This window comes from Mucilaginibacter sp. RCC_168, assembly GCF_041355315.1.
Lineage (GTDB): Bacteria > Bacteroidota > Bacteroidia > Sphingobacteriales > Sphingobacteriaceae > Mucilaginibacter.
The window spans coordinates 136,397-194,067 of sequence record NZ_JBFUPN010000006.1; the positions used below are offsets into that span (position 1 = coordinate 136,397).

A 57,671-nucleotide genomic window follows, 5' to 3' on the forward strand; every position below is an offset into this window, starting at 1 on the left:
TTTATAATCAAGTCCGTTATTCTTAAAGTGATCCATGATCTGGAAACCTGTCTGGTATTCATAATCGCCGGCTATCCTATTATCGTCCATCGGTGGTGCACATGGAATGTCGGTAGTTAAATGATCGGCATGAGTTGTACCGAAAATAGGGATACAGCGCTGTGCCTGTGCCCAAGAGGTAGCGTAAGTAGAATGGGTGTGTACAATGCCGTTAATACCATCCCAATGTTTATACAAAACAGCATGTGTTTTGGTGTCTGATGATGGCCGCAGATCACCTTCGACCGTATTGCCATCAAAATCAACGATCACCATTTTTTCGGGCGTTAAATTATCATATGGTACACCACTGGGTTTGATGGCGAAAACGCCAAGATCCCTGTCTGCAGCACTTACGTTTCCAAAAGTGAATAGCACCAGGCTAAGTTTGGGTAACTGCATATTGGCCTCATAAGCCGTTTGCTTGATATGTTTATACTTGCTCATGCGGTTTTTAACTGTTTTGAAATTCGGCTTCTGTTATCCTGGCTGTTTGGCTGGCTACAAACGCGCCGAGATCTTTATATTGCTCATAGCGCTTGCTGTAAATAGCTGTACGAGAGGCATTGGGATAGTATTCTTCATCAAAGCCGCCACCCATGGCTGTCATGGCCTCTTCAACGGTGGAGTATACACCGGCTACTACAGCGGCAAACATGGCTGCACCCAGGGCGCAAGTGTGTTTAAACTGATGGATGCGGATAGGCATGCCCAGCACATCGGCCATCATCTGCATCACAAAAGGCGACTTTTTTGCCACGCCGCCAATCCCAATAATGCCTTTAACTGGGATACCTTCGGTAATAAACCTGTCTACAATACTTTTTGCGCCAAAGCAGGTAGCTTCTGCCAGGGCTCGGAAAACACGAGGGGCGTCAGAGCCTAAACTCAAACCGGTTATGGCTCCTTTTAATTCCTGGTTGGCATCGGGTGTGCGGCGGCCGTTAAGCCAGTCGACAGCCAATTCATTGGGCTCATCAATTGGGATCAAATCTGCCTGTGCGCTAAGGTCAGGTATAATCAGATCACTCAGCTCGGCTTTTAAAGCTTTAATAGTAGCCTCATCAATTATTTTTGATTTGGATAACAGGTGGTTGATTGGCCATGAAATGATATTTTTAAACCAGGCATAAGTATCACCAAAAGCCGATTGCCCGGCTTCTAAACCTACCATCCCCGGAATAACTGAGCCATTTACTTGTCCGCATATACCGCGCACCAGTTTGCCTTGCATATTGACTGTTGGAGCAACCAGTATATCGCAGGTAGAGGTGCCCATTACCTTGCTCAGGTAATAAGGTTCAATTTGCCCGCCAACAGCACCCATGTGCGCGTCAAATGCACCGGTACCCACTATGACACCAGTGGACAAACCCAAGCGTTGTGCCCATTCGTCGCTTAGGGTGCCAGCGGCCTGGTCGGCGGTGTAAGTATCTTTATAGAGTTTATCAGTAAAACCTTTTAATAATGGGTCAAGCGATGAAAAGAAATCATCAGGAGGTAAACCGTCAAATTCTTCGGCCCATAAGGCTTTATGTCCGGCGGAGCAACGCCCACGTTTTATGACCTTAGCATCGGTGCCGCCGGTGAGTAAAAAAGGTATCCAGTCGCAATGCTCTACCCAGGAGGCGGCAGCGTTTCGTACGGTTTCGTCAACCCTTAAAACGTGCAATAATTTGGCCCAAAACCACTCGGATGAGTAAATGCCGCCTACATACTGCAGGTAATTGGTATCAAACAAAGCGGCATGGGCGTTGATCTCAGCGGCTTCTTTAATAGCGGTATGATCTTTCCATAACACAAACATAGCGTTCGGGTTATTTTCAAAACCGGGTGTTAAAGCCAGGGGCGTACCATAAGTGTCAACCGCTACTGGGGTAGAGCCTGTTGTATCGACAGAAATGCCTTTTATAGATTCAACAATATTAGGCCCGCCTGCCTGAGTAATACAGTCTTTAATAGTAACCTCCAGTCCATCAATATAATCCTGTGGGTGCTGCCTGAACTGGTTTATGCCCGGCTCACAAAATAAGCCATCGCGCCAGCGGGGGTATTCATATACTGACGAAGCTATTTCTTCGCCATTGGAAGCATTTACGATAACGGAGCGTACAGAATCTGATCCGTAATCTACCCCAATCACTAATTGATCTTTGTTCATGTATTATTAGTGTTTAAATAACACTTATTTTGATTTGTACTTATATAGCTAATTCGAATTTTTAATGATTCTTTGACTGAATAAAGAAAAAAAAATAAACTGACTGCGTTGTTGGTAAAACATTTATAACTGGTTGTGAATATTAATTGTTAATATAACACTAAAACAAAAGTATAAAAAGTTTCAAATAAACAAAATTTAAAATGGAGGATCATGCGACTATTTAAAAATGCTAATCATTTTGTGAAGATACATATTTGAGTCTTCAGTTATATGGAGAGATAACCTGGGTATTATATGTCCCGAAATTGAGAGAGGCAAATATGCGTCTCTACAGGACAATAACTAATTACTTTCGCGGCTTATTTCCAATGCCCTGATAATGGTATATAAAGTTTCATTAACAGGAGTAGGTACGTGGTATTTCCGGCCAAGCTCTATTACTGTGCCGGCAAAAAGTTCTACCTCACTTTTTCGTCCGGCTTCAATATCCTGTAACATAGATGTTTTTCCGTCGGCGCCAAGGCCGTCAACTATGCGGATAAATTCATCAATATCAGCCGGTCCCAGAAAAATATTCATTTCATGCGACAAGGTAATTACCTCTTCGGCAGCCATCAACATCAGTTTACGGGCTTGTTCGTTGTGCTGAAACTGCCGGTACGGCGCTCTCAATACGGCCGATGCCTGGTTAATGCCGGTATTCATCATAAATTTAAACCAGAGGGCTTTGTACATATCGGCGGGAATGTGATAGGGTATAGCTGCCTGTTCAAACAGTTCCTTTACAGCCAGCACTCTTGCTGATAGTGTACTATTGTTCTTTTCACCAAAAACTACCCGGCCCGGATTGGAATAAGAGATCACATTTCCATCCCGAACAGCATCCATTCCTACGCCATAGGCAAAAAGGAGGTGCTTTATCCCAATCTTTTCGCCTATTTGTTCTTCGCTGGAGATCCCATTGAGTAATGAAATAACAATGGTATCATCATGCACAAATCCCCTCAGATCATTTATGGCCCCTGCAAGTTGTGGCGCTTTAACCGCAACAAGAATAAGATCAGCAGGAGGGGCAGAACGATCACCCGGTTGAATATAATTGAATTTATAGTGCCTTTCATTAACCTTGATTTCGGAATTTTGATAGTTCTTAATGCGTGCGGCCGAGGCGATGATCTTTACCAGACCGGGATTTATATCCTGTAATTTGGCTGCATACATACCGCCAATTGCACCCAGACCTACGATATAAATATTATTGATATGATTTTTCACGATATATAAGCAACGATGACATAGTGTCCGAAGTTAGACAACTCCGCAGATGTTTGTGAAATTTTTCGCCCTGAATAATCTGTTATTTACAAATGTGTGAAAAATATCCACACGCATTTTTAAATGTTTCCTTTCCAATAAAAAGCAGCAATTGTTTTTAGCCGGAAAATTGTTGTTAAGAACCATTGAACTCCATTATCAAACGTTTGTGTAACATTTATCTGGGAAAGAGCCAAATACGGTTGAAACCATCGGATACTTACAGCTGAAGTGCCAGGTAGAAAAAATGATATTTATGTTAAATGTTTGATTTTCATATACTTAATAATAAATGTCAATCAAACGTTTGCGTTGAGTTAGAGCCTTGAAACATTAGGTTTTACACAGTCAGCCTGTCTAACTTAGGATTTGGATATCCCTTTTAAAAGGGCAGTCGTCTAATCCATTCAAACCCAATAAAACAATAAATTATGATCAAATTTTACAAAAAACAAGTGTTTTTAACAGGCTTGTTGTTAATGTTTTCTTTATTGACTTTGGCCCAGGTGAAAATTACCGGGGTTGTAAAAGACACAGAAGGACAACCAATGCCTGGTGTTACCGTAGCGGTAAAAGGTACCACGGAGGCAGTAAGTACTACAGACAATGGCAAATTTACCATCAATGTGCCTGCAAATGGTATTTTAACATTCTCATTTATTGGATATAATTCCAAAGATGTTAGCCTCAATGGTAAAACCAACTTAACAGTAGTATTATCGGCATCATCAAAAGCCTTAAACGAGGTTGTTGTGGTGGGTTATGGTACGCAAAAGAAAGTGAACTTGTCTGGAGCTGTTAATACAGTTAACACTAAAGAATTGGTGAACCGTCCGGTTACTTCTTTAACTAACGCCTTAGAAGGTACAGTTCCCGGATTAACGATTATTTCAAGGCCTGGGGATGTTGGCGGTGATATTGGTTCAGTGAATGTACGGGGGCGTGGTAACCTGGGTACGTCAAGTCCGCTTTTTGTAGTTGATGGAATACCTATATCTGCAGGTGATTTTGCCCGTATCAATCCAAATGATGTGGAGAGCATATCTGTTTTAAAAGATGCGTCCGCATCTGCAATCTATGGTTCCCGTGCTGCTTATGGTGTTATGCTGGTCACCACAAAAAAGGGTAAGGAAGGGCAGATGCTTATCAATTACAATGCCTATTATGGCGCCCAAAAAGCAACAGTATTACCTCATTGGTTAGGTGCTTATGATTATGCCACATTAACAAATGAGGCCCTTACTAATGCTGGCAAGTCGCCAAAGTTTTCCGTAGGCGACCTTCAAAAAATACAGGATCACTCAGATCCAGATCATTTTCCTGACAATGACTGGTATAAGCTGACCTTACGAAAATCGGCGCCGATCACAGAGCATGAGATCAATATATCTGGTGGCGGTAAAACCAGGTATTTTGTAAGTGGATCGTTCTTTGATCAAAATTCACTGCTACCGGGAAAAAATCTCCAGCGTTATTCGTTCCGTTCAAATACGGAATCACAAGTTAGCGATAAATTTAAAATAGGATCAAATGTATCTTATATCCGCGATGGCCTGGATAACAAAGGCGGCAATGTGAGCTTTACCACCCTTAACCGGGAAGTGCCTTTAATGGTGAATAAACAAAGTAATGGTGAATGGGGGAGTATTAATGGTGGAATAGTAGATGGAACATTGGCAGCAGGTAACCCATTGCGTACTTTGGCCGAAGGCGGCAGAAACTCGTATGTGAGCACCAGATTTATTGGATCTGTGAATGGTAATTATACCCCTGTTCAGGGTTTAAATATTAATGGATTGGTATCCTACAATACTTATAATTACGTAAGCTCAACCTTTACCAGTACTATTGACCCTATCTTAAGCTTCACTACAGGAGCGCCAATAAGTGGCACTGGGGTAACTCCAAACCAACTGGATGAGTCCTGGGAAACGAGCAGCAAATTATTAACGCAAGCTACAGCCAGTTATGAAAAAACAGTAGGTAAACATTATGCTAAACTATTGGGAGGAGCTTCATACGAACGATATGACGACCGTACCATTGAAGTTGTGCGTAAAAATTTTGTTAATAATGATCTTAACGCTATTAATGCGGGTTCCGCCGATCCTTTAAATACAACAAGTACCGGAAATATTAATGCCAATGCCTTTGAATCGGTATTTGCCAGGTTCAATTATTCTTATAACGACAGGTACCTACTGGAGGCCAGTATACGGGCCGATGGTTCATCACAATTTGCACCGGGGCATCGCTGGGGGTCTTATCCGTCTTTTTCGGCAGCCTGGCGTATATCCCAGGAAGATTTTATGAAAAATATTACCTGGTTATCCGAATTAAAAATACGCGGTTCATGGGGTAAGCTTGGTAACATTAGCAATGTAGGTAATTATGATTTTTATGATGGCTTAAAAACTGGTACGGCCGTAATTTTGGACGAAAGCAAGCAAGATGGTGTTTGGCCGGGCAAATTGTATAACCCTACATTATCCTGGGAAAAAGTAACCATGACCAATGTGGGTTTAGACGTGGGCTTGTTTAATAATAAACTGAACCTGCAGGTAGATGCATTTAACAGGATGACTAATGGTATATTATTAACAAATCCATCTTTGCCAGATGAAGCGGGGCTCATTTTTTCAACGGATCCTAACGTAAATACAACACCTTCTGCAAACCTGGCAAAAGTTCAAAATAAAGGATTTGAATTATCCCTGAATTATAATAATCATATAGGCGAGTTTAAATTTTCAGTGGGAGGAAACTTTAGCCGTATATGGAATAAGGTAATTGATCTTGGTGGTTTGGGTGACCAGGTGAACGGATATTATGTTAACCGTGTTGGCACGGCCATTGGTTCGTTTTATATGTGGCAGGCCGACGGTTTATTCGCCACAAACGCCGAAGTTGCACAACATGCCACCCAGTCAACCAGTACCAAAGCGGGTGATATCAAATACGTGGATCAAAACGGAGATGGAAAAATTGACGGAGATGACCGTGTGATTGTTGGCAATGATGTGCCTTACATTACTTACGGAGTTAACCTCACCGCAAACTACAAAAACTTTGATTTTGCTTTATTAGGTCAGGGTGTTTCTGATGTGAAAGTATACCTGGAAGATGAAGCTTCCCAGGCGTTTTTTAACGGGGCAGGAGTAAAAGCCTACGCTTTGGATAGATGGACAACGGCAAACCCTAATCCAAATGCATCATATCCCCGTTTATTAACATCTGCAGATAATACACAAAACTTAAAACAATCAAGTTTTTGGTTGTTTAATGCCGATTATTTCAGGATCAAATCATTAACACTGGGTTACAGCATCCCTAAATCTGTTCTCCAAAAAATACATATACGTGGTTTACGGATCTATGCATCAAGTAATAACCCGTTCACTATCAAGGGCGACAAGAGATTAAAAGATTTTGACCCTGAAGCCGCCTCTCAACGCGCTGCATATCCTCAAATAAAATCATACTCATTTGGCGTAAACCTCACGCTTTAACTCACACTGTTTAATTGAAGTTTTATGAAAAGAATATTATATATATCCATTATATCTTTTACACTCTATACATTAAGTAGTTGTAAAAAATCATCACTTGATCTGCTTCCGCAGGATCAGGTATCAAATTCTACCTTTTGGACATCAGCAAACGATGCCCGCTTAGCGCTCAACGGCTGTTATGCATACCTAAACACTAATAACAATACCGGCACAGGGTATTATTATGCCTATGATGATGGTGGTTCTGATAATGCTTATGCCCAATATCCATGGGAAAGTAATGCTACATCTATTGCAGCCGGAGATATTGATGCTACTCTTGACCAGGGTTATAATAACCGTTATTCGTTTATCCGTAGATATAACTACTTTCTGGATAATGTAGATAAAACACCGATGGATGCGGGTCTTAAAAAACGGTTTATTGCCGAAGCCCGGGTTTTGAGAGCTTTTACCTATTTTGAACTGGCCAGGATATTCGGCCCTGTTCCGTTGCTTAAAAATAGTTACACAGACCCAGCGACCACCGGAGTTACCCCAACGCCTCAGGCAGATGTTATAGCTTTTGTTTTATCAGAACTGCAAAGTGCGGTAACAGACCTGCCTGCAAGTTACGCGGGTGGAATTAATAATGAAACCGGCCGGATCACCTCAGGAGCTACATGGGCTATTATGGCAAGGGTTCAGCTTCAGTTTGGCAAATGGGCCGATGCCGCAGCCAGCGCCCAAAAAGTGATGGGAGCAGGTTACCAACTATTCAGAAAACCGACCATTACGGCCGATGATATGAAGGATGATTACACCAACCTGGTAACTTTTGCTAACGATGATGATAAACAAAAATTTTACAAGGGTCTGGCCAGTTACGAACAGCAATTTTGGGCGGTAAATGAACAAAGCAGTAAAGAAATTATTCTGGCCTCGCAAAATGTAAGCAATTCATCATATGCAAATGGTAACGGACTCCGCACCTTATTTCCACCATCTGATCTGGGTGGATGGAGCTCGATTACGCCAACCCAGGAACTAATCAATGCCTATTGGGACAGGAACGGTAATATGTTTACACCCCCAAGCGCAGCTACACGTGCAACCAATTATAATAACGGGACAGTAAATTCAGCTTATCTTGCCGAATTTAAAAACCGTGATACCAGGTTATATGCCAGCATATTGTTTCCTACAAATCCGTGGAATGGTTTTACTTCCGGATATAACTTTACCTGGGGAAAAGGGGGCAATAATAATAGCAAAACAGGTTATAATTTCAAGAAACTGGTTGACCCAGCTTACACCGCTGCCGATTGGGACGGGGCACAGGATTTTCCGATCATTCGTTACGCCGAGATACTGTTAACTTATGCCGAAGCCAAGAATGAAGTAAGTGGCCCAGATGCTACCATTTACGCGGCACTTAATGATATCCGCGACCGTGCAGGAATGCCTCCAATAGCACAGGCTACCATCAATACCCAGGATAAATTGCGCCAGGTTATACAGAATGAGCGCCGTATAGAACTGGCGGCCGAAGGGCAACGTTTATTTGATATCAGGCGGTGGAATATTGCACAAAATGTAATGCAGAATATTTATGACATCACTAATAACATTGTACAGGAGCGTAAATGGCAATCAAAATTTGTGTTGATGCCATATCCGCAAAGTGCGCTTGATCATAACGCCAATTTAAAATCGGCACAAACGGCTAAAGGTTATTAAAAAAGTATAGATCTTAATAATTTTTGACTTATCACTTACTGCAAAAGCTCCTTGGATCATATCATCCAAGGGGCTTTATTTTATGAGCTGGTTAAATGTGCCTGTATTCATCAAAGTTAGAATCCTGATTTTTTCTCATCTTAAAACAGCGTACGGGCCATTCAAAATTGTCATAATAATTGTCCTTATGATCTCTGCAGATATTGCTGCTTAGTGCCATTTTATTTCTGCCGGTCAAATTTAAAAGCAATACGGAAAAAAGCCAGGTGAGTTATAAAGAATATTTAAATGAAAAATGCCCCGGAAATGAGTCCGGAGCATTTTGCTATTCGAAATTTTTGATGAATTACTCTTCTACAGTAGGTGCATCTGGAGCATTTTTCTTAACTGATTCAATGCCATTGTCGCGGCTGGCAACACTTTCATACATTTGACTCTTGCCAATCACCTGACCGTTGGATGCTTTCAGATTAAAATAAAACTTCCCATTTTTAGAGTCGGCTCTTTCAAAATGCTTATCATCAGACGCATTCTTTTTAACAGATTCGATACCATTATGCATAGCAGCAGTTGTTGTATATCCTTCGCTTGAAAGAATCACCTGACCATTAGTAGCTAAAAGATTAAAATAATGTTGTCCGTCTTTACCTGTTTTAGTTGCAAATTTTCCCATGGTTGTAGATTTTTGATTTACACGAATATACATTTTTTTGAATAAATGAAATAGTTTGGATAAGGAGTAAGCTTTGTTTTTATAAAAAGAATAATTTGATCAAGTGCTTATATAGGTATTTAATTAAAGCATGTTGATATGATTTAACCATAGGTTATAAGTGGCTAAATGTTAGTCGTTTTTTTAATATTAAGACCATTGAGCTTTTTTTATATTGGTGACTTTGGTTTTTGAAATAATAAGTGGAAACAACTAATTCTTCATTTATTTTTTTTAGATTTAAATAATCATTATGAACATTTATTGAACTTAAATCTATTAATTATGGAAGAATTCATTCAAGAGGTATCAACAAAAAAACAAGTATTTCGATAAATCAGCAAAGGAAGCATCGAAATCTCCATATCCCATCTGTTAGATAAATTATCCGGGGGGTACAAGAAAGTATTAAATCATCTGTTTACAGAATTTCTTCATCTATTGAGAATGTTTTAATAGTAGAGAAAATAAACTGAGGAGCTGTTTTAAACCTATTAGTATAGTATCAAGTCGAAACTGTTAAACATCTAAACCAAATTTCAATTATTTCGTTACAACTAAATTATTTTAACATGAAAAAATTATTTGTATTATTATTCTCAGTATTATTAGTAAGTGCCAATACGTTTGCACAAACAACTGACGCTGCTGTAAAAAAAGCTAAAAAGAAAGCTGCCGATAAAACAGAAAAAGCAGCCGATAAAGCAAAAGCAACAGCCGACGACAAAGCCGATAAAGCTGCTGCAAAGGCAAAAGCCAAGGCCGATGCTAAAGCCGAAAAGGAAGCTGCCAAAGCAAAAGATGCTAAATCCAAAGCCGACGATAAAGTAGCAACTGCAAAAGAGACTAAAGCCAAGGCTGAAGATAAAGCGGATAAAGCCACTGCAAAAGCAAAAGACGCAAAGTCAAAAGCTGATGATAAAGTAGCAGCAGCAAAAGATGCTAAAACAAAAGCTGATGATAAAGCAGAAAAGGCTACTGCAAAGGCAAAAGATGCTAAAGATGATGTAACTGCAGCAGTTAGTACTAAAAAAGCAAAAGCAACAAAAACTGTTACCGAAGCCGCAAATAAATCTGAGGATAAAGCTATTGGTAAAGATGATAAAGGCAGAACTATATATTTAGGCCCAAGAGGCGGTAAGTATACTTTATCTCCAAGTGGCAACAAACAGTATATCAAAAGAACAGAATAATCTTTCTCAGGTTAAAAGATCGATTCTGAAGCCCTGTAAATCAAGTTATTTACAGGGCTTTTGTTTTTATATAGATGTAAAAACCACAAATAAATAATATATTTTACCAGTTCGCTCATTTAAAGAGGACTATGCTTTTGCCGTTTGTGATTTTTAATTAAGTTTAATTTAAGCTAAATTCGTCGTAGATATTATTCATAGATGCTTCACTTAATAGGTTTGTCTATATAAGTAAATTGTTTTATCAGCTATATAAGTAATTTCATTAATTTAATTCTTAGCTAAATATTTCAAGTACAAAAATTAACCCATGATAAAAAAAATACCTTCTCTACTTGTTTGTTTAGCGTTTGTAATACCCGTGCAGGCTCAGGAAATAGCACCGTCTGCCTGGCAAAAGTTTCCGGATAGTACTATAGTCAAAATTCACCCTTCTTATAATGATGTGACAGGCGTACATCGCTGGTTATTTGGTACGAACTTTCGTAAAGAATGGGCCATGTCTGTTAAACTACCGGTGATCAGGTTGTCGCAGGTTAACGGAGGTTTAACAACTATAAAACAAGGCGGCGGCATGCAGTCAAAATCATTACGCCTGGAAGATAAAACTGGCAGGGAGTGGGTATTAAGGAGCGTTGAAAAAGTACCTGATAAGTTATTACCGGAGGGTTTACAAGGTACATTTGCCGTTGATTGGGTAGCTGATGAGTTTAGTGCTCAACATCCGTATTCAGCCCTTATCGTTCCTCCGTTGGCTGCTGCTGCGAAAGTACCTCATGCTAACCCGGTTATTGGTGTGGTTGCGGATGATCCGGCCTTGGGCGAGTATAGTAAAATATTCACCAATATGGTATGCTTACTGGAAGAACGCGAACCTATAGGCGAATCTGACAATACCTTTAAGATGCAGCGTGAGCTAACTAAAAACTATGGTAACCGGCTTGATGGCGAGGCGTTTTTACGAGCACGTATGCTTGATTTATTAATAGGCGATTGGGATAGGCACGAAGACCAATGGCGTTGGGCAGTAACTAAAGATGATAAAGCAAGACATTATGTAGCTGTACCTCGCGACCGTGACCAGGTATTCCATGTTAACCAGGGCTTATTTCCATCTATAGCCGCGCTTCCCTGGATCGATCCTTTGTTAGGAAATTTTAAGGGTGATCTCTCCGGGGTGAAATATTCCTTGTTTAAAACAAGGTTTATGAAGCAATTTCCGGATGCCCAGATAAGTTATGATGATTGGATGCGTATCGCTAATGAATTTGTTAAAGCCGAAACGGACGAGGTTTTAGAAGCCGGCTTAAAACGGTTACCTAAAGAAACGTATGATTTTCGACACCGGGAACTATTATCCATACTGCAAAAACGCAGGGACGATATACCAGCTGCCATGGCCGAATACTATCGTTTTATAAACAGGATAGTTGACCTGCACACCACCGATAAGGACGAACAAATCACCATTAGCGATGCACCCAACAAGGCTATGCATGTAACAGTAGAAAGCCTTAACAAAAAAGGTGAGGCTAAAAATAAAATATGGGATATGATTTATCAGCCGGATATAACCAAAGAATTAAGGTTGTACACTGCCGCAGGTAATGATCATATATTGATCAATAATGCTTCGTCGCCAATTAAACTACGTATTATTGATAGCGTTGATGACAAAACTTTCGATGTAAAACAAACCAACAATAGTGTAAAAGTTTATGGGCCAAAAGACAGTACCAGTTTTACGGGTAGTGTAAACCGGGTTAGTAAGCACTTGTCTGCCGATACGCTGAACAACCGGTTTGTCCCTACTAACCTTTACAATGTTTGGATGCCCCTGGCAACAGCCGCTATTAATGCCGATGATGGTTTCTTATTAGGATTAGGTTTTAAGTATAAAGGTGTAGATGGGTTTCGGAAATTACCTTATTCTACTATACAACAGGTAATGATCACCCATTCGTTTGCTACGGACGCGTTCAGGATCAAGTATAACGGGGAATGGATCCAGGCTATAGGTAAAGCCGATTTTACAATGCAGGCTTACATCCAGGCACCGGATAATACGATGAACTTTTTTGGGCGTGGTAATGAAACCAAGCTTACCAAATTTCCAGGGTATCGCCGGTTTTATCGTGCCCGTTTCGATACCTATCAATTAGACCCTGCTTTGCGCTGGCATACAGGTAAAGGAAGTACATTTAGTGCAGGTCCGTCATTACAATTCTATCATATGAACCCCGGGGATAATGCCGGAAAGTTTATTACCCTGCCATCCACCCATATCAATTCTTATGATAGTACTACTTTAATTAAGGACAAAGCGCATGTCGGATTGATTTTAAATTATGTGAGCAACCGCCGTAACAATTATATATTACCATCCGCTGGCTTTTATTTCAACGTAGTTGTTCAGGGTTATACCGGGCTTAACAATTACTCCAAATCATATATGCAGATTAAGCCGGAGTTTACCTATTACCAGAAATTAAATTCAAAGGGTACTATAGTATTATCAGATCGTGTCGGCGGTGGTGTAACCATAGGCGATCCCGCATTTTATCAATCCCTGTTCCTGGGTGGACAGGGGAATTTGCTTGGTTTTCTTCAAAACAGGTTTGCCGGTCAGCAAATGGTATTTAACAATCTTCAGGGTAGGGTAAAGGTGGCTAAGATAGCCAGTTATATTTTACCGGGTGAGTTGGGCTTAACCGGGTTTTATGACGCGGGCCGGGTTTGGATAAAAGATGAACATTCAACTACCTGGCACCAGGGTGTTGGCGGTGGTTTATACTTTTCGCCAGCCGGCTTAACTATTGTACAGTTGCTTGCCGGGCACTCTAATGAAGGGTGGTATCCATATTTTTCTTTAAATTTCAGAATATAATTTAACCGGGGGTACAAAATTGTAAACCATCATTTTTGGGGTTTACATTAGTAAAAATAAGAAAGACCTGTAGTTTATGTTATCATAGATTACAGGTCTTTTTAATTTGAAAAGTTGTTGTTAATATAAATTTAACATGGATGTTTTGTTATATAAACATGCCCGGGTTTAATTTGCAATCCGATGATGGAAACAGTAAATATGCCCCTATTACATACATTGGATGGATTTGAACGCATATTTAGGGAAAATTACAATCCCTTGTTCAGTTATGTAAAAGCCATGATCAATGATGAGGAACTGGCAAAGGATATCCTTTCCGACCTGTTTCTCAATTTATGGCAGCAAAAGGATAAGTTGCAAATTAATGAGCTGAAACCATATTTATTCCGCGCGGCAAAAAATGGTACTCTAAAGGCCTTGTCATCGCGCTATCAAACATCACAATTGCCCGATGATGCTTTTAATATTCCCGAGAATACCTACAACCCTTTTGAAAAATTTGTTGCCAAACAATCTATCAAAATAGTTGAAGAACTGATCAATAAACTGCCGTCACATCGTAAGGAAATGATCGAACTAAGGTTACTTGGCCTTAAAAATGCCGAAATAGCCCTGGTGCTTGACATTACCGAGAAAAAAGTAGAGTACAATATGCGCGAAGCTATTGAACAGCTTGGGCACGCTGTTCATAATGGAAATTTTGACAAAGCCACTATTGCCGGCGGACTAATGTTGATTAGCATGATACTTACCGCAAACAGCCACATGATTTAATTACTGGTATAATAAAATAGCCCGTAATGAATATTAAAACACCAAAGAGCCGGATCAAGTCCGGCTCTTTGGTGTTTTATCGTATTTAACAAAAAGTTAACAAACTCGTAATTATTTCTTTAGGTGGAAACTGAGTTCCTAATGCTCTTTAAATAAAATTAAAAAGCGTGAACTGGGAAACAATACTAAATTATGTAAATGGTGAATGCCGACCCGGCGAAGCTCAGGAAGTTGTAAACTGGGCTGATGAACAAACCGAATATCGATATCTGCTTACTTACCTGGAACGCAGAAAACAGCAACTGGAGCAACCTTTAAGGCAAATTGATATTGACGAACAATGGCTGCATCTGCTCGATAGGATTTTTGAGCTATCAAAACCAGGCAATAAAAAAGCCAGTCAAAGGCCATATTGGTACTCAGGGATCGCTGCCAGTTTATTGTTGTTTTGCTTTTTAGGCTGGTTTTATGTACAGAAGGCCAAACAGGTAGGTAATAATCTGCAAACGCTGCAAAGCGCACAAAATATAGGAGGCCGACTTACTTTGCCCGATGGTACGCAGGTGTTTATGGCGCCTGATTCGAAGATCAGTTATACAAACACATTTGGTATCAATAAACGCGAGATCCAGTTAACCGGAGAAGCTTTTTTCGAGGTCAAGCACGATCCACAGAAACCTTTCATTATTCATACACTAAACCATTTAGCGGTAACCGTATTGGGTACATCTTTTAATGTTTATTCGCGTCCCAAATCAAATATCGAGGTTAAGGTAGCCACTGGCCTGGTAGGTGTAACCGCCAATAGTAAAACCAATTATTTAAAGGCCGGTCAGCAGCTTATTTATCAATTAAATAGCCAGCAAGTGATCATTACGAAAGTAAATACTCATGATGCTTCGTCCCTGCAAAATCAAACCCTGTTTTTTAATAATAACAATGCCGATGAGATAGCCGAGAAATTACAGCGCTGGTATAATGTAAAAATCGAAGTACAGCCATCAGCCCGTAAACGAGCCCGTTTCAGCGGCGAAATGAAAGATACCGGTATTAATAATCTTTTACCGGGCTTAAGCTACGCTACCGGCCTCAATTATCGATATAAAAACCCTCACACTATTATAATATTCTGATTAAACATGAAACAACCAAAACGCTCATTTTTTGTCCGGAAAAAGCTGTACTCATTTTTGCTCCTGTTACTTTTCTCAGTAACTGTACAAGCACAGGTAGGTCCATCCGGCCAGTATAATTTTGAAAAGAGGCGCATCAGCGTACAATCTATTATCAATACGCTCAAAGCTAAATATGGCTATAAAGTTTCTTTTGATGCCAATGTAAGTATGAGTAGCATGGTTACGTTGCCCGATGAAAGTTTGCCGTTTGATAGGCTCGCACAAGTATTGCAGCAACAGGCTGGCATCGGTATTAAGAATATCGACGGTAACCTGGTAATCAAAAAGCTGGATATGATTATTGTAAGTGGTACTGTGATATCTACTGAAGATAAATTACCACTTGCAGGCGTTAGTGTAAACGACGAAAATAAAAAACTACTAACTTTTACTAATAATGATGGTAAGTTTTCGGTACTGATTACCAATGGGGGTTCATTAAATTTTTCGACCGTTGGTTTTGAAACGCAGAGCCAGACTTTTAATAAAGCTACCACAGGGATAACTATTAATTTGGGTAAATCAAATGCTACTTTAAATGAGGTGGTAGTTACTGCCCTGGGTATTAAACGTGATGAAAAAGCGCTTGGTTATGCTGCCACAGTTGTGAAAGGGCAACAGCTTACTGATGCGATTTCCAGTAACTGGAGCGATGCGCTTTCGGGTAAGGTAGCCGGTTTGAATCTGGTTAGGTCAAATTCGGGCCCTACAGGATCAAATAAGATCATATTACGTGGCGAAAATAACCTTACCGGTGATAACGAAGCCCTGATTGTAGTTGACGGCGTGGTGATCAACAACGGAAGCGGGCGGCGTACAGGGATCTCCGGCGAAACGGTTTATGGCACGGGAAGTGACAACATGCCGGCTGATTATGGCAGCAGTATTAATGACCTTAATCCGGAAGATATCGAAAGCGTGTCTGTACTAAAGGGGCCGGGTGCTGCAGCTTTATATGGTCAGCGTGGTGCAAATGGGGCGGTTATTATTACCACTAAATCCGGAAGTGCCAAGAAAAAGGGCTTAGGTATTACCATTAATTCCAACGCTTCTATAGAAAAAATAAATCGCTGGCCCGATCTTCAGTATGAATACGGGCAGGGCCTTGCCGGTGCATCTTATTATTCCTATGGCGCGGGTCCGGATGGTGCAAGTACCAGTGGAACAAGTTCGGCTTACGGCCCGCGGTTTGACGGGCAAATGTTCTACCAGTTTGATCCTATAACCCAAAAACAATCAACCGTCAGAACGCCCTGGGTACCGTATAAAAATCAGACACGCGACTTTTTTGATACGGGCCAAACCTTTACCAATTCTGTAAGCATTGATGGGGGAACCGATAAAACCACCGCCCGGTTTTCGGTAACGAATGTAGACAACAAATGGATAGTGCCCAATACCGGTTATGGACGAAATACGGTAGCATTATCTGTAAACTCCAAAATCAATGACAAACTAACCATAAACTCCAAAGTAAACTATCAGAACAAATTCAGTGATAATTTACCTGGTGCAGGTTATGGTAATCAATCGCTCATGTACTGGTACATTTTCTGGCAACCCAGTGCCGATTTGAACTGGCTTAAAAACTATTGGAAAAACGGACAAACCAACCGTGCGATCGAGTATCCGTTCAGCTCATTTCCCGAAAACCCTTATGCGGTTTCCTATGAGTTTATAAACAGATCCAGCCGAAACGCGGTAACCGGGAACGTGCAGGCTACTTACAACATTACCAACGAGCTTAGCCTGCAGTTGAGGACCTCGCTTGATATGAGCTATGAGCAGCGTGCCCAGGAGCGCCCTTATGATGCCGGAACAAAGTTTCCAAAAGGCTCTTATCGCACCCAGAATATTTATTCGCAGGAGGTGAGCGGCGATTTCCTGTTACGGTATAATAAAAAGATAAACAAAGATGTTACCCTAACCGGTACTGCGGGTGGCAGTATGCTCAAAAATACTTATAGGGTAGATGAGGTAAGGGCGGATTCACTGATCAATCCGGGTGTGTACACCATGGCTAATAGTGCCGGTACATTGATAACCATACCCAATAGCAGCAAATACGCGCTAAACAGTTTTTATGGTCTGTTATCAACCAGTTTTAAAAACTATCTGTACCTGGATCTTACCGGCCGTGAAGACTGGAACAGCGTTTTGGCAACACCCAGAAGAAGCGATAAGGCTGGGTTTTTCTACTCTTCGGCAAGTGCCAGCTTTATTTTGTCTGATGCTGTTAAGCTGCCCGAAGCCATCAGTTTTGCCAAGTTCAGAGCATCGGTTTCAAGCGTTGGCAGCGGGGGGCTTATAGCATATACCACAGCATATACTTATCCTTCAGCAGGCAGTACATACCCGGGTGGCGTAAAAAACCCGACAACATTGCCGGATGAAAACCTGGAACCATTAAGAACCAACACTGTTGAAATTGGATCGAACATGCAGTTTTTTAAAAACCGTCTGGGTTTCGACCTGGCATTGTATTCAGGCGTAACCAAAAATCAGATCCTTAACCGGGTTGTTGATGCTTCATCTGGCTATAGCAAACAGGTTCTTAACATCGGTAAGGTTGCTAACAGGGGTATAGAGCTGGCTGTAAACGGGAGTCCGGTATCAAACCCTAAAGGATTTACGTGGATAACTAATTTGACATTCTCTGCCAATCGTAATAAAATAAAAGAGCTGGCAGATAGTGCGGTTGTATTGCAGTCGGGCCCAACCGGTGGTGGTCAGCTGGTAGCCAAGGTGGGCGGCAGTATGGGCGATCTGTATGGCAGAGGTTATCAGCGCTCACCTGATGGCCAGGTTGTTTTTGATGCCAAAACAGGTGTTGCCCTTATTTCACCCGATCTGGTATATCTTGGTAATACCTCCCCCAAATGGAAAATGGGTTTGAACAATGATTTCAAGTATAAACAGTTCCATTTTAGCATTTTATTCGATGCACAATATGGCGCTGTAGCATACTCCCTCACCTCATATAAACTGGCCGAACAAGGCAAAACAACCAATACTTTACCGGGACGGTACAATGGCATCATTGGAAACGGAGTGGTACAAAACGCAGACGGAACTTATCGTAAAAACGATGTTGTAGCATTGGATATCGATCAGTACTACCAATCAAATTTTGGAGCCAATAATGCTGAAGGAGCTACGTATAGCACTAATTTCATCAAGCTTAGAGAGGCCAGGTTCGATTATACTTTACCTGCCAGGCTTTCTTCCAGACTGGGTATACAACGCGCCACGATAGGGGTGTATGGCCGAGATCTGTTCATCTGGACAAAATGGCCAGGCTTTGATCCGGAATTTGGAACGCTTAGCGGCTCTGATATTACGCAGGGTTTTGAAATTGGCCAGTTTCCCTCAACCAGAACAATGGGTGTTAATCTTGTTATCTCACTTTAATTTGCTAAACGATGAAAACAAATATTTATAAAATTATTGGTGTTGTAATGCTGTTTGCTATTATACTGCCATCGTGCAAAAAGGATTTTGAAAAAATTAATACCGATCCTAACACCTCGCCCACGGCATCACCAAAACAATTACTGGCACCGGCGTTGGTTAGTGTTTTAACTGCCAATATGCTGCGTTGTCGTACCTATAATAACGAACTGATGCAGGTTACTGTGAATCAGAGTGATTCGGAAGGACAGGTTTTTAGGTATGACATCAAAAACACCTGGGGCGATTACACCTGGAATAATTGGTATCTGCAATTAACCAACTTTAAGGCTATCCAAACTATAGCCAGCGACTCACTTACATTGGATAAAGGGTATCAGGGTATATCGCTCATTTGCCAGGCCTGGATCTATTCCATGCTTACCGATACCTATGGCGATGTTCCGTATTCACAGTCAATTCAGGGAAAAGAAGGAAATTTAACGCCTGCCTTTGACAAGCAGAAAGATATATACCAGGGTATATTTAAACAACTGGAAGACGCAAACAAATTGCTCAACGGGGCTGTCAATGTAGCAGCATCCAGCGACCCTGTTTTCAATGGAAACACCACACTGTGGCGAAAATTTGGCAATTCATTATATCTGAGGTTATTACTCCGTATCTCGGGTAAAGCAGAGGTTTCTGCTGATTGCATCGCGAAAATTAAAGATATCGTTGACAACAATCCGGGTACATATCCTATCATGGCCAACAATTCGGAATCGGCAGTTTTAAAATGGACTGGCTCTGGTTACTTAACCTCACCATTTATTGCCGGTGTACGGGCGCAGGACTTCACTGCCCCATCTTTATGCTCATTCTTTATTGATAATTTAACCAAATGGGCCGATCCCCGCTTGTTTAAGCTTAGTTGGAGTATAGCTACTTATGGCGGCGGATATGTTGGCGTACCAAGCGGTTATGCCCCGGGTAATGCGCCTGTAAAAAAATCTTACTTTATCTCAACCAGTACAACCGCAACGGTAAAAACACTAATGACCGAACCTTTGATAGGTAATATCATGAATTATGCCGAGCTGCAGTTTATACTTGCCGAAGCGGCTGCCAAAGGCTGGATATCTACACCCGCAAAAACTTATTATGATAACGGTGTTATCAATGCCATTACTTTTTGGCTGCCTACTTTTACTACTCCCGTAGCTGATTATGAAGCTACTGCGGATATAACCTGGGATGATTCTTTACCTCTTGATGATAAGATGGAGATGATACATGTTCAAAAGTATTATACCCTATTCTGGACCGATTTTGAGCAATGGTTTGAATATCGCCGCACTGGTCACCCGGTATTGCCAAAGGGAGCAGGTTTGCTAAATGGCGGCGTAATGCCGGCCCGTATAGTGTATCCGGTTTATGTGCAATCGGCTAATCCAACAAATTATAAAGCAGCTGTAGCCGCTCAAGGTCCCGACCTGCTGAATACACAAGTTTGGTGGCAAAAGCCTTAATTATTTTAAATGACTGATTTATCACGATATAAATTGACAATGAAAAAGATACTTTTTTACACTTTATTATTGCTTTACTCAGCTGCCATGATACAGAGTTGTACCAAGGCGAATAATTACCCTGGTGGCGAGCTGGCATCTGTTATAGCAGTAGCCGACATCAGAACCATATATAAAGGGGCAGACATTACCCTCAATACCAAAAATATGTTTGGCGCGCACCAGATGACCGGTATTGTGATTTCTGATCAATCGGGTGGTAACATGCCTGCCGGTTTGCTGGTTGTTCAAAACAACCGTCGTGCAAAACTACGGGGTATAGCTATACCCCTTGGCGCCGCGGCTGCCGGTTATAGCCCCGGCGATTCGGTGGTGATTGATATTGCCGGCGGAGTTTTGAAAAGGCTTAATGGTACTTTGCAGATAACTGGTATCCAGGCAAATGCCGTTACTAAAATTTCTTCCAATAATGCTATAGCCAGTCAAAAAGTAACAACCAATACTTTGCGGGCCAATCAGGATAATTATGAAAGTACCCTGGTTACCGTTTCTAAGGCCGGCTTTGACCCTTTGCCTACGTCGACAGATACCTATGCCGGCGACAAAATTATAAGCGATGGCAATGGCAAAGTAACTTTACATACCGAGGCTGCGGCCTCATTTGCAGATAAAAACTTACCATTAAGCGCTAATTTCTCCGCGATAGCATTTGGTGCTGATAGTAATAATATCGTGATACCACAGCTACGTATGCGTACCATTGATGATGCATTTGTTATAGCAACCGATATTGCACCTATGGTGATCAGCGGTTTTTTAACAGACCCAGCCGGTACTGACGCCAATTATGAGTATATACAGCTTTTGGCAACGCGCGACATTGATTTCTCGACAGAGAATTTTACCATTGTGACTACAAATAATGCAGGTGCGTCAACGCCTTCCGGCTACCCGGTTAATGGCTGGGCAACTGGCGATCTGAGAACTTACAAACTGGAGCTTAAATCCGGTACGGTAAAAAAAGGCACCTATTTTTATGTTGGCGGAACCGGGCAAAAAATAGATGGCTCGGCATCAACCAGTATGAGTTCATCAAACTGGATAGGGGCATTTAATTATTCCACAGCCAATAGCCCTAATTTTAACAGCGATCCGTCATCAGCATTTGGTACCAAAACATCCAATTTATTGGCTAATAGTGGTAATGCTGCGGGTATAGCCGTGTTTGCGGGTACCAATATTACAGCGGCGAGCAAACCTGTGGATGTTATATTTTATGGAACGGGTGGCAGCTTATATGATGCTAATGCCAACGTTGGTTACCGTATTACCAATAACGATTTTTATGATGTCAAGAACCCGGTAACCCAGGCCGATCAGCCATTTAACAGACAAGGTACCAATACTGCCGCTTGCACGCTCCCGGTATCGGGAAGTTTTGACCAGCTGGGCGGCGAATATAACCCGGTGATAGGTCGATGGACAGTTAGCAGGAGTACCACCAGTTTACCATTATCCAATAGCTCGGTAATTACAGACATTGAAGGCGATAAAGCTACCAAGCTCAAATAGTTAAGTCGCTTCATTTGTGTAAGAGGCTGTATCATAAATCATGATCAGCCTCTTTTTTATATGATCTATCCGGATACTCAATCACGAATTGATGTACAGTTTTTAGTAACTCAATTAACCAAAAGTGGGTTACATGCTTTTTATCTGCTTAATTTCAATTCATAATTGACATAACACTATGGGTGGTCAATTTAATTTGAGATACAGCCTCTTTTTATGACCACCATTTCAGCGGGAACTCGATCTTATCAACCGAACCCACTATCAGGTCGGGTTTAAAAGCATAGTGGCTCAACTGATCTTTGGATGATATCCCGGATAGTACCAGGATGGTTTTGTAACCCATTTGTACGCCGCCTTGTATATCCGTTTCCATAGTATCACCAACTACAGTAGTTTCGGCGGTTTCAAGCCCCAGGAACTTGCGGGCCGACCGCATCATTACCGGGCTTGGTTTACCGGTTACAAATGCCTTACGACCGGTAGCTTCTTCGATCATGGCGGTAGTGGCCGCTATGCCAAGGTTATTCCACCCCGGTTTTTTGGGCGAGGGATCACGGTTGGTGGTGATGAATTTGGCACCTGCCAGTATCATATCTACCGCGCGCTGAACCATTTCCAGGGTAAAGTTGCGGCCCTCGCCCAAAACCACAAATTCAGGGTCGGTATCAACCAGGGTAATACCGTTTTCGTGCAGGCTGGTGAGCAAGCCACCTTCGCCTAATACATAGGCGGTACCATTAGGACTTTGGTCGCCAAGGAATTTGCCGGTAGCCATAGCGCTGGTATATATGTGTTTAGCTTCAACGGTTATACCCAGTCTTTTCAGTTTGCGTACCACCTCAAGGCTGGTTCGCTGGCTGTTGTTGGTCATAAAGGCAAAGGGGATACCCTTGGCCAGCAGGTGGTTAATAAATTTATCGGCACCATATATCAGCTCTTCTCCGCTGTATATTACACCATCCATATCAATAAGCAATCCTTGTTTCATTTTTTTAAGATTATAGGTTGTTGGTTTTATCCAACACCGTCAAATGTAATATTAACATGTTTAATGATCGAATAAAAATTAAAGAACATATTTGAGGCCAGGCTTGCTTTCAAAAACTTTTTAAACCTTAAATTTTAACAATTTTTAGCCAGAAACAGCGTGAAAAGACTTCGTTTTTATGCGTTTTAACTAAACTTTAACGCCATTTTAACACTTTTTAACAAATTTTTGAAGGGTTTTGAAAGGTTTAAAAAGTATTAAATAATTGATATCAAATAAAACATACAAACGGTCGGTTTTTGTACTTTTTTATCCTTTAACAAAACGGCCCGGTTTTCCTTTGATCAGAAAAACCGGGCCGGTGTATGTACAAATATACCGAAAATTATTGGTCGGCTTGGTGGCAATCTATCGGTACATAAAAACTGTGAAATCTTCATTACTATAATCGTTTTTTAAAACTACCTGCGGGCATAACTGCCGGCAATGCTCCATGATCACATCAGGATTATAGGCTGCTAACAAACCATTGGGAATAATATGGCTTAGCAGGTTAAAGGCAAAGCCTTTTCTGCAATGTTCATACAAACGGGTAATGGCCTTAAAAATGAAATCGGGATCTGCGTTATAATAGTTGAGCGATCCGCTGGCCATCACATAATCGGCAACAGGCATATCGTCGGTCATAAAATCGCCCCGGATAAACGCGGTTGCTTCCCAGTCCTGGTATCGGCGTGTGGCTTCGTCAAGCAATTCGGGGATCTGCTCCATGCCATAATAAACAATATCGGGATATAAGTTGTGCAAGTAGGAGCGAAGATCCCCATGTCCGCAACCTGCATCCAGCAGGGAATGGCCATTAAGATTGGCCATAGGAGCCAGGGCATCAAAACGGATGATCTGGCTTTCGGTATCGCGCCAGCCCAAGGCCGCGGGACCACGGTTGCCGTGCAGGGCGATCATATAGCGGTGGTAACCAAATACGGCCGCAGAATCGGGCGAAATACTCATGGATTTTATTAATTATATCGAAAACTCTTTTTACTTTTACTTAAACATTACCTACCTATGAAGATCACACGCTTTTACCTCGCGCTATTACTACCGCTTTGCTTGCTTTTGGGCTGCAGCCCAACCATTTCAACCTTCGATCAAGCCGCTTACACACAAGTAACTTCCCTGAAAGTAGATGCCCTTGATTTGATGGATAAAGCTACCGAAAATTATACAGCTCATGAAAGCGAAGTAAAAACGCTTCAGCTGAACATCGATAAAGCCATCGAATACGATAAACACCGTCCGCATAATGAGATCACCACACAAATGTGGACGCTCCTGAACGATCCACAAGGCCATTTATTTGGCGGGTTCCTGGTAAAATGGAAAAAAGATGGGAAATGCAACGCGGCTTACATTGTAGATAAAAAGAAACAGATCAGTAACTCCTTTAACCAGATAGCCGAACTGGAAAGTAAAAAGATAAAACCCGCACAGGTAACCCAATAAATTGAATCATGGCAATAAATTTTAAAAACGTATTGGCTACGCTCAAGCAGGGTATAGCAGACCTGGCTGGAAACAGTTTAAAGGAATTCATCACCGAGGCAACCGCCGATGGACAGGCGATCCTGAACGATCTGAAGGACGACCTGAAAACCTGGACAAAACAGTTAGCCAAAGGCGATATCAGTAAAGATGACTTTAGCGACCTGGTATTAGGCCAGGCCGATGAAATAAAAATGATAGCCCTGAAACAAGCCGGTTTGGCAGAAGTTGCTGTTGACCAGTTTAAAAGCGATGTTTTTAATTTGATCATTAATACGGTGGTAGGGTTGATACCGTAGTCAAAAACTACGTCATTGCGAGGTACGAAGCAATCTTTAAACTGTACAGGGCGAATACCCGCTCTTGGCCGCGGGAGGGCCAGTCACTTTTGTCGCCACAAAAGTAACCAAAAAGGCTGTCACCAGAAATGCTTCTTTGCGCACAGGGCCTTTATCCCGCAAAGCAGACAGAACCACGGCTGCTAAACCTTACCCCCACTTCGTTCGCTCAAATCCCAACTTTGGCAAGGTTTGCTAATGCCCTTGCAGCCGCACAGGCCACCATTGTTCTGCCCGCTTTCGCCCGAAGCTGTTCTGCTGACGGGGGAGAAAACACTAAAATATGTCATTGCGAGGAGGAACGACGAAGCAATCTCGTAGCTATTCCATTCCTATTCAACATGCGAGAAGATTGCTACGCTGCGCTCCAATGACATGGTTTTGATTTGTTATTAAAAGTTTTCCTGACCCTCTTTCCGCCACAGGCGGAGAGAGGGTCGGCAAGCAAAGCGATGCCGGGGTGAGTCTTCGCCGCTGTTCTATTCACCCATCCCTCACCATTCTCATTTACAAATACTTAATTTTAACGGCTTTAAACGCTTTCAATCCTGTTTTTCCATCATTTTAAGCCAAAAACACTACGAATTTCATAAAAATGTATACTTTGTACATAAATTCTATAGAAGTAGTAGTAATTATAAAAACAATTATATACATTTGCCGGAGAGATAAAAAAAATACAACGTAAAACAGTTTTAAAAAGCTCCAGAAAATGCAACCCGACCCAACCACCAATCCCGGCTTTGCTGCTTATCAAATGCAAACTGCTATTTTCCGTCGTTTTTGTTGTTGCTGTTGATCCTGGCGTTAGAGGATCCATCTTTCTCTGTGATCGTTACCTGCCGGTACTGATCTGATTTCTACAAATTATTCTTATTCAATTTATATACGGCATGACCATCTGTGTACAGCTGGGTTTGCTCTTTTATACCTGCTTTTTAATTACCATATATAAAAAATACTACTATTATGACCCTCAACGACGTTTCCTTGCTGGGAAAAAAGATACTGGTAGGGGTGATCATCACCCTGATTCCCTTTGTGATCATTTTTGGCGGTTTATGGCTCACGCAAAAACTGCTTTCTGATAATCCTAAGTCTTCCCCGGCATCCACAACACCAACTAAATCAACCGCACCATGAAACTGGAAGAAGCAAAAAAAACGCGCATCATTAAAAACGCATTCCTGAGCCTGCTGCTTTATGCACTGCCTTTGGTGCTCATGTTTGCCACATTTTACTTTACCGGGCAGCGCCCATGGGAAAAGAAAAAGCAGGTGCAAAAGACAGCACAGCCCGCCTCAAAAACTAAATCTGAAAATCCTTAAACATAAATACCATGATTGAACTGATAAAAAAAGTAATTGATAACTTGAACGGATATGGTTTTTCTGTTCTGGTGCTGGTACTCGGAGTGCTTGAATTTTCGTTTGGCCTGTATAAAAAACGCTGGACAAAAAACGAACGTTGGGTGGATATTGCTTGCTTTACCATCCCCAAACTGATTGTTAAACCGGTAATAGCCTATTATGGGTTGAAAGTTTTACCATCCATACTGCCGGGCTTTAAAAACGCGTTTGACTGGGTGCCATTTTTCTGGGGCTTTATCATCATTGCCGTGGCTGATGACCTCACCCAGTACTGGTATCACCGCCTGCATCATGAAGTGCCATGGTTGTGGCGTTTTCACCGTACGCACCACTCGGCATCGTACATGGGTATGGCAATGGCCAGCAGGCAAAATGTGATCTATACTTTGTTTTTTTCGCAAACTTATTTAACTACCGCGTTGGTTTACCTGGGCCTGGGTATCCCTGCTATTGTGGTAAAGGGTATTAAAGGCACTATTACAACGCTCGCGCATTCCAGCATCCCATGGGATAAACCTTTTTATCAGTATAAAGTACTGCATCCGCTGGCCTGGGTATTGGAGCGTACCATATCTACCCCGGCAACGCACCATGCGCACCACGCTGCAACAACAGATGACGGCGTAGGCTATTATAAAGGCAACTTTGGCAACATGTTTTTTTTGTGGGATGTGATCTTCGGTACGGCGCATATTTCGCGTCAGTATCCTAAAGCCTATGGCATATCACACTATGAAGGCGACCAATGGTACGCCCAGCTGTTATGGCCTATTTTTAAATCGAAAGTACCGGGAAGCGAGCTGGCTGCCGATGGCCAAATGGTGAGGGAAGATGTGCCTTTGCAGGAGCACCAACTGTATCGTGCAGAAAAACAAGAAAGTGTGGAGCAGGAAATTTCTGAAGAAACATATAACTTACAGCCGGTAAAAGCGTAAGGGGTGCGGGAGGCGTGTTGCCTGGATCGGCGCTCGGGAAGTTAAGTCCCGAACCACACAACCCGAACCTCGAACCTTGACTTTAAAAATATGAATCTTAAAAGAACTTCCCCGGTATTGTTGATGATGATTGCTGGCCTGTTGTTTTTTCCGGCCTGCAAACAAAAGGAAAAAGCTAAAACTGAGGTTAAAGTCGACAGTGTAGCGTCAAGTAAAAAAAAGGCGGTATGCTGCGAGTCGAACATTCCCAGCAGGTTTAAGCCAACTCCTTTAGCGGGAGCGGCGGTGATGGCAGGGCCAGATACCAGTCATAGCGGTATGGTTTGGATCCCGGCGGGTACTTTCAGGATGGGCGCGGATAACAGCCAGGCCGAAAAGGATGAGTATCCGAAACACCAGGTTACTGTTGATGGCTTTTGGATGGATCGTACCGAAGTAACCAACGCGCAGTTTGAAAAGTTTGTAGAGGCCACCGGTTATATAACCACAGCCGAACAAAAACCTGATTGGAATGTGCTCAAAAAACAATTGCCTCCGGGAACCGAAAAGCCGGCTGATAGTTTGCTGGTAGCTGCCTCACTGGTGTTTGTACCCTCAAAACAACCGGTATCGCTAAGCGATTACAGCCAGTGGTGGACCTGGAAAAAAGGTGCAAGCTGGAAACATCCGCATGGGCCGGGAAGTGATATCAAAGGAAAAGGGACTTACCCGGTAACACAGGTATCGTACGATGACGCGATAGCCTTTTGCAAATGGGCCGGTAAACGTTTGCCAACCGAAGCAGAATGGGAACATGCCGCCAGGGGAGGGTTGAAGGATAATATATATCCCTGGGGAAATGAAAAAGTAACCGACGGCAAGCCAAAGGCGAATATATGGGAGGGGGACTTCCCTTACCGGAACACCCAGCGCGACCAATTTTATTATACCGCGCCGGTAAGCTCATTCGCTCCAAACGGCTATGGTTTGTACGATGTGGCCGGGAATGTTTGGGAATGGTGTGCCGACTTGTATGATTACCGGTATTACAGCACCATCAACAAGCCCGAAGGTGTTAAAAACCCTAAAGGGCCATCAAAATCATATGACCCGGATGAGCCTTACGCAATAAAGCGGGTGGTAAGAGGCGGTTCGTTTTTGTGTAACGACAGCTATTGCTCAGGCTTCAGGGTATCCCGGAGAATGAAAACCACCGAAGACAGCGGTATGGAACATCTGGGTTTCAGATGCGTGAAGAACTAAAGATAGTATGGTGCACAGGCGACTCACCCGGTCTACGCTTCGCTGGACCACCCTCTCTGCGGCTTTGCCGCAAAGAGGGTAAAAAAGTAAAGCCCCTCTATGCGCGAAGCGGAGAGAGGGGTGACAAGTGCAGCGATGTCGGGGTGAGTCGATAGGCGTCTAATTTTCGTGTTGCGCATGCTAATCTCGCGGTAGCTGGAAATTAAATAGTGAATAAAACGAAGGCTGGTGCGAATCCCCTCTTGAGAGGGGTGGAGGGGTGTGTTTGTACAAGCGAAATATGAACGCATAAAACACATCGCGTTGTTCGAAGTCTGAGACTTCGAACCATTATGCCTGTAGTCTTCAGACTACAAGAAAATATTAGACCAGCCAGCTGTAGTTTTAAACTACAGGCATAGTCGTCCGAAGTCAGAGACTTCGGACAGCGAAGTGCGTGAAGAATTAGATAAGAGATACCTCTGCAGGAGGTGTCATGCTGAGCCCCGTCGAAGCATGGTGGGTGGGCCTTGCGCTCTACCCTTCGACGGAGCTCAGGGTGACAGCCTCTCTTGGAATAGTTAAAGAGGGGAATTAATACAACAGTAAGAACAAACAAACGATCAATATGAAAAAATAATAACAAAACCGGCTCTATAAATAAGGGAAAAGCGATCGCTTTTCCCCTCCAGAATTAAAACAACGAAACAGGGATCGATTGGCGTTGAGCCTGTTTCAATGGTGTCATTTTAAACTATTCAAATTTATGCAAAATATTGCAAAAGTTGGGCAGGGCTTTCTATTGCCACAGGCCCGGCTTGTTCACCTGGTCACGGCAACGGCCGTCCATTTTTACTACCGCTATAAAGGTAGCAGGCTCGTACTAAAAGCCTCCATATCGTCCGGTTTATTCACCAACTTAAACTACCAGGCGATATGAAAAAACTTTTATTTATTCCGCTTTTAGCTTTATTGCTTCCCGTTATTGTTTTTGCCCAGCAAACACAACCCATTATCAATTCAAAACTGGTGGGCCGGGTGTTGGATGGTTCCACCAAAGAACCATTGCCCGGCGCGGTAGTACGTATTGAAGGCACAACGCACGTAGTATCTACAGATGTAGAAGGAAAATTTAGTTTTGTTACCGGTCAGAAGTTTCCATACAAGCTTATTGTCACCTTTATAGGTTACGAAACACAATCATACATCGCCAACGGGAGCCCTGTAGAGATATTGATGAAAGACGCGCAAAGCCAGCTGAACCAGGTAGTGGTTGTTGGCTACGGATCACAAAAACGTAAAGACATTACAGGTTCCGTAGCATCGGTGCCGCAACTGGCGCTCAAACAGCCCATTCCCTCCTTAGACAGGGCCCTGCAGGGCACCATATCGGGTATACAGGTAACCCAGGCCACCGGGCAGCCCGGTGCAGGTGTTAGTGTGCAGATCCGCGGTGTGAACTCTATAAACGCGGTAGCCGAACCATTGTATATTATCGATGGTTTTCCTACCTCTAACAGTAACTCGCTGACGGATGCCGGCGTGACCAATGGTCCTAAGATCAATCCGCTGGCTTCGCTAAGTACCTCTGATATTGAAAATATTGAAGTGCTGAAAGATGCTTCGGCTACGGCCATTTACGGAACACGGGGCGCTAATGGTGTAATTATCATCACCACAAAAAAAGGTAAATCAGGTGTGTCATCTATCAATTACGATGGCAGCTATGGCTGGCAAAATGTGATCAAAACCCTGCCCTTGCTTAACTCCGATCAATGGGGCGCCTTGCGTAACGACGCGCTGGTTAACTCAGGTAAAACCCCGCAAACCGCAGCCCAGTTGAATCCATTTAACGTAAATACCGATTGGCAAAATGCAGCCTTTAGGGAAGGGAATACACAAAATCATAACTTGTCTATCCTTTCGGGCACAGACCGTACCCGCCTTGCTTTCTCGGGCAATTACATGAAACAGGATGGGATACTGCAAAATACCAATTTTGAACGTTTTGCCGGTCGTGTAAATGTAGAGCATGATTATAACGACAGGTTCAAAATATCATCCTATATCACCGGCAGCCGTATCAGCGCGCAGGTGGCGCCGGCCGGTGTTGTACCGGCGATATTACTGATGACGCCAACCACCCCGATATATAACCCGGATGGAAGCTTCTTCATGAAAAATATATTTGAGGGTAGTTATGGTAACCCCATCAATACGCTGTATAATCAAACCAATACCACTACTACCAGCAGGGTTTTGGGTAATATCTCCGGTGATTATAAGATCACACCAGATCTGACCGCCCGTGTTTTGGCAGGCGTCGACCTGATCGACAACAAACAAAACCGTTATTTACCGTCCACCGTTTATGAAGGCCAGGGCTATTCGGGTATTGGCGAAGTAGGTACGCTGAATTCCTTTAACTGGCTGAATGAAAACACGCTGACCTATACCAAGAAACTGGGCAGGAGTAATCTGAATGTACTGGCAGGTTTTACCCAACAAAAATTTAAAGCCGAGGGCGCCATTACCGGTTCATCGGGTTTCGTAAGCGATTACGATACATATAACAACCTGGGCTCGGGCAGTATTACATCCATTTCGGCTGGTGGTTTTGCTATCGCGCCGTCGTCATCAACCAACACCTGGGCATTAAAATCATACCTGGCCCGTGTTAATTATGGCTTCGACAGCAAATACCTGTTAACGCTGACCTTGCGTGCCGATGGTTCATCCAAATTTGCACCAGGACATCAGTGGGCGTCATTCCCCTCAGCAGCTATCGCCTGGAATGCTTCGAGCGAAAATTTCCTGAAAAATGTGGAGCAGATCAGTCAGCTTAAATTCAGGCTGAGCGCCGGGCAAACCGGTAACAGCGATATCCCGGCATATCAGTCGTACTCCCAGTTGGGTTATTACCGCTATAACTTTGGTAACACCACCGTGGCCGGCTTTGCCCCTAACAGTTTGGCCAATCCCAACCTTACCTGGGAAAAAACAACCCAATATGATTTTGGCTTCGACCTGGGTTTGCTGAAAGACAGGATCACACTTACCGCCGATATCTACTACAAAAAAACAACCAACCTACTGCTGTACCTGCCCTTACCGGCTACCAGCGGACTTACCATTATTACCAATACCGCCATCACCAATCCGCAGCAGTATGAAAACGTGGGTTCGGTACAAAATAAAGGTTTTGAGCTGAGCCTGAACTCGCATAACCTGATCGGTTCATTTGTGTGGAACACCAGCCTGGTATTCGCGGTGAACCGTAATAAAGTGTTGAGCCTGGGTGGCAATGGAGTAAACCAGTTTATCCCGGATTCGTCCCTGCCTTCCATCTTAAAAGTAGGTCAGCCTATTGGTTCATTTATCGGGTATAAAACCAACGGACTGATCCAGGCGGGCAGCCCGGCGCTTACCCCGGCTGCCAATATTTCGCCGGGCGGACAAGCTTATGTCGATATCAATGGAGATGGCAAGATCACGCAATCAGCTGATAGGGTGATCCTGGGCAACGCGCAGCCTAAGTTTACAGGCGGCCTTACCAATACGTTCTCCTATAAAGGTATCGATCTGAGTGTCTTCCTGCAAGGTTCGTATGGTAACAAGATCTACAATCAGCAACGCAACGTGCTGGAACTGGGCACGGGCTATACCAATGCTAGCGCCACATTGTTGAACCGCTGGACACCAACCAATACCAATACTGATGTACATAGCGCTTTCCAGGATCCCGCACCAACCATTTCCGACAGGTTTATCGAAAACGGATCGTATCTGCGCTTAAAAAGCCTGAGTTTGGGCTATACCATCCCAACATCGGTGGTATCCAAATCGCCTATTAAAAAGATCAGGATCTACATAACCGCGCAAAATCTGGCCACCTGGACCAAGTATACCGGGTATGATCCGGAGGTAAGCAGCAATGAACAGTCGGCCATTACATCAGGCGTGGATAACGGGGCTTATCCCAACAGTAAATCCATTGTTGCCGGGTTAGGTATCACCTTATAATATGACCAAACATGAAACTCCATAACATTAAATATCTCATTATACTGTTTGCTTTTGGCGCTACCTCTTGCGCCAAACTGAATGAAGATCCGCGATCTTTTATTCCGGCAAGCCAGTTCTATAAAACACAAGCCGACGCGGTAGCCGCGGTTACGGCTGCTTACTCGCTGTTAAACGCGGGTTCCAACTCCATACAAACACCATACAACACCCTGTTCAATACAGGTATGAACTTTATGGCCGATGACGAAGGACCCGGTCCGGGCGCTACCAATGCAGATGTGCGTTCACAGGCGGTGCTGGGACATTCATCATCAGGTTTACGTATCCTGCAGATCTGGCAGCAGCATTACGCGGCTATCAAAAAAGCCAACATTGCTATTGATACCATACCGCACATCCAGTTTGACGCCACCCTGAATAAAAGACTGGTGGCCGAGGCTAAATTTTTACGTGCCTTGTTTTACTTTAACCTGGTACGTTTATATGGCGATGTGCCGCTGGTGCTGCATGATCAAACTTCTATTAATTTGTCAGATCTGCAAGTTCCCAGAACAGCTGCCGCGACGGTTTACAAACAAATAGAAACCGACCTGACGGCTGCCGCGACTGATCTGCCAAACGCCTATACCGGTGCGGATGTTGGCAGGGCAACGGCTGGTGCAGCTAATGCGTTACTAGCCAAAGTTTACCTGACCGAACGTCAATGGGCCAAAGCGGTAACCCAGGCCGAAGCTGTGATCAATGGTCCATACGGGTATGATCTGTTCACCAATTATGCGGATGTGTTTTTGCCGGCCTCTAAAAATGGGAAAGAACATATCTTCTCGGCCCAATTCAAAGCCAATTCGCAGGGACAGGGGAACAACCAGGCGCCACGATCGATCCTCAACGCAATACCGGGTATGGTAAGCAGCTATGCCGACCAGGTTGTGTTTTATTCAGTGCCTGACGCCACTAAACCAAGTGGGACAGACAAATTCTTCAGCATTTATAAATTGTATCCTGCCAATGATAAAAGAAAACGTGTAAGTTTTGTTACCCGTTTCCAGAGCCCGAGCACTAATCTTTGGTATGGCAAGCTGAATGATAACAGCATTCCGGGTGATTCTACACCGTTTTTTAATAAGTATTATGATCCCAATGTGGTTGCCAACGAGGCCGAGTCGGGTGCCAATGTGCCTATCATCCGGTTTTCGGAAGTATTGCTGATCCATGCTGAGGCCGAAAATGAGCTCAATGGACCAACAACAAAAGCGTATGCTTCGGTTAACAGGGTGCGTAAGCGTGCCGGACTGGATGATCTTTCGGGCCTTACACAGGCACAGTTCCGTGACGCGGTTTACCTGGAGCGTCGCCTGGAATTTGTGTTCGAGTACCAGCGCTGGTTCGATCTGATCCGCGAGCGTGATGCCAACGGCAATGGTATACTGGAAGCCAGCTTGCTTAAAGTGGGCAAAACTAATGTGACTAAAGGGGTAGGGGGCAAATTTTACCTGTTCCCGATACCGCAGCAGGAAATTGATAACAGTAATGGCAAGCTTACACAAAACCCGGGCTGGCAGTAGGACCAAGCAAATAGTAATGGTTCATGAAAAGGCAGGTATCAAACTTAAAGGTAAATCGCATAGCCGACTCACCGCGACATCGCTACGCTTGTCGCCCCTCTCTTCAGCTTCGCTGGAAAGAGGGGCGTGGGAAGCTTTTTTTCCACCCTCTTTCCGCCGTAGGCGAAGAGAGGGTGGTCCAGCGAAGCGTAGACCGGGTGAGTCGATTCTGGAATCAGATGTCTTTTTATGGGCTATTACCCTCAAAAAGGACTGTCACCCTGAGCTTGTCGAAAAGGCGTGCGCAGAGGCCTGCCCACCATGTTTCGATGGAGCTCAGCGTGACATCCTTTTTAATTGATAACATGAAAAAATATATATGAAAAAGTTCACCATCATCACCCTGCTGCTTTTTTTTGCAAGCACCGCTTTACGGGCACAGCAAACAGCTTACGTACAGACTCACTCAGGTAAAATCACGGTAACACCGGCGATTGAAAAAAAACTGCTTGATGATGTAGCGCAAGGTAAAGCATACCTGGTAGATGTGCGTACGCCCGAAGAGTACAACCAGAAGCATCTGAAATACGCGGCAAATATTAATATCAGATCGGCTGATTTTGCCGATCAGATCAAGAAGCTGGATAAAAGCAAACAAGTATACCTGTATTGTCATTCTGGTAACCGGAGTGGCCGAGCAGCCGATTCGCTACAAACATTGGGCTATCATTTAAGCTATAACATTGGCGCGCTTGACAGTTTAACCAAAGCAGGTTTCCCGGTACAATAGTTAATAACTAAACTAAATGATATAACATTGAAATCAGAATCAAACAAAGCGTTGGCTGTGTGCGGTTCCCCTCTTGAGAGGGGGGAGGGGTGTGTTCTTGTACGATTGACACACCCCAGCCAACACACTATTCATCGCGCCCCCTCGGGAGGGAAACTATCTATTCGCTAACATCTAAAATAAAATCATATCATGATACATTTAAAAGTACTCAGCTCAAAGCCACCTCGCTATTTTAAATCGGGCAGTGGTAAAATATGGCCTGTTGCCTTGCTTATCGGTATACTCGGTTTGCAAAGTGTAAAGGCTCAAAATAGTCAGCCATTTGGCGGCACGGTAGGGAAAACGCTTAATGATTCAAAGGAGTGGTGGCCCGAGCCTCATAAAGCGCCTGCCGGTGCGCCAAACGTGTTGTGGATCATATTGGATGATGTGGGTTTTGGCGCTGCAAGCACCTTTGGCGGTATCATCAAAACACCCAATTTTGATACGCTGGCCAACAATGGACTGCGTTACACCAATTTCCATACCGCGGGTATCTGCGCGCCAACGCGTTCGGCCCTGCTTACCGGGCGTAATCATCATTATGTGCACGAGGGCGGATTTTCGCATGTAGTTTTATCAGCCGGTTTTCCTGGGTATGACGGCCGCATCCCATCAGATAAAGGAACGGTTGCGGAAATACTGCGCGAAAATGGTTACAATACCTTCGCGGTAGGCAAATATGGCTTAACGCCAGATGAGGACGCTACCGATGCCGGTCCGTTTGATCGCTGGCCAACGGGTAAAGGTTTTGATCATTTCTTTGGATTTTTGGGTTCGGCGACGGATCAGTACAAGCCCGATCTGGTAGAAGACAACGCCCATGTGACTCCTGATGGCCGTCACCTGAACGAGCAGATCACGGATAAAGCCATTTTTTACCTTACCCGTCAGCATAAAGCAGCGCCCGATAAGCCTTTCTTCCTGTATTATTCGCCGGGAGCAACCCACTCGCCACACCAGGTAGCCAGGGAATGGAGCGATCTGTACAAAGGTCAGTTTGATTCTGGTTGGGATGATTTCCGCGAAAAAGTGATCGCCCGTCAGAAAAAACTGGGCATTATACCGGCTTATGCTAAATTACCTGAGCGCAATACCCGTATCCCCGCCTGGAAATCACTTCCACCGGCAGAGCAAAAACTCTACGCCCGTTTTATGGAAGTGTATGCCGGTTACCTCACTTATACCGATCATGAGGTTGGCCGTTTATTGGGTTATCTGAAACAAAGCGGTCAGCTCGATAATACCCTGGTATTTGTCATTATCGGCGATAATGGCGCCAGTAAAGAGGGTACCCTGCATGGGGAGATTAACCCCAAAAAGAATTCGGCCAAATTGCTTGCCGAGGCTCCTTACCTAAAAACAAACATCGAGGATATTGATGATATCGGTACGCCGCAAGCTTCAACTAATTACCCGCTGGGCTGGGCGCAGGCAGCCAATACACCGTTTAAATACTGGAAACAGGATGCCAATTCTGAAGGCGGTACCCGTAACCCGCTCATTGTGTACTATCCAAAAGGTATTAAAGATAAAGGAACCATCCGCACGCAGTACGGTCACGTGATCGACGTGCTGCCAACTACATTGGAGTATACCGGTATTAAACTGCCCGAGTATATCAGAGGGATTAAACAGGATACGCTGCAAGGCACATCGCTGGTTTATTCCTTTGATCATCCGGAAGCCGCAAACCGGCACAAATTACAGCATTACTACATATTTGGCTCACGCTCCATTTATAGCGATGGCTGGAAAGCCGAGGCAGCACACCATCCGGATTATGTGGAACTGAACGACTTCACTGTCGGCAAAAACGTTCCCGATATCAGCTTTGATGATGACGTATGGGAACTGTACAACCTGAACGATGACTTTAACGAGCGTGTCGATCTGGCTAAAAAATATCCTGAAAAATTAAAAGAGCTGAAAGCGGTATTCGAGGAGCAGGCCCAAAAGAATAACCTGTATCCGTTTATTGATTGGTACGATGTGTATCACCGGAGGATACATCAGAATTATAAGAAATAGACTTTTGAGGGGGAGCAAAGAGCAAGGATAAAAGGAGCAAGGATAAATAGACCAAAGAACAAGGACAAAATAAAAAACGCGTCATTGCGAGGTACGAAGCAATGACGCGTTGGGACTGTAGCGTTCCCCACCCTCTTTCCAGCGAAGCTGGAGAGAGGGTCAACGAGCGTAGCGATGTTGGGGTGAGTCGACTTAACATAAATCAATATTAAACCTATCCATATGAAACAAGATCATAATAAAACGTTCGTGGCAATAGTAATTGCCCTGGGTTTTGCGCTGCCGGCCGTGGCGCAATACGGCCCCGTAGCTCCGGCCAATATACCGCCATCAACTCCATCAACTTACAAAGGCGTGGTGGGTAAAACCCTGGCCGAATCAAAAGAATGGTGGCCCAAACCGCTTAAAGCGCCCAAAGGCGCACCAAACGTAGTGTGGATATTGTTGGATGATGTGGGTTTTGGCGCTTCGGCCACGTTTGGCGGGCTAATCAGTACGCCAAATTTTGATACGCTGGCCAACAATGGCCTGCGTTATACCAATTTCCACACGGCAGGTATTTGTGCGCCGACACGATCGTCATTGTTAACAGGGCGTAACCACCATTATGTGCATGTGGGTAATTTTTCGCATGCTTCAACGGCGGCTGGGTTTCCTGGTTATGATGGGCGGATCCCGGCCGATAAAGGTACCATTGCCGAAAACCTGCGCGAAAACGGATATAGCACTTTTGCGGTAGGCAAGTGGGGCGTAACACCCGATGAAGATACTACCGCCGTTGGTCCATTTGACCGCTGGCCTACCGGTAAAGGTTTTGATCACCACATCGGTTTCCTGGAATCGGCTACCGATCAGTATAACCCGCCGCATTTGGTGGAGGACAATTTCCATATCAAACCGGATGGCCGCAACCTGAACGAGGTGATCACAGATAAGGCTATCGCTTATATTGATGCCGCACACAAGGCCGCACCAGATAGGCCGTTCTTTCTGTATTATGCGCCGGGTGCCACCCATGCCCCGCACCAGGTAAGCAAGCAGTGGAGCGACCTGTACAAAGGCAAATTTGACGAGGGCTGGGATGTATACCGTGAAAAGGTTTTTGAAAATCAGAAAAAAGCCGGCTACATCCCTGCTTATGCCAAATTACCCGAACGCAACGAGCGCATACAAGCCTGGAAAAGCCTGCCACCGGCCCAACAAAAACTATATGCACGTTTTATGGAAGTGTACGCGGGATACCTTACCTATATCGACCACCAGGTTGGCAGGATGATCAGTTATCTTAAAGCATCCGGTCAGTTTGATAACACGCTGGTGTTTGTGATGATAGGAGATAACGGCGCCAGCAAAGAAGGGACTTTCCACGGGGTAATCAATCCAAAGAACTCGGCATTGACCACACCTGAGGCCGATTATATCAAAAAGAATGAAAGCGATTACGAATCCATCGGTACACCAGAGGCATCAACCAACTACCCGCTGGGATGGGCACAGGCTGCCAATACGCCGTTTAAATACTGGAAATCTGATGCCGATGCAGAAGGTGGTACACACAACCCGCTGATTGTTTACTATCCAAAACTCATCAAGGAGAAAGGCGGTATCCGTAACCAATATAGCCATGTATCGGATATATTCCCCACCACTATTGAAGCCGCAGGCTTAAAGCTGGCCGGGTATATTAAAGGTATTAAGCAGGACACGCTACAGGGCAAATCATTGTTCAGCTCGTTTAATAACGCGCAGGCGCCATCGCTGCATACCAAGCAATACTATTACATCTTCACTTCCCGCTCCATTTATAAAGATGGTTGGAAAGCCGAAGCAGCGCATCGCCCGGATAATATCGATCTGCTCAATTTTCCGCAGGGAAAAACCATTCCGGAGCGTAATTACGATAAGGATGTATGGAAACTATATAACCTGAACGAGGATTTTAACGAACGCATTGACCTGGCTAAAAAATATCCCGAAAAATTGAAGGAGTTAAAAGACTTGTTTGATGCCGAAGCTAAAAAGAACAATATCTACCCCTTTATTGACCGCGATGATATCAACAATAAAAGGATCCATCATTTGGAAAATAACGAATAAGGTGGTGAGTAGTGAATGGTGAGTGGGGAGTTAAAAGAGTTAAGAAGTTTTTAAAACTTCATAAGTCGGGCTATTTGCATTTATAAATTTCTGTCTTGATACATGATACTAATTACTTGATACTAAATAGATACTAAAAACATGAAAAAATTAAAAAGCTTTTTGCTGGCGGTAATAGTTGCCGCCACCGGTGTTGCTAACGTGCAAGCCCAAACCGATAAACCACTGTTATCATTAGAGGCTTTTGCTGCCAAACTGAAGCAATCTAAAGATGCGCAGATACTGGATGCCCGCTCAGGCGAAGAATTTACACAAAACCACATCAAAGGCGCTATTAATGTAAATGCGAAAGCCGCCGACTATCAGCAGCGACTGAATGACCTTTCCAAAGACAAACCAACCTTTGTATACTCCATTGCCAATGGCCGCAGTAAGGTTTTATCCAATGAATTGCGCGCAAAAGGATTTAAGGATGTAGAAGAGCTTCCGGGCGGTTTAGCCAACTGGATTGGTTCAGGCTATCCTATTGTTTCGACCACTAAAAAAGGTGTTTCTTTAACCAAGGCACAGTTTACCGAGCTCACCGGTTCATCGCAGCTGGTACTGGTTGATTTTGGCTCAAGATATTGCGGCGCCTGCAAAAAACTGGTGCCTGTACTGGATTCGCTGAAAGCTAAAACCGGCTTTACGCCAAAGATCATTAGTATTGAAGTATATGACAATACCACTTTGGCAAAGGAGCTTAAAGTAAACGTATTACCAACCCTGGTACTGTATCAAAACAAAAAAGAGGTTTGGAAAAAGCAGGGATTTTCGTCGGTTGCCCAGGTTGAGGCCGTGGTGAATCAAACCAAAACTGGTTTAGCCAGTGTGAAATAGTTTGCTAAACGACTCACCCGCCCGTTGCTTCACTCGGGCACCCTCTCTTCGCCTACGGCGGAAAGAGGGACTTTTTAATAAAAGTTGTCATTCTGAACGGAGTAAAGAATCTAATCGGCGGTTTTGTATATAACCTAATAGATTCTTCACTCCGTTCAGAATGACAAAATAAAGAGATTAGTGTTCCTACCCTCTTTCCGCCGCAGGCGAAGAGAGGGTCGACAAGCGCAGCGATGTCGGGGTGAGTCCTCGCCAGTTTGCAATTTTGAGTTTATATATACCACCATGTTAAAACGTTTACCATTCCTCATTTTATACCTGTGTTATACAGGCATTACCTTCGCACAAAAGCAATCGTCCAAACCCAACATTGTGATCATTTTAGCCGATGACATGGGCTTTGCAGATCTGGGTTGTTTTGGTTCGGAGATCCATACACCCAACATCGACCGGCTGGCCCGCGAGGGCTTAAAAATGACCCAGTTTTATAACGCTGGCCGGTGCTGCCCTTCGCGCACCTCTTTATTGACCGGTTTATATCCGCACCAGGCCGGCGTAGGCGATATGGTAAAATATAAAGGCTCGCCGGCTTATCAAGGCTATCTGAACGATCATTGCGCGACCATTGCCGAATTGCTTAAAAGCCAGGCTGGTTATAATACCATCGTATCGGGCAAGTGGCATGTAGGTTTGCAGCCATCAGCATTGGCTTTTAATCGCGGGTTTGACAGATCATTTACTATGCTGAATAATGGCAGCAGCTACTTTAATTCGGCCCCGCTATATAACGATGGCAGCAAGATCACCTTTATGCTAAACGACCGGGAGATCACAAGGAACGATACTTCTAAATATCTCACCCAGGCTATTACCGATTTCGCTAAACAATCCTTGGAAGAGATCAAAGGTGATAAGGCTCCCTTCTTTTTATATGTGGCCTACAACGCCCCGCACTGGCCAATCCAGGCATTGCCGCAGGACATTGCCCGTTACAAAGGCAAATACCTCAAAGGATGGGATAAGCTGCGCAAACAGCGTTATGAAAAGTTGTTAGCCAGTGGTATTATCAAAAAGTACTGGAAACTATCAACCCGTGACAGCCGCGTACCCGACTGGGATTCACTATCGCCCGAAGAAAAAGATAAATGGGATACCCGCATGGCCATTTACGCGGCAATGATAGATAGGATGGACGCCGGTGTGGGCGAGATCATGAACAAGCTGAAACAACTGGGGAAAGATAAAAACACCATCGTGCTTTTTGCATCAGACAATGGTGGCAGTGCTGATGAAGTAAAAAGTCTGGCTACCGTGATTCAAATGAACGGTACGCCTGGTTCAGTAAATTCTATCGACAGTTACGAAATCCCCTGGGCTAATGTGAGCAATACACCGTTTAGGTTGTTTAAAAGAAATACGCATGAGGGTGGTATAGCCACACCGTTTATTGCCTGGTATCCGGGTGTTATCAAAGCGGGCAGTACCAATACGCAGCCTGCCCATTTTATCGATGTTATGCCTACCTGTCTAGATCTGGCGGGTGTTAACTATCCGCAGGAATTTAAGAACAGGCAGTTGACACCATTGGAAGGGTTCAGTCTGAAAAACGTATTGCTCAACAAACCCTGGAATGGTCACGATGCCATCTTTTGGGAACATGAAGGCAGCCGGGCCATCCGAAAAGGGAACTGGAAACTGGTTGCCGAAATAGACCAGCCCTGGGAACTATATGATCTTGACACCGATCGTTCTGAAACCAACAATCTCGCGGCCAAATATCCTGCTAAAGTAAAAGCCCTCGAAGCCGAATACCTGCTATGGGCGCAAAAAGTTGGCGTGGTTGACTGGAACAAGATCAAATCATTGTAACAAAAATAATAAAGTAACCGCTTGTAAAGTAAAACGGCAATCGGTTACTTTGGATAAATTACACAAACCTGTATGCAACCTTTTCCGGGCAAATTACCTGCTAAGCTGATATGGCTTATATTATTTTTTACACTGAATGTCAAAGCTCAGCAACGGCCAAATATCATTTTTGTACTGGCGGATGACATGGGTTACTCCGACCTGAGCTGTTATGGGAGCCCGGTTATCAAAACACCGTTTCTGGATAAAATGGCTCAAAAAGGGGTACGTGAAACTAATTATGTGGTATCAAGTCCAAGCTGTACGCCATCACGGGCGTCGTTATTAACTGGGCGTTATGCTTCACGGATGAACCTGCCTTATCCTATACCTCCGGGATCAGAATTGGGCCTACCAGATCAGGAAGTAACCATTGCCGAAATGCTGAAGGCTGTTGGGTATAAAACCGCGATGATAGGTAAATGGCATCTCGGTGATCATAAGCCATACAACCATCCCATGGCACAAGGTTTCGATTCTTATTATGGTCTTTTGTATAGTCACGATTATCGTGCGCCTTATGTGAAGACCGATACCACGCTTAAAATATTCAGGGGACATAAGCCAGAGGTGATCAAACCTGCCGATTCATCCCTCATTGATCTGTATAAGAACGAAGCGATCAGATATATTAAAGAACAAAAGAAAGGCAAGCCATTTTTCCTGTACCTGGCGCATAATGTACCGCATTTGCCGGTAGCCTTTGCCTCGTCGAAAAAAAATAAAGGTCGCTCCGACGGCGGTCATTTGGGTGATGTGGTAGAACAGCTCGACGCCAGTTTGTCCGAAGTTTGGGCGCAGCTGGAAAAACAGGGGCTGGCTGATAATACCATATTTATGTTTTCGAGCGATAACGGGCCATGGATCGAATTTCCGTCGCGCATGTCTGGTGATGGCGCTACCAAACCCTGGGACGCCGGTACCGCAGGTGTTTTCCGCGGCAGCAAAGGACAAAGTTACGAGGGCGGTGTACGCGAACCTTTTATTGTTTATTGGAAAAATCATACCCCTGTTGGTGCGTCCATTACCAGCATGGTGAGCAACCTGGATGTGTTGCCAACCCTGGCCCAGTGGACTAATGCGCCATTGCCAAAAGGGCGGGTCCTCGATGGGCAGTCTATTTCTGATGTGGTGTTAGGCAAAGGCGGTCGCCACCCTAAACATCGGGAGATCTATTATGTTAACAATGGTATTTGTGAGGCAGTACGCCAGGGAGATTGGAAGTACCGGGAAGTAAAATCGGCCAATACCAATGCAGGAATATCCAGCCAGGCACAGGAATCTAAGATAGAATTGTTTAACTTGTCATACGATCCAAGCGAACGAACCAATGTTATCCAGGAGTATCCTGAAAAAGCAAAAGAGTTGAAAGCTTTATTTGATAAGTTCCCCGGTAAAACCGAAAATTAAATTTTTGCAATGCGTAAATTTTTCTGTTTGTTATTATCCCTGCCACTATGGGGCATGGTCATGGCTCAATCGCCGGCAAGTAATGATGCCGGGCAAAAAGAACGGGCTTACCTGGTTAAATCTTTAGTGCGGATAGCTGATCCCGTACTGATGGCTTTGAGTAAAAATGAGCTCAAGCAGCAAATGCCGGTGGAGGCCAAAACCGGCGACCGTAAAAGTTATACTTACCTGGAAGCATTCGGCCGGTTGCTGGCAGGCATGGCGCCCTGGTTGGAATTAGGCCCGGATCAAACACCTGAAGGCATATTGCGCAAAAAATATATCGAACTAGCGCGTATAGGCTTGCATAATGCTACCGACCCCACAAGCGCCGATTTTATGAATTTTAACAAAGGAGGACAACCCGTAGTTGATGCCGCCTTTTTGGCCCAGGCTTTATTGCGTGCGCCGCATCAATTATGGGACCCATTGGATGCAGCAACCAAAGCCAATATTATTGCCGCGTTCAAATCGTCGCGGGTTATTACACCGGGATATAATAATTGGCTGCTGTTCAGCGCAACTATTGAGGCCGCCTTGCTGAAATTTGATAACTATGGCGACCGGATGCGGATGGATTACGCTATTAAACAACATCAGCTCTGGTACAAAGGCGATGGCCTGTATGGCGATGGTGCTGATTTTCATTGGGATTATTACAACAGTTTTGTAATACAACCTATGCTGCTGGATGTATTGCAAACCCTCCAGAATGCCGGTGTCGATCAAAAAACAACTTATGATACCTCGCTGAAACGTGCCCGCCGGTATGCCGCTATTCAGGAGCGGTTGATATCGCCCGAAGGCACCTATCCGCCCATTGGCCGTTCCCTGGCTTATCGTTTTGGCGCTTTTCAATTATTATCGAAAATAGCTTTGATGCACGCTTTGCCTGATGCGGTTAAACCTCAACAGGTGAGAGCGGCTTTATATACCCTCATCAAAAGACAACTGGAAGCGCCCGGTACTTTTGATAACAAAGGTTGGCTGCAGGTTGGTTTGTACGGGCACCAACCTGACATTGGCGAAGGGTACATCTCTACCGGAAGCCTTTACCTTTGTTCCGAAGCTTTTTTGATACTGGGTTTACCACCATCCGACGAATTTTGGCAAAAAGCCGATGAGGATTGGACCGCCAAAAAGGTGTGGAAGGGAATAGATATCGAAACAGATCATGCTATTGACTAAATCCGGGATCTTATTTATATCTGGACTATTTTATTTGTAATGTCTGGACCATGTAAATAGTCCAATAATGTCTGAAATTAGATGATAATTAATCTAACCAGACATGAAACGGAGAATGAACATTGACGAGGCTGAGCCCCGTATTTATAAGGCCATGGCTGTTGCCGATAAACAGTGGGCTGAATTTGAACTTGACCGCCGCCTGCAGGAACTGATCAGGATAAGGGTATCCCAGATCAATGGCTGTGGTTATTGTATCGATTATCATACCAAAGATGCCATCGCCCTTGGTGAAACTACTCAACGACTTTTTGCATTGGCCGCCTGGTGGGAGACCCCATTTTTTACCGAAGAAGAACAGGTCATTTTACAATTAGCCACCGAAGTAACCCGCATTGCCGATCATGGCGTATCTGACAAAACTTATCAGCGGGCACTGGAATTGCTGGGCGAAAAAAAATTAGCACAAGTGATATTTGTCACTACAACCATCAACAGTTGGAACCGGATAGCCATTGCCATGCACCTGGTTGCGGGAGAGGATTAATAACTGGAAAGCATCAAAATTATGGAGCAAGTAAAAAACACCTGCTGTACCTGTGGTACACAATATAAAGCAGAACTATCATCACCGAAGTTTTGCCCGATATGTAATGACGACAGACAATACCTGACCGAAGATGGTCAAAACTGGACTAACTCTGCCGAAATAGCGGCCAATCACGAGGTATTGATCAGGGAGCTTAGTCCCACGCTTTTCTCTTTTCAGGTAGCGCCATTATTCGCGCTTGGAAACAGGGCTTTATTAAACCTTTCGCCCGGTGGGAATATTTTGTGGGATTGCATCCCGCTGCTTAACCAGGAGATCATCGATTTTATCAGGTCAAAAGGAGGGATAAAGGCCATCGCTTTTTCGCACCCCCACTTTTACAGCAATGTGAACGAGTGGGCGCAGATATTTGACTGCCCGGTTTATATTAATGCTGCCGATGAGCAATGGATGTTTAACAGAGGACCACGCATTACTTTTTGGCAGGGAGCTGAATATTCATTATGGGATGGCATTTCTATCATTAACATCGGCGGGCATTTTCCGGGTAGCAGCGTGCTGCGGGTGCCGGACTTATCGGCAGATGGGGCATTGCTTACCGGCGACAGCATCTATGTGGCCAAAAGCAAAAAACATTTGGCATTTATGTACAGTTATCCCAATGTTATTCCCTTACCGGAAAAGGAGCTGAATGAGGTGATTAAGCGGATTGAACAGATAAGGTTTGATACCATTTATGGCGGTTTTGAATGGCAGAATTTAACTCAGATAGCCAGGGAAGTTTTCAACTCATCTGTGAAACGATATGGGATCAGTTTAGGAGAGCCAGTATATTGATAAAAACGATAAGTGATTGTATCGAAATGTTTTAATGCAGCGTAATGGTTATAAACCTGCATTTTATGAAATCACTTAAACCAACCTTTATCAGCGTTTTGCATGGCTTGTTGATTTGCTCCATACTGACCACTGGGGCATGCAAAAAGGAAAAAAAGCCGGTACCCTGGTTTGCTAAAACGCTGGTTGGGCACTGGGGACTCACAGATAAGGGGCCTAACACAGAGACTCATTTATATTTTGGTGGGCTTGGCGAATTTACGTACACGTTTGTTCATTACGACAACGGACTAGCTGATCAAACGTCTTATAATGGTACTTATACTACCCAGAGCGGTAATTTAACAGCCATAGTCAAGGAAAAGGTTGAGCAAAAGGGGAATAACCCTGCGGTAAAAACGGTAAGTAGTATTACATTTTATGACAATGTCCCATTTAAGCTTGATGGTGATATATTAACGCTGAAATTGGTTACTTATCCCGCCGACGCCCCGATATTAACTGAGTTTAAATTCTACAGACAGTTGCCTGATTAATGATAGGCTATTAATATGAAAGGTCCGGTTCTATTGAACCGGACCTTTTATAGTTTTTAGTTGAGCCAGATAAGCGGATGCCTCACCGGTAAATTTCTGATGATCTCTTCATCAGTAGGAGTATGATCCAAATTTTTCCAGGTATTGAGCCAATCGGCATTACCATAGGCTGCTGCGCCAAATACCAATGAGGGCTGTGCCACCGGCCAGCTTTCCCAGTGCATTACATCATGTGCATAAGGCCATGTATTTTTATCCTTCAAAAAGGGATATAGAAACTCAATTCCTTTTTTGATGGAGCGACCGTCCGGTGTTTGATAGGTCCACAAATTATCGTTTTTATCACTCAATATCTGGCAGAGGGTGGTCATGGCATCCAGGTTAAATATGGAATAGCCGTAAGGCTTGGTACGTTTTAATTCTAAGGGGAAACTGCCATCTGCGGCTATCTGGCTGGGTAGCAATACCTCTTTAAAGCGGTTGCGGCAAAAATCCATAACCTCTTTATTACCCGTAAATTTGGCAAAGCAAGCGGTTTGCATGGCCCAGCAGGTACCATGATTATTTTTGGCGTTCATTTCGTCTTTACCGTATGGATGCGTAGTAAGCCAGGTGATATATTGATTGAACCAGTCTTTGATACCTGCCAGTGTTTGCTGATCGATCAATGCTGAGTTTTGCATAGCCTCCAAACCCTGTACCACCTCCATTAATTGTATGGTATCAATAATGCCAATGCCCCGGCCAGTGGCCACACCTTTAATGGCTTGCGCATATTGCAGGTTGGGGTTCATCATGGTTTCGGGGTTGATGAACCAGGCTTTCAGGTGCCAGAGGGCTTGTTTAACATACTTTTTATCGCCGGTGATCTGATAAGCCGATGCTAATGCGCCGATAATACGGCTAAAGCGGATCATGGCCAGGCGGTGTGCTACAAAATTCTGAGGATTAGTTAAGCCATCCTTTTGTATATACGGTCCGTTTGGATCCTGCGGGTTAGGCCACCAGTAATCGCCTTCAGAGTAAAAATCATGCTTACCTCCCGAGCTGCGCGGACAAGTTTCGGCGGTAACGGTTACCGGATCCTGTTTGAGTGCCCAGGCCGCTTCTTTTAATATATCGGCCTTTAATGTAGCTGTTACCTCTTGTTTAACAGGCAGTGCTGTATCTGTTTGCCAGCTTAGTAAGAGCAGGGGCAAACAACAAAATAATAGATACCGTATTTTAAACATAGCTTATAAATTAATAAATGCAGTTGGCAAACCCGGCGATTGTACACCCACCACGCTTTTGCCGTTATTGGTTTTTATACTGATCAAAGCGCGACCATTATAGGCTTGCACTTTGCGTGAGCCTCTTGAAGTACCCAGATCATCTATCAAAGTACCGTCGCCGGTTAGTGAAAACGCTATCCAGTTTACAGCATCCAGGCATTGCACGCCTTTGCTGTCCTGTAATTTTACCTGTATGGTAGCTCCTCCATTTTCATCTTTAACTTTTTCTATCACTATTTTAGCCGGTTTTCCCCATTTTTCGGTCTGGTATTGCTGACTGATCTGGTCTGTAACAATTTGTTTGCCTTTATGGGCCACTACTTTAATATCGTTATTACCCACTTGTAAAGGTACCATCCAGCGTAAACCTGCTGCCGGAAAATCCTGGCTGTTGCGTTTTTTTATGCCATAGCTTTTACCATTCACAAAAAGCTCGGCATTATCGCAATTGGAGTATACTTTTACCATCTTTTCTTCGCCGGCATCACCCCAGCGCACGGGCCAGCTGTGCCCGTAAATTTGTGCCATGGGTTTATCTGTCCAATAGGATTGGAAAACGTAGTACGACTCCTTTGGTGTAAGATCACGCTCAACCACGCCTTTTTGATTCATGTAGGGGATAGGGTTATCCGGGCGGATAGGGGTCGAGAAATCTTTAAATACCCAAAACGCCGATCCCGTAAGCCAGGACATGGTTTCCTGCTCTTTTAGGTGCCAGTCGAACAGGTTACAGATATAACTTTCGCTCCAGTCCCCATCTTTGGAGGCACGTGCAGCACCGCCGTACAGGGAAGCGTCGCCCAGGCGCTCGTCTGTTCCCGTTCCTGCCTTGATGTTACTCAATGCTTTATCCGGATTTTCGGAATGCCGCAGGGCATGACTATCGCCGCCCCATTCGGCATGAAAAAAGTGTTTTACTTTTTTAAATTCTTCTTCGGAGGTTTTTTTGTATTCGGTGAACAAGCCACGATACCAGCCTGCCCAGATGGAAGGGGAGTATACATCAGGTATATCTTTGCAAAAATCACAGCGCCTGATGGTTGTTTTGCGCGAAGGATCCAAACGATGAGCCAGATCATTTTGTGCTTTCATAAACCCGCGGATCTTTTCTTTGTCGAACACCGGGAAATCGCCTTCCCAATCGTTCTCGTTACCTAATCCCCAAAGAATAATTGCAGGATGGTTAAAGTGCTGCTCTATCATGTTGGTCATCATTTGTTTGGCCTGGTTCTGATAGATCTCGCCGCCTAAACCACCACGGCACCAGGGCTCTTCTTCCCAAACCAAAATACCCAGGCTATCACATAAGTTCAATATAGTGCGGGACTGTTGATAATGACCCAATCGGATAAAGTTAACGCCCATATCCTTCATCATCTGCATCTCCTTGCGCATCATGCTATCGGTCATGGCTTCCGCTACACCAGCCTGATCCTCGTGGCGGTGTGTACCGCGCAACAGCAGGCGTTTACCATTCAGGTAGAAAGGTCCATTATCGGCAAATTCAAATTTGCGGAAACCTACTTTTTCGGTTTGCACATCAACCTGGCCGCCGGATTTTATAGATATCTCAACCGTGTACAAAGCCGGATTGGCCGGTGACCATAATTTTGGTTTTTTTACCTGGAATGAGCCAATCGAAACATCGCCGGTTAAACTGCTGAGTTGAAAAGTTTTATCAGTCACAACTTTACCCTGCGGGTCGATCAGCTTAATTAAACCATCGGCTGTGGAGCTATTAGCCGGATTATAAAATCTGGCTTTAACCTGTAACTCGCCTTGTTTGCCTTCTTTGTCCGTTTGTGCCGAAGCAAATATTTTATCCAGTGAAACAGGTGGAACATATACCAGGTTCAGATAACGGTATAAACCCCCATAAACATTAAAATCAGATAATTGCGAGGGAATGGTTTCCAAATCGCGTGAGTTATCGCACCTGATCTCAACAGGGATGCGTCCCTTAAATCTTTTTTGATAAACATCAGTCTTTTTAAAATCTTCTATGGCCTTGGTTATATCTACTGCCCACTCATCGTATCCACCTAAATGAGTACCTACTTTGGTGGTATATACATATACTTCGGTTTTTTGCCCGGCACCTTCAAAATGTAAGAGGGTATGGCCATTGGCATACGGATTTTTAATATCCAGTTGGGTGCGGTACCAGCCCGGCCCCTGGTAATAGTTGATATCCGGATCAACAGCGTCGCGGGCGTTGAAACAATGGGGCAGCGTAACTTTTTGCCAAACCGGAACACTTTCGGGGTTACCAGGAGTAACCGGGCGAACAGCTTCCCATACACCGCCGATGTCCTGCTTCAAAAACTCCCAGTTGCCGGTGAGACTTATTTTTTGCTGAGCATAACTTAACTGGCCAAACGCCAAAATAAGTGTCAGAAAGAATAATACTGATCTTTTCATAAGTATATAAAACCTGCTAATTGATATCGTTTAAACGATTTTTCAGCGGGTGCTCTTTTAAATATTGTTTAAAGCTATCATCGGGATAAACCAGGGCCGCCGCATGAACGATATGGGTAAACGTGCCATAGGTAAAGGGTTCAATTTGCTCATGAGTCCATGTTTTTTGTTTAAGTGCATAAGGCATAAGCCAGTTGATGGCCGTTTTGATGCCTTTGCCGTCGATGGTTTGTTCATGCCAGAGATCTACATTGACCAATGTCGCCATTTTAGCCAGGCGGCACCAGCCCCAAAGGTTCATGTTGGCATAACCCCAAGATTTGGTGCGGATGAGTTCCAGCGGCATAGCGCCATCAGGCGTAAACTGCTGATCGATCCTGGCGATGGTGCTTTGCTGCAAGGTTTGTTTTGCCAAAGCCGGGTTACCGGTGAACAAAGCAAAATCAACCACCTGCAGGTCATAATAAGTACCATGGTTATTGATCTGGCTATGTTCTGATTTACCGTTTTTGCTGGTCAGCAGCCAATCCAGGTATTGTTTATACCATTGTTTTATACCATTTATCAAACTACTGTCGATATTCTTGCTTGACTGCAGCAGGGTAAGCATATCCGGGATAACTGTCAATCCTGTAGTTTCAATAATGCCAATGCCCCGGCCATCATTAAGCCCGGGAATATATTGTGCATAATTTAAATTAGGATTCATTCGGGTGTCGGCATTGATGAACCAAACCTGCAGTAAACTTTTAACTTTTTCAGCGTATTTTTCGTTGCCCGTAAAATACCAGGCCAGCGTAAGTTGCTCCACACTATTGCATAAGCTGCCCATCTGACTGCCATCATGCAATAAGTAAATTTCGGGGTTTCGCCTGCCATCTTTGCGGATGTAGGGTTTACCATCTTTTTTGGAAGAGTCTGGCCACCAATAGGGTGCCTGGCTTACATAGTCGTGTTTATCGTTGCTCGGCGCCAGTTTTGTTTTATGAAAGGTTACGGAATAAGGACCGGCAATCAGGAGGCTATCGGCATGGGTAATCAGTTTGTTAACCTGCGCTACCATAGCTGTATCTTTATTTTGATACTGTTGTTTACATTGCTCAAGTGTTTGAGCATCAAGCAGTATAAAAACAGTTTTACCGGCTTTGCGTTGTGCAAAGCCGGTAAAATATAAGGGTATTAACAGAAATAGGGTGATATGTCTGTATGTCATAATGGTTAATATCCTGGGTTTTGTTTTAGGTTTTTATTTACGTCGAGCTCGGGTTGTGGTAATGGTAACAAAAATTGGAAATCCTGCGCAGTAAATCCGTTTACTTGCTGCTCTACTTGTTTAAACCTGCCCAGGCGAATCAGATCCCAGCGGCGATGGCCTTCGATGCAGAGTTCACGTGCCCTGTCTTTAACCAGTGTATCTATAAATGCTGATGCTGTAGGTGTATTTGTCAGGTCTAAATGCGATGCAGTTAAACCCGCCCTGTCACGAACGGTATTCATGCCATTAAATTTGGCAGGATCGCCTGGATTTATATTATTCATCGCTTCAGATTGCATCAGTAATACATCAGCGTAGCGCAGTACAAGCCAGTTTACCCTGGAGTTATTGGAGTTTAATACCCATTGCGGATCGCGGTATTTACTGATATAGAAGGGGACAGATGAAACTACGCCTTTGGCATCAACAACGGTATTTGATATATTCCAGGTCTTTCTTTTATCGGGGCCAAAGTAAAGCTGATTGGCCATATATGGGTTGGCCAGGAACGACCCCGATCCGTTTTTAGGGGTAAACATACGTACAATGATGTTTTGCGTGGTCGTGTTACTATTACCAAATTGTACATCAAAAATGTGTTCTGTTTGCTGCGGGAAATATTTAAGATCACAATTAAATACATCGCTGTAATTAGGCATCAGCTTATAAATACCTGAATTGATCACCTTATTGCAGGCATTTAGCGCGTTCTGATTATCGTTAGGATCAGCAAACGTGGTGCTAGCCCTTTGCAAATAAACCCTGGCCAGCATAGCTGAGGCGGCACCAGATGATACCATGCCTTTATTGGCAGCCGCTATCTTGTCTTCAGATAAACAATTAGCTTCTGCGAATTGTAAATCGGCAATTACCTGCGCGTATATTTTATTAGCAGCGGTTCTTGACGGAGAAAAATCCGGATCATCTTTACTGGTAATAGGGTGAGTGATCAACGGAACATCACCAAAGCTGCGTACCAGGTCAAAGTAGGCAAGGCCACGTAAAAAACTGGCATTTCCTAATAAATTGTTCTTGGCCGCAGCATCCATGCTGATCTTCGGCACATTTGCAAGTATATCGTTAGCCCTGCTGATTAGTTTGTAACTGTTTACCCACCAGTTATTGATCTCGATATTTTGTGCGGTATAGGTTAACTTATACATATCAATACGTTCCTGGTTTTGAGTAAGCAGGGGTACAAGACCATCGCCAGATAGCTCACCCATGATATAAACCGTGCGTTGATAATATGCCTGCGGTTGTAGCTGGCTTAATGCGCCAACTACTGCCGATTGCGCATCGGCGGCATTAAGGTAAAAGTTTCCGTCGGTTAAAATACCAACGGGTTTTGCGTCCAGTGCCTTTTTGCAGGAAGATAATCCCAAACCTGCCAAAACACATAATATATATATCTTTTTCATCTTTATCGTTATTTAGAGTTACGGTTTACAAACCCAATTTTAATCCCATGGTGTATGTTTTAACATTTGGATACGGATTATAATCGGTACCCAAAGAAGTATAATTACCGCTCGCTGTATCGTAAGTATTTACCTCCGGATCATACCCTGTATATTTGGTAATGGTGAACAGGTTTTGACCGGTTACATATATAGAAGCCGATTTAAATACCTTGCTCCACTTTGGTAAAGGCAGGTTATAAGTAAGGGTAATGGTTTTAAACCTCAGGTAGCTGCCGCTTTCCAATATATCACTGGTTGGGCCAAGGCTGCGGCGTAAAGTGCTGCCCACGCTTGGTAGTGTATTGTCAGAACCAGGCATACCAAAACTACGGGTCAATACATGTGCCAGCTTATTATCGTTAAGCGTGCCATTTTCTCCCTCGATCAGGTTTTCATTCATGATCTGGTTGCCGTAAACACCTTGTATCAATACAAACAGGTTAACAGGGCCTACAGTTAAATTACTGTTAAAGCCGTAGCTGAATTTTGGCAAAGCCTGCCCGATGATAGTTCTGTCGGATGCGTTGATGGTATGATCGCCGTTAAGGTCTTTATAACGCGGATCGCCGGGAACAACAGCATTGGTGATACCGCTTGCAGTGATTTGTTGTTGTGATTGCCAGATACCGTCATACACATAGCCATAAAATGATCCGATAGGCTTGCCAACCTGTAATATGGCTGAATTTTGACCGCCGGGATATAAGCTTGAGCTTACATTACCGGTTAATACGCTTTGAGTACCACCCAAGTCTAATATCTTATTGATATTTCTGGAAAAATTTACCCCGGTTGACCATTTAACAAGCTGACTATTGATGTTGATGGTATTTACAGCCAGCTCGATACCGCGATTGCTTATACCACCCAAATTATCCTGTATTGTTTGGAAACCGGTTGTTGAAGGTGCCGGGCGTGCAAATAGCAGTTTGGTTGTTTTTTTGTCGTAAACATCGGCATTAAAGGTAATGCGGTTATTGAATAAACCAAGATCAAGTCCGAGATTGTATGAACGGGTTTGTTCCCATTGTAAGTTGTCATTAGGGATATTACCCGGCGAAAAGCCTACAATACGAGCTCCATTAAGCACATATGTATTTAATGCATATTGCTTAAGCGGTGAATTAACAGGTATGTTAGCATTACCTACTATACCGTAACCTAAACGGAGTTTCAGATCACTGATCTCCTTGATGTTTTTAATAAAGTCTTCACTTCCAACTCTCCAGGCTAATGCAGCTGATGGGAACGTGCCCCATTTATAATTTGCACCCAGGGCAGATGAGCCATCTCTGCGCACAGAAACTGTTAACAAATACTTGTCAAGCAAGCTGTAATTGATACGTCCGATAAAAGAGGCGAGTTTGCGTCCATTACCACTTGACGAAACAGTTGCACTTGAACCGGCACCCAGGCCGTCAGGTCCTAAGTTGTTGGTAGTTAATCCGGTTGCCGTAGCAGAGTTTGTTCTGAAATTAAACTCCTGGTAAGTAAAACCGGCTAAAGCCGTAATGCTGTGTATTTTATTAATGGTGGTATTGTAAGTCACTGTGTTTTCACTTAACCAGTTCAGGTTTGTTGGGGTTATGATCTGTGCATAGCCGCCACCGAGGTTTGTGCCCAGGTAGGTATTGCTCGGTCTAAAGATCTTTTCCTTTTCAAATCGGTCATCAGTACCCACACTTGCCCTGAACTTTAAATTTTTTAATATGTCATACTCCGCATAGGTGTTAACAAATAAGCGTAAAGCATTATCAATATCAGTGTTTAAAGTAGCCGCGGCTATTGGGTTACCTAACGGATTTGTATATCCAAGGGGTCCGTTTTGGAAGGTAAACTGTCCTTGATCATCATAAACCGGAACTGTTGGGCTTATACGTAAAGCATCAAGCAATGTACCGCCGTTAGCACCTCCGCTGGTGTTTACGTTGGCCAGGTTTTGCTGATCGTAAGATACTTGCGAGTTTACACCAACCCTGACCCTTTTACTGATGTCATGTGTAAAGTTGAAACGTAATGTACCCCGTTTATAACCCGAATTTAAAATGATACCTTGTTGGTTGAAATAGCTAAAACTAACCAGGTATTTGGTCAAATCATTTCCACCGTTAATAGATACGTTGGCGTTGGTGATTGGGGCTGTTCTGAATAATTCTTTCTGCCAGTTAGTACCTTCACCTAAAGCGTTGATCTGATCGGTAGTAAACGGCAGCGGCGATGGTGTTTTTGAGCTCCTGTTCAGAAAAGAGGTAACGGAATCAAGATAGGTGGCAAATTGGGTTGCATTCATCATGTCAAGCATCTTTCCTACTTTTTGCACCCCTGAATACACATCGGCCGAAACATTATTCTGGCCGGCTTTACCTGTTTTGGTAGTAATAATAACTACACCATTTGAGCCACGGTTACCATAGATAGCCGCTGCCGATGCATCTTTTAATACATCCATAGTGGCAATGTCATTGGGGTTAAGGGCTGTTATATCGGCACCTGCATAACCGTCAACTACATATAATGGTTCGCTGCTGTTGCTAATGGAGTTTGTACCCCTGATACGGATGCTGAAGCTTGCACCCGGCTGCGAGTTGGTTTGTGTAACCTGAACCCCGCTAACCTGACCTTGTAGTAACTGTGCTGTTCCAAATACGGGTGTTTTGTCAACATTACCTAAATTTGCCGATGATACAGAACCTGTAACATCGCGTTTCTTTTGAGCGCCATAACCTACAACTACAACCTCGTTAAGGTCTTTGGCATTGTTTAGTAACTGAACATCAATGGTTTTACGTCCGTTAACGGGTATTTCCTGGGCAGTGTAGCCGATGGTTGTGAATACCAGAACAGCGTTATTATCTGCTACTGTTATGGCGTATTTACCATCAATATCAGTGGTGGTACCCGCTTTTGTACCCTTTACCCGTATGCTGGCGCCGGGAAGAGGCAAACCTTTCTCGTCGGTAACGCGACCGGTTATTTTTATGTCCGCCGCGATTTTTAAATTGCCGCCGGTTGATTTAATAGTTTTCATTGGCGCAGCTCCTGGCCTTGCGCCAACGCTGGCAAAAGCGCCTGTTAGCAAAAAGCAAATAAGCGCTAATTGCAGTGAGGTGCTTCTGAATACGCTAAAAAATAAAGCTTTTCTCTTCATATTCTTTGTTTATGGTATTAATTAGGTTTAAAAAATTGGCAATAGGATTCCCTGGCGACTTTCGTTGCTGAATTTTTTGAGGAAACCTTGATGATGGGGGGAGGGGCGTCTGCTACCAGACTTTTTTGTCTGTTATTCTTTCATATTCAATCTGTTTTGGTAAGCACTGGTTTTATTGGTTTTTAGTACGTTATATTACACTGTCAGTAAATTTCATGACCGTACGCAGGTATCCTTTCATTAACGCAAACGAGTATTAGTTACACTTACTATGTTTAATGGCTGATCAATAGCATTTACAAAATATGAAGGTACAACCTGATACATACAGCAAACTTTAAAAATTAATACAGAGTTTATAATGGGTGATCGCCTTATTCAGACGAATGGCACATATCAAAAGTACCTACATTTGACACGGTGTTTTACACTTTGCCTCAATTTTATTTACGCAATCGTTTTCGAAAAACAAGGAATGTAAAAATGTCCTTACACTAAGGTGTATTTCACAAAGAGATATTGTTGTTAAGAACACTTCGGGAGGCGAAGGTTTTATTTATGCTTGCTTGCTGATGAATTTCTGATAAATAGTTCGGTGGGTAATATCACATTCTCAAATTCAGTAACCGGGCGTTTGCTGTTAATGATACTTAACAACATTTCGGTAGCCTTTCTGCCAATTTCAAAAGCGGGCTGATGTACCGATGTAAGCGATGGGTTTAATACATCGGCCAGTACAGTATTGGAAAAACCAACCAGTGCTATGTCCTGGGGTATCCTGATGTTTTTTTTATGCAATAAGGTCATTGTAGATGTCGTGATCCTGTCAGAGGCTGTAAGGATGGCATCAGGGCGTGGCTCTGTTTGCATTAATTCATTAACCGCTTGTTCCAACTCATCCAGGTTAAGGCCGCCATGTAGGCAGTATTTGATGTATTCTTCATTTACGCCCACGCCTCTTTCAACCAGTGCATCTACGTAGCCGGCCAGTCGTTGGGTGGTAACAGATGATGTAACCGAGCTGGTGATATGGGCAATGTTTTTATAACCAGAGTCGAGCAGGTGCGTAGTGGCCTGGTAAGCGCCGCCCCGGTTATCAACTATAACTTTATGCGTATCTATTTCATTGCTCACCCTGTCAAAGAAAACAATAGGTAAGCCCTGTTGCTGTAGCTTTCTGAGGTGTTCAACATCGGCGGTTTCGGTTGCAATGGAAATAAGCAGGCCGTCAATTGCCCGGTGGATGAGGTGACTTACGTTTTGTACCTCCAGATCGTACGATTCATGACTTTGGGTGATGATCACATTATAACCCTGACTATAAGCCTCAGACTCCATGCCGTTAATTACCTGCGAAAAAAACTGGTTATCGATACTGGAAACTACAATGCCGATGGATTTGCTATGCCCTTTTTTGAGACTTTGGGCCATGGGATTTGGCCGGTAATTGTGCTTTTGAGCAAACTCCATGACGAGTTTTTTGGTTTTTTCGCTGATCTCATAACTGTCTCTCAGTGCTTTAGAAACAGTAGATACGGATAGGTGTAATTCCCTGGCAATATCCCTTATAGTAATGGCATCAAAATTCATAATTGGCTCTCTCCCGGCAACTCAACAAGTATATGAGTATTTTCTTAAAATTAGATAAAAACATCGACTAAACAGCATTTTTAACCGCTTTTCTTGAAAAAGGTAATGCCTGAAAAGGCATTGAAGACAAGGTTGGAGAACACCAACTCAAACGTTTGCGTAAAAATTAACCGGCGATGCTTTTATTTTGGCAGGAATACCTCGTAATATTGAACTCATCATCAGTGTCTTTTATCCCCTGAACTGAAGACAAACCA

General features: G+C 43.7%; 40 protein-coding genes (1 of these 40 cut by a window edge). 28 read left to right on the forward strand and 12 right to left on the reverse strand.

What is annotated here, in order from left to right; all coding sequences use genetic code 11:
* From AB6735_RS07050 to AB6735_RS07060, 3 genes are all read right to left on the reverse strand, one after another.
* Positions 1 to 486, reverse strand: partial view of an L-ribulose-5-phosphate 4-epimerase gene (locus AB6735_RS07050; RefSeq protein WP_370995163.1) — the 5' portion only. The gene continues 213 nt to the left of window position 1, outside the view; 486 of the gene's 699 nt are visible here — the first part of the coding sequence; it begins with the start codon at positions 484 to 486; its stop codon lies beyond the left edge, outside the window.
* 7 nt (positions 487 to 493) lie between these two features.
* A complete protein-coding gene (locus AB6735_RS07055; protein ID WP_370995164.1) occupies positions 494 to 2,200 on the reverse strand; it encodes a ribulokinase in 1,707 nt (568 codons plus the stop codon).
* 345 nt (positions 2,201 to 2,545) lie between these two features.
* Positions 2,546 to 3,478, reverse strand: coding sequence for a ketopantoate reductase family protein (locus tag AB6735_RS07060; protein WP_370995165.1), 933 nt, complete (start codon positions 3,476 to 3,478; stop codon positions 2,546 to 2,548).
* A gap of 470 nt (positions 3,479 to 3,948) precedes the next feature.
* Here AB6735_RS07060 and AB6735_RS07065 point away from each other — a divergent pair, with 470 nt between their 5' ends.
* Together AB6735_RS07065 and AB6735_RS07070 are read left to right on the forward strand one after the other, a co-directional pair.
* Complete coding sequence (locus AB6735_RS07065) at positions 3,949 to 7,026, forward strand: SusC/RagA family TonB-linked outer membrane protein (protein ID WP_370995166.1); 3,078 nt, start codon at positions 3,949 to 3,951, stop codon at positions 7,024 to 7,026.
* A 24-nt stretch (positions 7,027 to 7,050) separates the two neighbouring features.
* Positions 7,051 to 8,748 carry a RagB/SusD family nutrient uptake outer membrane protein gene (locus AB6735_RS07070; RefSeq protein ID WP_370995167.1) on the forward strand — a complete coding sequence of 566 codons (1,698 nt, stop codon included), beginning with the start codon at positions 7,051 to 7,053 and terminating at the stop codon, positions 8,746 to 8,748.
* 346 nt (positions 8,749 to 9,094) lie between these two features.
* Here the strand turns inward: AB6735_RS07070 and AB6735_RS07075 are convergent, their stop codons facing one another.
* On the reverse strand, positions 9,095 to 9,421 hold the full coding sequence (locus AB6735_RS07075; protein ID WP_370995168.1) for a YegP family protein: 327 nt from the start codon (positions 9,419 to 9,421) through the stop codon (positions 9,095 to 9,097).
* Positions 9,422 to 10,032: 611 nt separating this feature from the next.
* On the opposite strand from AB6735_RS07075, the gene AB6735_RS07080 reads away from it, so the two are divergent.
* From AB6735_RS07080 to AB6735_RS07110, 7 genes are all read left to right on the forward strand, one after another.
* Positions 10,033 to 10,653: a hypothetical protein gene (locus AB6735_RS07080; protein WP_370995169.1), complete on the forward strand. Its 621-nt coding sequence runs from the start codon at positions 10,033 to 10,035 to the stop codon at positions 10,651 to 10,653.
* Positions 10,654 to 10,963: 310 nt separating this feature from the next.
* On the forward strand, positions 10,964 to 13,540 hold the full coding sequence (locus tag AB6735_RS07085) for a BamA/TamA family outer membrane protein (RefSeq protein WP_370995170.1): 2,577 nt from the start codon (positions 10,964 to 10,966) through the stop codon (positions 13,538 to 13,540).
* A 183-nt stretch (positions 13,541 to 13,723) separates the two neighbouring features.
* Positions 13,724 to 14,317, forward strand: a complete 594-nt coding sequence (locus tag AB6735_RS07090) for an RNA polymerase sigma factor (RefSeq protein WP_370995171.1) — start codon at positions 13,724 to 13,726, stop codon at positions 14,315 to 14,317.
* 167 nt (positions 14,318 to 14,484) lie between these two features.
* Positions 14,485 to 15,450 (forward strand): FecR family protein, encoded by a 966-nt coding sequence (locus AB6735_RS07095; protein WP_370995172.1) that lies wholly within the window; start codon positions 14,485 to 14,487, stop codon positions 15,448 to 15,450.
* Between the two features lie 6 nt (positions 15,451 to 15,456).
* Positions 15,457 to 18,903: a SusC/RagA family TonB-linked outer membrane protein gene (locus tag AB6735_RS07100; RefSeq protein WP_370995173.1), complete on the forward strand. Its 3,447-nt coding sequence runs from the start codon at positions 15,457 to 15,459 to the stop codon at positions 18,901 to 18,903.
* 11 nt (positions 18,904 to 18,914) lie between these two features.
* Positions 18,915 to 20,414: a SusD/RagB family nutrient-binding outer membrane lipoprotein gene (locus tag AB6735_RS07105; RefSeq protein ID WP_370995174.1), complete on the forward strand. Its 1,500-nt coding sequence runs from the start codon at positions 18,915 to 18,917 to the stop codon at positions 20,412 to 20,414.
* 39 nt (positions 20,415 to 20,453) lie between these two features.
* On the forward strand, positions 20,454 to 21,986 hold the full coding sequence (locus AB6735_RS07110) for a DUF5689 domain-containing protein (protein WP_370995175.1): 1,533 nt from the start codon (positions 20,454 to 20,456) through the stop codon (positions 21,984 to 21,986).
* A 214-nt stretch (positions 21,987 to 22,200) separates the two neighbouring features.
* On the opposite strand, the gene AB6735_RS07115 is transcribed toward AB6735_RS07110, so the two are convergent.
* Together AB6735_RS07115 and AB6735_RS07120 are read right to left on the reverse strand one after the other, a co-directional pair.
* Positions 22,201 to 22,977: an HAD-IIA family hydrolase gene (locus AB6735_RS07115; protein WP_370995176.1), complete on the reverse strand. Its 777-nt coding sequence runs from the start codon at positions 22,975 to 22,977 to the stop codon at positions 22,201 to 22,203.
* Between the two features lie 408 nt (positions 22,978 to 23,385).
* Entirely contained in the window at positions 23,386 to 23,988 is a 603-nt protein-coding gene (locus AB6735_RS07120; protein WP_370995177.1) for a class I SAM-dependent methyltransferase, read from the reverse strand.
* A gap of 57 nt (positions 23,989 to 24,045) precedes the next feature.
* Here AB6735_RS07120 and AB6735_RS07125 point away from each other — a divergent pair, with 57 nt between their 5' ends.
* From AB6735_RS07125 to AB6735_RS07215, 19 genes are all read left to right on the forward strand, one after another.
* Complete coding sequence (locus AB6735_RS07125) at positions 24,046 to 24,483, forward strand: hypothetical protein (protein ID WP_370995178.1); 438 nt, start codon at positions 24,046 to 24,048, stop codon at positions 24,481 to 24,483.
* An 8-nt stretch (positions 24,484 to 24,491) separates the two neighbouring features.
* Positions 24,492 to 24,821, forward strand: a complete 330-nt coding sequence (locus AB6735_RS07130; RefSeq protein WP_370995179.1) for a hypothetical protein — start codon at positions 24,492 to 24,494, stop codon at positions 24,819 to 24,821.
* Positions 24,822 to 25,829: 1,008 nt separating this feature from the next.
* Positions 25,830 to 26,003: a hypothetical protein gene (locus AB6735_RS07135; RefSeq protein ID WP_370995180.1), complete on the forward strand. Its 174-nt coding sequence runs from the start codon at positions 25,830 to 25,832 to the stop codon at positions 26,001 to 26,003.
* Positions 26,000 to 26,188: a hypothetical protein gene (locus tag AB6735_RS07140; protein WP_370995182.1), complete on the forward strand. Its 189-nt coding sequence runs from the start codon at positions 26,000 to 26,002 to the stop codon at positions 26,186 to 26,188. Before AB6735_RS07135 ends, AB6735_RS07140 begins: the two co-directional genes overlap by 4 nt.
* A gap of 11 nt (positions 26,189 to 26,199) precedes the next feature.
* On the forward strand, positions 26,200 to 27,165 hold the full coding sequence (locus AB6735_RS07145) for a sterol desaturase family protein (RefSeq protein ID WP_370995183.1): 966 nt from the start codon (positions 26,200 to 26,202) through the stop codon (positions 27,163 to 27,165).
* 90 nt (positions 27,166 to 27,255) lie between these two features.
* Positions 27,256 to 28,407 (forward strand): formylglycine-generating enzyme family protein, encoded by a 1,152-nt coding sequence (locus tag AB6735_RS07150; protein WP_370995184.1) that lies wholly within the window; start codon positions 27,256 to 27,258, stop codon positions 28,405 to 28,407.
* Positions 28,408 to 29,152: 745 nt separating this feature from the next.
* On the forward strand, positions 29,153 to 29,326 hold the full coding sequence (locus tag AB6735_RS07155) for a hypothetical protein (protein WP_370995186.1): 174 nt from the start codon (positions 29,153 to 29,155) through the stop codon (positions 29,324 to 29,326).
* On the forward strand, positions 29,323 to 32,409 hold the full coding sequence (locus AB6735_RS07160) for a SusC/RagA family TonB-linked outer membrane protein (protein WP_370995188.1): 3,087 nt from the start codon (positions 29,323 to 29,325) through the stop codon (positions 32,407 to 32,409). The genes AB6735_RS07155 and AB6735_RS07160 overlap by 4 nt, the downstream gene beginning before the upstream one ends.
* Before the next feature lie 11 nt (positions 32,410 to 32,420).
* The gene (locus AB6735_RS07165; protein WP_370995189.1) at positions 32,421 to 33,977 is read left to right on the forward strand and encodes a RagB/SusD family nutrient uptake outer membrane protein; all 1,557 of its coding nucleotides are present in this window, start codon (positions 32,421 to 32,423) and stop codon (positions 33,975 to 33,977) included.
* A 358-nt stretch (positions 33,978 to 34,335) separates the two neighbouring features.
* Positions 34,336 to 34,746: a rhodanese-like domain-containing protein gene (locus tag AB6735_RS07170; protein ID WP_370995190.1), complete on the forward strand. Its 411-nt coding sequence runs from the start codon at positions 34,336 to 34,338 to the stop codon at positions 34,744 to 34,746.
* A 192-nt stretch (positions 34,747 to 34,938) separates the two neighbouring features.
* Positions 34,939 to 36,819, forward strand: a complete 1,881-nt coding sequence (locus AB6735_RS07175; RefSeq protein ID WP_370995192.1) for an arylsulfatase — start codon at positions 34,939 to 34,941, stop codon at positions 36,817 to 36,819.
* Positions 36,820 to 37,041: 222 nt separating this feature from the next.
* Positions 37,042 to 38,916 carry an arylsulfatase gene (locus tag AB6735_RS07180; RefSeq protein ID WP_370995193.1) on the forward strand — a complete coding sequence of 625 codons (1,875 nt, stop codon included), beginning with the start codon at positions 37,042 to 37,044 and terminating at the stop codon, positions 38,914 to 38,916.
* A 141-nt stretch (positions 38,917 to 39,057) separates the two neighbouring features.
* Complete coding sequence (locus tag AB6735_RS07185; protein ID WP_370995195.1) at positions 39,058 to 39,795, forward strand: thioredoxin domain-containing protein; 738 nt, start codon at positions 39,058 to 39,060, stop codon at positions 39,793 to 39,795.
* A gap of 285 nt (positions 39,796 to 40,080) precedes the next feature.
* A complete protein-coding gene (locus AB6735_RS07190; protein ID WP_370995196.1) occupies positions 40,081 to 41,664 on the forward strand; it encodes an arylsulfatase in 1,584 nt (527 codons plus the stop codon).
* 72 nt (positions 41,665 to 41,736) lie between these two features.
* Positions 41,737 to 43,113: a sulfatase-like hydrolase/transferase gene (locus tag AB6735_RS07195; RefSeq protein ID WP_370995197.1), complete on the forward strand. Its 1,377-nt coding sequence runs from the start codon at positions 41,737 to 41,739 to the stop codon at positions 43,111 to 43,113.
* 9 nt (positions 43,114 to 43,122) lie between these two features.
* Entirely contained in the window at positions 43,123 to 44,340 is a 1,218-nt protein-coding gene (locus tag AB6735_RS07200) for a DUF2264 domain-containing protein (protein WP_370995198.1), read from the forward strand.
* A 103-nt stretch (positions 44,341 to 44,443) separates the two neighbouring features.
* Positions 44,444 to 44,887 (forward strand): carboxymuconolactone decarboxylase family protein, encoded by a 444-nt coding sequence (locus AB6735_RS07205; protein ID WP_370995199.1) that lies wholly within the window; start codon positions 44,444 to 44,446, stop codon positions 44,885 to 44,887.
* Positions 44,888 to 44,908: 21 nt separating this feature from the next.
* Positions 44,909 to 45,727, forward strand: a complete 819-nt coding sequence (locus tag AB6735_RS07210; RefSeq protein ID WP_370995200.1) for an MBL fold metallo-hydrolase — start codon at positions 44,909 to 44,911, stop codon at positions 45,725 to 45,727.
* A gap of 65 nt (positions 45,728 to 45,792) precedes the next feature.
* Positions 45,793 to 46,263 (forward strand): hypothetical protein, encoded by a 471-nt coding sequence (locus AB6735_RS07215; protein ID WP_370995201.1) that lies wholly within the window; start codon positions 45,793 to 45,795, stop codon positions 46,261 to 46,263.
* A 56-nt stretch (positions 46,264 to 46,319) separates the two neighbouring features.
* Here AB6735_RS07215 and AB6735_RS07220 read toward each other — a convergent pair whose 3' ends face one another.
* The 6 genes from AB6735_RS07220 to AB6735_RS07245 all read right to left on the reverse strand — a co-directional run bounded on the left by AB6735_RS07220 (position 46,320) and on the right by AB6735_RS07245 (position 57,414).
* Complete coding sequence (locus AB6735_RS07220) at positions 46,320 to 47,495, reverse strand: alginate lyase family protein (protein WP_370995202.1); 1,176 nt, start codon at positions 47,493 to 47,495, stop codon at positions 46,320 to 46,322.
* Between the two features lie 3 nt (positions 47,496 to 47,498).
* Positions 47,499 to 49,958 (reverse strand): glycoside hydrolase family 2 TIM barrel-domain containing protein, encoded by a 2,460-nt coding sequence (locus tag AB6735_RS07225; RefSeq protein WP_370995203.1) that lies wholly within the window; start codon positions 49,956 to 49,958, stop codon positions 47,499 to 47,501.
* A gap of 16 nt (positions 49,959 to 49,974) precedes the next feature.
* Entirely contained in the window at positions 49,975 to 51,171 is a 1,197-nt protein-coding gene (locus AB6735_RS07230) for an alginate lyase family protein (RefSeq protein WP_370995204.1), read from the reverse strand.
* A gap of 5 nt (positions 51,172 to 51,176) precedes the next feature.
* Positions 51,177 to 52,634: a RagB/SusD family nutrient uptake outer membrane protein gene (locus tag AB6735_RS07235; RefSeq protein WP_370995205.1), complete on the reverse strand. Its 1,458-nt coding sequence runs from the start codon at positions 52,632 to 52,634 to the stop codon at positions 51,177 to 51,179.
* A gap of 25 nt (positions 52,635 to 52,659) precedes the next feature.
* On the reverse strand, positions 52,660 to 55,824 hold the full coding sequence (locus AB6735_RS07240; RefSeq protein WP_370995206.1) for a SusC/RagA family TonB-linked outer membrane protein: 3,165 nt from the start codon (positions 55,822 to 55,824) through the stop codon (positions 52,660 to 52,662).
* Positions 55,825 to 56,376: 552 nt separating this feature from the next.
* The gene (locus tag AB6735_RS07245; RefSeq protein ID WP_370995208.1) at positions 56,377 to 57,414 is read right to left on the reverse strand and encodes a LacI family DNA-binding transcriptional regulator; all 1,038 of its coding nucleotides are present in this window, start codon (positions 57,412 to 57,414) and stop codon (positions 56,377 to 56,379) included.
* Positions 57,415 to 57,671 lie beyond the last annotated feature (257 nt).

What these genes read in the sequence shown, in the direction of transcription:
- AB6735_RS07055 (WP_370995164.1), bottom strand. Translation starts at nt 2,200, where the DNA reads ATGAACAAAGATCAATTAGTGATTGGGGTAGATTACGGATCAGATTCT.
- AB6735_RS07065 (WP_370995166.1), top strand. Translation starts at nt 3,949, where the DNA reads ATGATCAAATTTTACAAAAAACAAGTGTTTTTAACAGGCTTGTTGTTA.
- AB6735_RS07070 (WP_370995167.1), top strand. Translation starts at nt 7,051, where the DNA reads ATGAAAAGAATATTATATATATCCATTATATCTTTTACACTCTATACA.
- AB6735_RS07075 (WP_370995168.1), bottom strand. Translation starts at nt 9,421, where the DNA reads ATGGGAAAATTTGCAACTAAAACAGGTAAAGACGGACAACATTATTTT.
- AB6735_RS07080 (WP_370995169.1), top strand. Translation starts at nt 10,033, where the DNA reads ATGAAAAAATTATTTGTATTATTATTCTCAGTATTATTAGTAAGTGCC.
- AB6735_RS07085 (WP_370995170.1), top strand. Translation starts at nt 10,964, where the DNA reads ATGATAAAAAAAATACCTTCTCTACTTGTTTGTTTAGCGTTTGTAATA.
- AB6735_RS07090 (WP_370995171.1), top strand. Translation starts at nt 13,724, where the DNA reads ATGATGGAAACAGTAAATATGCCCCTATTACATACATTGGATGGATTT.
- AB6735_RS07100 (WP_370995173.1), top strand. Translation starts at nt 15,457, where the DNA reads ATGAAACAACCAAAACGCTCATTTTTTGTCCGGAAAAAGCTGTACTCA.
- AB6735_RS07105 (WP_370995174.1), top strand. Translation starts at nt 18,915, where the DNA reads ATGAAAACAAATATTTATAAAATTATTGGTGTTGTAATGCTGTTTGCT.
- AB6735_RS07110 (WP_370995175.1), top strand. Translation starts at nt 20,454, where the DNA reads ATGAAAAAGATACTTTTTTACACTTTATTATTGCTTTACTCAGCTGCC.
- AB6735_RS07115 (WP_370995176.1), bottom strand. Translation starts at nt 22,977, where the DNA reads ATGAAACAAGGATTGCTTATTGATATGGATGGTGTAATATACAGCGGA.
- AB6735_RS07120 (WP_370995177.1), bottom strand. Translation starts at nt 23,988, where the DNA reads ATGAGTATTTCGCCCGATTCTGCGGCCGTATTTGGTTACCACCGCTAT.
- AB6735_RS07125 (WP_370995178.1), top strand. Translation starts at nt 24,046, where the DNA reads ATGAAGATCACACGCTTTTACCTCGCGCTATTACTACCGCTTTGCTTG.
- AB6735_RS07130 (WP_370995179.1), top strand. Translation starts at nt 24,492, where the DNA reads ATGGCAATAAATTTTAAAAACGTATTGGCTACGCTCAAGCAGGGTATA.
- AB6735_RS07135 (WP_370995180.1), top strand. Translation starts at nt 25,830, where the DNA reads ATGACCCTCAACGACGTTTCCTTGCTGGGAAAAAAGATACTGGTAGGG.
- AB6735_RS07140 (WP_370995182.1), top strand. Translation starts at nt 26,000, where the DNA reads ATGAAACTGGAAGAAGCAAAAAAAACGCGCATCATTAAAAACGCATTC.
- AB6735_RS07145 (WP_370995183.1), top strand. Translation starts at nt 26,200, where the DNA reads ATGATTGAACTGATAAAAAAAGTAATTGATAACTTGAACGGATATGGT.
- AB6735_RS07150 (WP_370995184.1), top strand. Translation starts at nt 27,256, where the DNA reads ATGAATCTTAAAAGAACTTCCCCGGTATTGTTGATGATGATTGCTGGC.
- AB6735_RS07155 (WP_370995186.1), top strand. Translation starts at nt 29,153, where the DNA reads ATGCAAAATATTGCAAAAGTTGGGCAGGGCTTTCTATTGCCACAGGCC.
- AB6735_RS07160 (WP_370995188.1), top strand. Translation starts at nt 29,323, where the DNA reads ATGAAAAAACTTTTATTTATTCCGCTTTTAGCTTTATTGCTTCCCGTT.
- AB6735_RS07165 (WP_370995189.1), top strand. Translation starts at nt 32,421, where the DNA reads ATGAAACTCCATAACATTAAATATCTCATTATACTGTTTGCTTTTGGC.
- AB6735_RS07170 (WP_370995190.1), top strand. Translation starts at nt 34,336, where the DNA reads ATGAAAAAGTTCACCATCATCACCCTGCTGCTTTTTTTTGCAAGCACC.
- AB6735_RS07175 (WP_370995192.1), top strand. Translation starts at nt 34,939, where the DNA reads ATGATACATTTAAAAGTACTCAGCTCAAAGCCACCTCGCTATTTTAAA.
- AB6735_RS07180 (WP_370995193.1), top strand. Translation starts at nt 37,042, where the DNA reads ATGAAACAAGATCATAATAAAACGTTCGTGGCAATAGTAATTGCCCTG.
- AB6735_RS07185 (WP_370995195.1), top strand. Translation starts at nt 39,058, where the DNA reads ATGAAAAAATTAAAAAGCTTTTTGCTGGCGGTAATAGTTGCCGCCACC.
- AB6735_RS07190 (WP_370995196.1), top strand. Translation starts at nt 40,081, where the DNA reads ATGTTAAAACGTTTACCATTCCTCATTTTATACCTGTGTTATACAGGC.
- AB6735_RS07195 (WP_370995197.1), top strand. Translation starts at nt 41,737, where the DNA reads ATGCAACCTTTTCCGGGCAAATTACCTGCTAAGCTGATATGGCTTATA.
- AB6735_RS07200 (WP_370995198.1), top strand. Translation starts at nt 43,123, where the DNA reads ATGCGTAAATTTTTCTGTTTGTTATTATCCCTGCCACTATGGGGCATG.
- AB6735_RS07205 (WP_370995199.1), top strand. Translation starts at nt 44,444, where the DNA reads ATGAAACGGAGAATGAACATTGACGAGGCTGAGCCCCGTATTTATAAG.
- AB6735_RS07210 (WP_370995200.1), top strand. Translation starts at nt 44,909, where the DNA reads ATGGAGCAAGTAAAAAACACCTGCTGTACCTGTGGTACACAATATAAA.
- AB6735_RS07215 (WP_370995201.1), top strand. Translation starts at nt 45,793, where the DNA reads ATGAAATCACTTAAACCAACCTTTATCAGCGTTTTGCATGGCTTGTTG.
- AB6735_RS07220 (WP_370995202.1), bottom strand. Translation starts at nt 47,495, where the DNA reads ATGTTTAAAATACGGTATCTATTATTTTGTTGTTTGCCCCTGCTCTTA.
- AB6735_RS07225 (WP_370995203.1), bottom strand. Translation starts at nt 49,958, where the DNA reads ATGAAAAGATCAGTATTATTCTTTCTGACACTTATTTTGGCGTTTGGC.
- AB6735_RS07230 (WP_370995204.1), bottom strand. Translation starts at nt 51,171, where the DNA reads ATGACATACAGACATATCACCCTATTTCTGTTAATACCCTTATATTTT.
- AB6735_RS07235 (WP_370995205.1), bottom strand. Translation starts at nt 52,634, where the DNA reads ATGAAAAAGATATATATATTATGTGTTTTGGCAGGTTTGGGATTATCT.
- AB6735_RS07240 (WP_370995206.1), bottom strand. Translation starts at nt 55,824, where the DNA reads ATGAAGAGAAAAGCTTTATTTTTTAGCGTATTCAGAAGCACCTCACTG.
- AB6735_RS07245 (WP_370995208.1), bottom strand. Translation starts at nt 57,414, where the DNA reads ATGAATTTTGATGCCATTACTATAAGGGATATTGCCAGGGAATTACAC.